General features: G+C 61.0%; 58 protein-coding genes, 1 tRNA gene and 1 pseudogene (1 of these 60 running past the window's edge). 42 read left to right on the top strand and 18 right to left on the bottom strand.

The window, feature by feature from the left end:
• From IHV84_RS13060 to IHV84_RS13020, 9 genes are all read left to right on the top strand, one after another.
• Positions 1 to 1201: the 3' end of a DEAD/DEAH box helicase gene (locus tag IHV84_RS13060; RefSeq protein WP_198847176.1), read on the top strand. 2366 nt of this gene lie to the left of the window's left edge; the window shows 1201 of its 3567 coding nt (coding positions 2367-3567); its start codon lies beyond the left edge, outside the window; its stop codon occupies positions 1199 to 1201.
• Between the two features lie 194 nt (positions 1202 to 1395).
• Complete coding sequence (gene rimP / locus IHV84_RS13055) at positions 1396 to 1989, top strand: ribosome maturation factor RimP (protein ID WP_066695270.1); 594 nt, start codon at positions 1396 to 1398, stop codon at positions 1987 to 1989.
• 80 nt (positions 1990 to 2069) lie between these two features.
• A complete protein-coding gene (gene nusA, locus IHV84_RS13050; RefSeq protein ID WP_044400867.1) occupies positions 2070 to 3557 on the top strand; it encodes a transcription termination factor NusA in 1488 nt (495 codons plus the stop codon).
• 23 nt (positions 3558 to 3580) lie between these two features.
• The gene (gene infB / locus IHV84_RS13045; protein ID WP_198847175.1) at positions 3581 to 6457 is read left to right on the top strand and encodes a translation initiation factor IF-2; all 2877 of its coding nucleotides are present in this window, start codon (positions 3581 to 3583) and stop codon (positions 6455 to 6457) included.
• Between the two features lie 24 nt (positions 6458 to 6481).
• Positions 6482 to 6862, top strand: coding sequence for a 30S ribosome-binding factor RbfA (gene rbfA / locus IHV84_RS13040; RefSeq protein WP_066695266.1), 381 nt, complete (start codon positions 6482 to 6484; stop codon positions 6860 to 6862).
• Complete coding sequence (truB, locus tag IHV84_RS13035) at positions 6859 to 7866, top strand: tRNA pseudouridine(55) synthase TruB (RefSeq protein ID WP_198847174.1); 1008 nt, start codon at positions 6859 to 6861, stop codon at positions 7864 to 7866. Before rbfA ends, truB begins: the two co-directional genes overlap by 4 nt.
• A complete protein-coding gene (gene typA, locus IHV84_RS13030; protein ID WP_198847173.1) occupies positions 7863 to 9686 on the top strand; it encodes a translational GTPase TypA in 1824 nt (607 codons plus the stop codon). The genes truB and typA overlap by 4 nt, the downstream gene beginning before the upstream one ends.
• Positions 9687 to 9807: 121 nt before the next feature.
• Complete coding sequence (locus tag IHV84_RS13025) at positions 9808 to 10683, top strand: DMT family transporter (protein ID WP_198847172.1); 876 nt, start codon at positions 9808 to 9810, stop codon at positions 10681 to 10683.
• The gene (locus tag IHV84_RS13020) at positions 10680 to 11777 is read left to right on the top strand and encodes an enoyl-CoA hydratase/isomerase family protein (protein ID WP_198847171.1); all 1098 of its coding nucleotides are present in this window, start codon (positions 10680 to 10682) and stop codon (positions 11775 to 11777) included. The genes IHV84_RS13025 and IHV84_RS13020 overlap by 4 nt, the downstream gene beginning before the upstream one ends.
• 92 nt (positions 11778 to 11869) lie before the next feature.
• On the opposite strand, the gene smpB is transcribed toward IHV84_RS13020, so the two are convergent.
• Positions 11870 to 12343, bottom strand: a complete 474-nt coding sequence (smpB, locus tag IHV84_RS13015) for an SsrA-binding protein SmpB (RefSeq protein WP_044400887.1) — start codon at positions 12341 to 12343, stop codon at positions 11870 to 11872.
• Between the two features lie 132 nt (positions 12344 to 12475).
• On the opposite strand from smpB, the gene IHV84_RS13010 reads away from it, so the two are divergent.
• Positions 12476 to 12916 (top strand): type II toxin-antitoxin system RatA family toxin, encoded by a 441-nt coding sequence (locus IHV84_RS13010; protein WP_198847170.1) that lies wholly within the window; start codon positions 12476 to 12478, stop codon positions 12914 to 12916.
• A gap of 46 nt (positions 12917 to 12962) precedes the next feature.
• Positions 12963 to 13304 (top strand): RnfH family protein, encoded by a 342-nt coding sequence (locus IHV84_RS13005; protein ID WP_370541266.1) that lies wholly within the window; start codon positions 12963 to 12965, stop codon positions 13302 to 13304.
• A gap of 18 nt (positions 13305 to 13322) precedes the next feature.
• On the opposite strand, the gene IHV84_RS13000 is transcribed toward IHV84_RS13005, so the two are convergent.
• Complete coding sequence (locus tag IHV84_RS13000; protein ID WP_198847168.1) at positions 13323 to 13847, bottom strand: DUF4124 domain-containing protein; 525 nt, start codon at positions 13845 to 13847, stop codon at positions 13323 to 13325.
• 149 nt (positions 13848 to 13996) lie between these two features.
• Here IHV84_RS13000 and guaB point away from each other — a divergent pair, with 149 nt between their 5' ends.
• Positions 13997 to 15472: an IMP dehydrogenase gene (gene guaB / locus IHV84_RS12995; RefSeq protein WP_044400896.1), complete on the top strand. Its 1476-nt coding sequence runs from the start codon at positions 13997 to 13999 to the stop codon at positions 15470 to 15472.
• 90 nt (positions 15473 to 15562) lie between these two features.
• Positions 15563 to 17179, top strand: coding sequence for a glutamine-hydrolyzing GMP synthase (guaA, locus tag IHV84_RS12990; RefSeq protein WP_066787006.1), 1617 nt, complete (start codon positions 15563 to 15565; stop codon positions 17177 to 17179).
• 123 nt (positions 17180 to 17302) lie between these two features.
• Here the strand turns inward: guaA and IHV84_RS12985 are convergent, their stop codons facing one another.
• Positions 17303 to 17713 (bottom strand): hypothetical protein, encoded by a 411-nt coding sequence (locus IHV84_RS12985; RefSeq protein ID WP_198847167.1) that lies wholly within the window; start codon positions 17711 to 17713, stop codon positions 17303 to 17305.
• Positions 17714 to 17827: 114 nt separating this feature from the next.
• Here IHV84_RS12985 and IHV84_RS12980 point away from each other — a divergent pair, with 114 nt between their 5' ends.
• The gene (locus IHV84_RS12980; protein ID WP_198847166.1) at positions 17828 to 18898 is read left to right on the top strand and encodes a DUF6352 family protein; all 1071 of its coding nucleotides are present in this window, start codon (positions 17828 to 17830) and stop codon (positions 18896 to 18898) included.
• Positions 18899 to 18999: 101 nt separating this feature from the next.
• Here the strand turns inward: IHV84_RS12980 and putA are convergent, their stop codons facing one another.
• Complete coding sequence (putA, locus tag IHV84_RS12975; protein WP_198847165.1) at positions 19000 to 22746, bottom strand: trifunctional transcriptional regulator/proline dehydrogenase/L-glutamate gamma-semialdehyde dehydrogenase; 3747 nt, start codon at positions 22744 to 22746, stop codon at positions 19000 to 19002.
• 131 nt (positions 22747 to 22877) lie between these two features.
• Here putA and IHV84_RS12970 point away from each other — a divergent pair, with 131 nt between their 5' ends.
• The 3 genes from IHV84_RS12970 to rlmD all read left to right on the top strand — a co-directional run bounded on the left by IHV84_RS12970 (position 22878) and on the right by rlmD (position 25239).
• Positions 22878 to 23348, top strand: coding sequence for an Lrp/AsnC ligand binding domain-containing protein (locus tag IHV84_RS12970; RefSeq protein WP_066698484.1), 471 nt, complete (start codon positions 22878 to 22880; stop codon positions 23346 to 23348).
• Positions 23349 to 23439: 91 nt separating this feature from the next.
• A complete protein-coding gene (locus IHV84_RS12965; RefSeq protein ID WP_198847164.1) occupies positions 23440 to 23748 on the top strand; it encodes a hypothetical protein in 309 nt (102 codons plus the stop codon).
• A 30-nt stretch (positions 23749 to 23778) separates the two neighbouring features.
• The gene (rlmD, locus tag IHV84_RS12960; RefSeq protein WP_198847163.1) at positions 23779 to 25239 is read left to right on the top strand and encodes a 23S rRNA (uracil(1939)-C(5))-methyltransferase RlmD; all 1461 of its coding nucleotides are present in this window, start codon (positions 23779 to 23781) and stop codon (positions 25237 to 25239) included.
• A gap of 66 nt (positions 25240 to 25305) precedes the next feature.
• Here the strand turns inward: rlmD and IHV84_RS12955 are convergent, their stop codons facing one another.
• Positions 25306 to 25653 carry a hypothetical protein gene (locus tag IHV84_RS12955; protein WP_066698491.1) on the bottom strand — a complete coding sequence of 116 codons (348 nt, stop codon included), beginning with the start codon at positions 25651 to 25653 and terminating at the stop codon, positions 25306 to 25308.
• 270 nt (positions 25654 to 25923) lie between these two features.
• On the opposite strand from IHV84_RS12955, the gene IHV84_RS12950 reads away from it, so the two are divergent.
• Positions 25924 to 26331, top strand: a complete 408-nt coding sequence (locus IHV84_RS12950) for a heme-binding protein (RefSeq protein WP_044400933.1) — start codon at positions 25924 to 25926, stop codon at positions 26329 to 26331.
• A 177-nt stretch (positions 26332 to 26508) separates the two neighbouring features.
• Here the strand turns inward: IHV84_RS12950 and hemP are convergent, their stop codons facing one another.
• The 10 genes from hemP to IHV84_RS12900 form a co-directional block, all read right to left on the bottom strand.
• Positions 26509 to 26721 (bottom strand): hemin uptake protein HemP, encoded by a 213-nt coding sequence (hemP, locus tag IHV84_RS12945; RefSeq protein WP_044403079.1) that lies wholly within the window; start codon positions 26719 to 26721, stop codon positions 26509 to 26511.
• A 172-nt stretch (positions 26722 to 26893) separates the two neighbouring features.
• Positions 26894 to 27058, bottom strand: coding sequence for a hypothetical protein (locus IHV84_RS12940; RefSeq protein WP_156445240.1), 165 nt, complete (start codon positions 27056 to 27058; stop codon positions 26894 to 26896).
• Positions 27059 to 27299: 241 nt separating this feature from the next.
• On the bottom strand, positions 27300 to 27710 hold the full coding sequence (locus IHV84_RS12935; RefSeq protein WP_198847162.1) for a biopolymer transporter ExbD: 411 nt from the start codon (positions 27708 to 27710) through the stop codon (positions 27300 to 27302).
• 3 nt (positions 27711 to 27713) lie between these two features.
• The gene (locus IHV84_RS12930; protein WP_044403073.1) at positions 27714 to 28433 is read right to left on the bottom strand and encodes a MotA/TolQ/ExbB proton channel family protein; all 720 of its coding nucleotides are present in this window, start codon (positions 28431 to 28433) and stop codon (positions 27714 to 27716) included.
• Positions 28434 to 28458: 25 nt separating this feature from the next.
• A complete protein-coding gene (locus tag IHV84_RS12925) occupies positions 28459 to 29160 on the bottom strand; it encodes an energy transducer TonB (RefSeq protein WP_198847161.1) in 702 nt (233 codons plus the stop codon).
• Between the two features lie 98 nt (positions 29161 to 29258).
• Positions 29259 to 29531 (bottom strand): bacterioferritin-associated ferredoxin, encoded by a 273-nt coding sequence (locus tag IHV84_RS12920; RefSeq protein ID WP_082758652.1) that lies wholly within the window; start codon positions 29529 to 29531, stop codon positions 29259 to 29261.
• 150 nt (positions 29532 to 29681) lie between these two features.
• Positions 29682 to 30797: an alpha-hydroxy acid oxidase gene (locus IHV84_RS12915; RefSeq protein ID WP_198847160.1), complete on the bottom strand. Its 1116-nt coding sequence runs from the start codon at positions 30795 to 30797 to the stop codon at positions 29682 to 29684.
• Between the two features lie 120 nt (positions 30798 to 30917).
• Positions 30918 to 31607 (bottom strand): Fe2+-dependent dioxygenase, encoded by a 690-nt coding sequence (locus IHV84_RS12910; RefSeq protein ID WP_198847159.1) that lies wholly within the window; start codon positions 31605 to 31607, stop codon positions 30918 to 30920.
• 36 nt (positions 31608 to 31643) lie between these two features.
• On the bottom strand, positions 31644 to 33839 hold the full coding sequence (locus IHV84_RS12905) for a TonB-dependent siderophore receptor (protein WP_198847180.1): 2196 nt from the start codon (positions 33837 to 33839) through the stop codon (positions 31644 to 31646).
• 346 nt (positions 33840 to 34185) lie between these two features.
• Positions 34186 to 34500 (bottom strand): SWIB/MDM2 domain-containing protein, encoded by a 315-nt coding sequence (locus IHV84_RS12900; RefSeq protein ID WP_066696893.1) that lies wholly within the window; start codon positions 34498 to 34500, stop codon positions 34186 to 34188.
• On the opposite strand from IHV84_RS12900, the gene IHV84_RS12895 reads away from it, so the two are divergent.
• Entirely contained in the window at positions 34412 to 34666 is a 255-nt protein-coding gene (locus tag IHV84_RS12895) for a hypothetical protein (protein ID WP_167336964.1), read from the top strand. The two genes, IHV84_RS12900 and IHV84_RS12895, sit on opposite strands and share 89 nt — an antisense overlap.
• A gap of 126 nt (positions 34667 to 34792) precedes the next feature.
• Positions 34793 to 35305 (top strand): ribonuclease E activity regulator RraA, encoded by a 513-nt coding sequence (gene rraA, locus IHV84_RS12890; protein ID WP_198847158.1) that lies wholly within the window; start codon positions 34793 to 34795, stop codon positions 35303 to 35305.
• On the opposite strand, the gene IHV84_RS12885 is transcribed toward rraA, so the two are convergent.
• Complete coding sequence (locus tag IHV84_RS12885) at positions 35291 to 36193, bottom strand: DMT family transporter (protein ID WP_233099996.1); 903 nt, start codon at positions 36191 to 36193, stop codon at positions 35291 to 35293. The two genes, rraA and IHV84_RS12885, sit on opposite strands and share 15 nt — an antisense overlap.
• Before the next feature lie 675 nt (positions 36194 to 36868).
• Here IHV84_RS12885 and aceA point away from each other — a divergent pair.
• Complete coding sequence (gene aceA, locus IHV84_RS12880) at positions 36869 to 38200, top strand: isocitrate lyase (RefSeq protein ID WP_066783750.1); 1332 nt, start codon at positions 36869 to 36871, stop codon at positions 38198 to 38200.
• A 99-nt stretch (positions 38201 to 38299) separates the two neighbouring features.
• Here aceA and IHV84_RS20650 read toward each other — a convergent pair whose 3' ends face one another.
• Entirely contained in the window at positions 38300 to 38668 is a 369-nt protein-coding gene (locus IHV84_RS20650; RefSeq protein ID WP_084601342.1) for a helix-turn-helix domain-containing protein, read from the bottom strand.
• On the opposite strand from IHV84_RS20650, the gene IHV84_RS12870 reads away from it, so the two are divergent.
• The 21 genes and pseudogenes from IHV84_RS12870 to IHV84_RS12770 all read left to right on the top strand — a co-directional run bounded on the left by IHV84_RS12870 (position 38667) and on the right by IHV84_RS12770 (position 54707).
• Positions 38667 to 39428 carry a hypothetical protein gene (locus IHV84_RS12870; protein ID WP_198847156.1) on the top strand — a complete coding sequence of 254 codons (762 nt, stop codon included), beginning with the start codon at positions 38667 to 38669 and terminating at the stop codon, positions 39426 to 39428. The genes IHV84_RS20650 and IHV84_RS12870 overlap by 2 nt on opposite strands.
• Positions 39429 to 39459: 31 nt before the next feature.
• Positions 39460 to 39768: a hypothetical protein gene (locus IHV84_RS12865; protein ID WP_198847155.1), complete on the top strand. Its 309-nt coding sequence runs from the start codon at positions 39460 to 39462 to the stop codon at positions 39766 to 39768.
• Between the two features lie 88 nt (positions 39769 to 39856).
• Positions 39857 to 40303, top strand: coding sequence for a hypothetical protein (locus IHV84_RS12860; protein WP_198847154.1), 447 nt, complete (start codon positions 39857 to 39859; stop codon positions 40301 to 40303).
• Positions 40304 to 40400: 97 nt separating this feature from the next.
• A complete protein-coding gene (locus IHV84_RS12855; RefSeq protein WP_198847153.1) occupies positions 40401 to 40598 on the top strand; it encodes a hypothetical protein in 198 nt (65 codons plus the stop codon).
• A gap of 104 nt (positions 40599 to 40702) precedes the next feature.
• Positions 40703 to 41266, top strand: a complete 564-nt coding sequence (locus tag IHV84_RS12850; RefSeq protein WP_198847152.1) for a hypothetical protein — start codon at positions 40703 to 40705, stop codon at positions 41264 to 41266.
• A 32-nt stretch (positions 41267 to 41298) separates the two neighbouring features.
• A complete protein-coding gene (locus IHV84_RS12845; RefSeq protein ID WP_198847151.1) occupies positions 41299 to 41469 on the top strand; it encodes a hypothetical protein in 171 nt (56 codons plus the stop codon).
• A complete protein-coding gene (locus IHV84_RS12840) occupies positions 41466 to 41618 on the top strand; it encodes a hypothetical protein (protein WP_198847150.1) in 153 nt (50 codons plus the stop codon). Before IHV84_RS12845 ends, IHV84_RS12840 begins: the two co-directional genes overlap by 4 nt.
• Positions 41619 to 42395: 777 nt before the next feature.
• Positions 42396 to 43544, top strand: coding sequence for a DUF3631 domain-containing protein (locus tag IHV84_RS12835; protein WP_198847149.1), 1149 nt, complete (start codon positions 42396 to 42398; stop codon positions 43542 to 43544).
• 145 nt (positions 43545 to 43689) lie between these two features.
• A complete protein-coding gene (locus IHV84_RS12830) occupies positions 43690 to 44031 on the top strand; it encodes a hypothetical protein (protein WP_198847148.1) in 342 nt (113 codons plus the stop codon).
• Between the two features lie 246 nt (positions 44032 to 44277).
• Positions 44278 to 45462, top strand: coding sequence for a site-specific integrase (locus IHV84_RS12825; protein ID WP_198847147.1), 1185 nt, complete (start codon positions 44278 to 44280; stop codon positions 45460 to 45462).
• A gap of 236 nt (positions 45463 to 45698) precedes the next feature.
• A pseudogene (locus tag IHV84_RS12820) lies at positions 45699 to 45929 on the top strand (isocitrate lyase); the annotation flags it as partial.
• A gap of 286 nt (positions 45930 to 46215) precedes the next feature.
• On the top strand, positions 46216 to 48135 hold the full coding sequence (gene thrS / locus IHV84_RS12815; RefSeq protein ID WP_198847146.1) for a threonine--tRNA ligase: 1920 nt from the start codon (positions 46216 to 46218) through the stop codon (positions 48133 to 48135).
• Positions 48136 to 48214: 79 nt separating this feature from the next.
• A complete protein-coding gene (infC, locus tag IHV84_RS12810) occupies positions 48215 to 48820 on the top strand; it encodes a translation initiation factor IF-3 (RefSeq protein ID WP_198847179.1) in 606 nt (201 codons plus the stop codon).
• 187 nt (positions 48821 to 49007) lie between these two features.
• Complete coding sequence (gene rpmI / locus IHV84_RS12805) at positions 49008 to 49211, top strand: 50S ribosomal protein L35 (RefSeq protein ID WP_005795135.1); 204 nt, start codon at positions 49008 to 49010, stop codon at positions 49209 to 49211.
• Between the two features lie 25 nt (positions 49212 to 49236).
• Positions 49237 to 49596 (top strand): 50S ribosomal protein L20, encoded by a 360-nt coding sequence (rplT, locus tag IHV84_RS12800; protein WP_044399160.1) that lies wholly within the window; start codon positions 49237 to 49239, stop codon positions 49594 to 49596.
• Positions 49597 to 49697: 101 nt separating this feature from the next.
• Entirely contained in the window at positions 49698 to 50750 is a 1053-nt protein-coding gene (pheS, locus tag IHV84_RS12795; protein ID WP_044399158.1) for a phenylalanine--tRNA ligase subunit alpha, read from the top strand.
• 121 nt (positions 50751 to 50871) lie between these two features.
• The gene (gene pheT, locus IHV84_RS12790) at positions 50872 to 53322 is read left to right on the top strand and encodes a phenylalanine--tRNA ligase subunit beta (protein ID WP_198847145.1); all 2451 of its coding nucleotides are present in this window, start codon (positions 50872 to 50874) and stop codon (positions 53320 to 53322) included.
• A gap of 9 nt (positions 53323 to 53331) precedes the next feature.
• Positions 53332 to 53676 (top strand): integration host factor subunit alpha, encoded by a 345-nt coding sequence (locus tag IHV84_RS12785; RefSeq protein ID WP_044399154.1) that lies wholly within the window; start codon positions 53332 to 53334, stop codon positions 53674 to 53676.
• A gap of 100 nt (positions 53677 to 53776) precedes the next feature.
• Positions 53777 to 54205 carry a MerR family transcriptional regulator gene (locus IHV84_RS12780; protein WP_198847144.1) on the top strand — a complete coding sequence of 143 codons (429 nt, stop codon included), beginning with the start codon at positions 53777 to 53779 and terminating at the stop codon, positions 54203 to 54205.
• A gap of 35 nt (positions 54206 to 54240) precedes the next feature.
• Positions 54241 to 54317: transfer RNA gene (locus IHV84_RS12775), tRNA-Pro, on the top strand.
• Positions 54318 to 54395: 78 nt separating this feature from the next.
• On the top strand, positions 54396 to 54707 hold the full coding sequence (locus IHV84_RS12770; protein WP_198847143.1) for a single-stranded DNA-binding protein: 312 nt from the start codon (positions 54396 to 54398) through the stop codon (positions 54705 to 54707).
• Positions 54708 to 54881: 174 nt separating this feature from the next.
• On the opposite strand, the gene IHV84_RS20460 is transcribed toward IHV84_RS12770, so the two are convergent.
• Positions 54882 to 55211: hypothetical protein (locus IHV84_RS20460; protein ID WP_233099992.1), on the bottom strand; the 330-nt coding region annotated here is incomplete at its 5' end.

The following is a 55211-nucleotide window of genomic DNA, read 5'->3' as shown; positions in this document are numbered from 1 at the left end:
CGCGCGTTTTTGCCCCGGCCTGCGCACCCTGGTGCTGCACGGCGCAGGCCGCCACGAACTGTCGGATTCGGTGGCCGAGCACGATCTGGTCATTGCCCCTTATTCACTGTTGCAGCGCGACCGTGAGCGCTGGCTGCAGTTGCAGTGGCATCTGGTGGTGCTGGACGAGGCACAAAACATCAAAAACGCCAGCACCAACGTGGCGCAGGTGGTGTCTGCACTGCAGGCGCGGCACCGGCTGTGTCTGTCGGGCACACCCATGGAAAACCACCTGGGCGAGATCTGGAGCCTGTTCCACTTCCTGATGCCCGGTTTTTTAGGCAGCCAGCAGCGGTTTCGTGAGCTGTTTCGCAACCCCATAGAAAAACAGGGTGACACCGGACGGCTGGCCCAATTGCGTGCCCGCGTCGCACCGTTCATGCTGCGCCGCACCAAGGCGCTGGTGGCGTATGAGCTGCCGCCCAAGGTGGAAACCGTGATGCGCGTGGAACTGAGGGGTGCCCAGGCCGATTTGTACGAAACCATCCGCCTGGGCATGGAAAAGACGGTGCGCGAAGCCCTGCATTCCAAGGGCCTGGCCAAATCGCAGATCACCATCCTGGATGCGCTGCTCAAGCTTCGCCAGGTCTGCTGCGACCCGCACCTGGTGCCGCTGGAGTCTGCCCGCCAGGTGCGCGAATCGGCCAAGATGGCACAGTTGATGGAGCTTTTGCCCGAAATGCTGGCCGAGGGGCGGCGGGTGCTGCTGTTTTCGCAGTTCACCAGCATGCTCGGCTTGATCGAGGCGGAGCTGCAGGCCCGGGGCTTGCCTTGGGTCAAACTCACCGGCCAAAGCCAAAAGCGCGATGAGATCATCCAGCGCTTTACCAGCGGCGAGGTGCCGCTGTTCCTCATCAGCCTGAAGGCCGGTGGTGTGGGGCTGAACCTGCCCCAGGCGGACACCGTCATCCACTACGACCCGTGGTGGAACCCCGCTGCCGAGGCTCAGGCCACCGACCGCGCCCACCGCATTGGCCAGACGCAAAACCTGTGGGTGGTAAAAATGGTGGCCCAGGGCACGATTGAGGAACGCATTCTGGCCTTGCAGGAGCGCAAGGCGCAGCTGGCCCAGTCCATCTACGGCGGCGAAGCGGCCCGCCGTGAACCGCTGTTCACCGAGAGCGACCTCCAGCAGCTGTTGCGGCCCTTGGGAGCGGACTGAATCGCTGTTGCTAAGTGTGCACTGTCGTTGCAAATCAATGCTTTAAAGAGTACAATCCGGCTCTCACGACCAAACGGGCGGGTACCAACCGCCCGTTTTTTTTGGTCGATTGGTTTTGGAGCTCGAAGCTGTCAGGAGGGGGGTCTTCTGGGGGTTATCGGGTTTTTCGTTTTTCCCGGGATTGAACTGAACACGTGGCACTGCAGCAAATCGTAGAACAAGTTGTGACTGGTCTGGGCTATGACCTGGTAGAGATTGAACGCTCTGCCGGAGGCCTCTTGCGCATCACCATTGATTTGCCCTGGGTGGCTCCGGCCACCGATGCACCCGCCCCGCTGCTGGACCAGTTCGTCACCGTGGAAGATTGCGAAAAGGTCACCCGCCAGCTGCAGTTTGCGCTGGAGGTGGACGGTGTGGAATACAAGCGCCTGGAAGTGTCATCCCCAGGCATTGACCGCCCCCTGCGCCACGAACAGGATTTCGTGCGTTTCGAGGGTTCGGTCATCGACATCACCCTGAAGGCGCCCATGGGTGCGGCAGCGGCCGGTCAGGTCAGCGCCAATCGCAAGAAATTTCGCGGCACGCTGGAGCGTGCAGAGTCTGGTGGCTGGCAGATCGTCTGGAGAGACGAGCCTGCAGTCAAGCCTGGTCAAAAAGTCAGCAAGAAACGTGTTCCGGCGCCGTTGCAGGCACTGGGTTTCACCTTGGATGAATTGCGTGATGCGCGTCTGGCGCCCATCGTTGATTTCAAGGGCCGTGCTGGCAAGGCGGGGCAGGGCGCTGCCTGAGCCGCAGATTAAAAATACAGGATGGCAGGTTGCCCCACGGTGGCCAGCATCTTCAGTGATTGAAATAGGAGAGTCGTCGCATGAATCGCGAATTGTTGATGTTGGTTGAGGCCATTTCGCGCGAGAAGAACGTGGAGCGTGATGTGGTCTTGGGTGCCGTGGAATCGGCTCTGGCCCAGGCTACCAAGAAGCTGTACCAAGGCGAAGTGGATATCCGCGTGTCCATCGACCGTGACAGCGGCAACTACGAGACTTTCCGCCGCTGGCTGGTGGTGCCTGATGATGCTGGCCTGCAAAACCCCGATGCTGAAGAGCTGCTGATGGACGCTCGCGAGCGCGTGCCCGACATCGAGGTGGGCGAGTACATCGAAGAAGGTGTCGAATCCGTGCCCATTGGCCGCATCGGCGCCATGGCTGCCAAGCAGGTCATCCTGCAAAAGATCCGCGATGCTGAGCGTGAAATGCTGCTCAACGACTTCATGTCGCGCGGCGAAAAGATCTTCACCGGCACCGTCAAGCGCATGGACAAGGGCGACATCATTGTCGAATCCGGCCGCGTGGAAGGCCGCCTGCGTCGCTCGGAAATGATTCCGAAGGAAAACTTGCGCAGTGGCGACCGTGTGCGCGCCATGATCATGGAAGTGGACCTGACGCTGCGCGGCGCACCGATCATCCTGTCGCGTTCGGCCCCCGAATTCATGGTGGAGCTGTTCCGCCAGGAAGTGCCCGAGATCGAGCAAGGCCTGCTGGAGATCAAGTCCTGCGCCCGTGATCCCGGTTCGCGCGCCAAGATTGCCGTGCTGTCTCACGACAAGCGCGTGGACCCCATCGGCACCTGCGTCGGCGTGCGTGGCACCCGTGTCAATGCCGTGACCAATGAACTGGCCGGTGAGCGTGTGGATATCGTGCTGTGGTCGGAAGACCCCGCGCAGTTCGTGATTGGTGCGCTGGCACCCGCGAACGTGTCCTCCATCGTGGTGGATGAAGAAAAGCACGCCATGGACGTGGTGGTGGACGAAGAAAACCTGGCCATTGCGATTGGCCGTGGTGGTCAGAACGTGCGCCTGGCTTCCGACCTGACGGGCTGGAAGATCAACATCATGGACGCCGCTGAAAGCGCGCAGAAGCAGGCCAACGAGTCCGACGCCTCGCGCCGCCTGTTCATGGAAAAGCTGGATGTGGACGAAGAAATCGCCGACATCCTGATCTCCGAAGGCTTTGCCACCCTGGAAGAAGTGGCCTATGTGCCGCTGCAGGAAATGCTGGAGATCGAATCGTTTGACGAAGACACCGTGAACGAGCTGCGCGCCCGCGCCAAGGATGCGCTGCTGACCATGGAAATCGCCCGTGAGGAAAGCGTGGAAGAGGTCTCTCAAGACCTGCGCGACCTCGAAGGCATGACCCCCGACCTGATTGCCAAGCTGGCCGAAGGCGGTGTGCATACACGTGACGACTTGGCCGATCTGGCCATTGATGAGCTGACCGACCTGACCGGACAGTCTGCTGAAGAAGCCAAGGCCTTGATCATGAAGGCCCGCGAACATTGGTTCGTGGCAGGGCAAGAGTAAGGTCAGGGAGGCACGAACCAAATATGTCGAGTAATACTGTCGCCGAGTTCGCTAACGAACTCAAGAAATCGCCTGAAACCCTGCTGGATCAGCTCAAGGCTGCTGGCGTGGGCAAGACTGCCGCTTCAGACCCCCTGACCGAGTCTGACAAGCAAAAACTGCTGGCTTACCTGCAGGCCAGCCATGGCACCGCTTCGGCGGATCGCAAGAAGATCACCATGGTGAAGAAGTCCACCAGCGAGATCAAGCAGGCCGATGCCACAGGCAAGGCCCGCACGATCCAGGTGGAAGTGCGCAAAAAGCGCACCTTCATCCAGCGCGATGAAGGCGTTGAGGCGTCTGCGCCGGCTGCCCAGGCGCGTGAAGCTGCGGTGGAAGAATCCGCCGTGTCGCGCGAGGACCAGGAACTGGTTCGCCGCGAGGAAGAAGCTCGTCGCCAGGCTGAGCTGATTCGCCACCAGGAAGCTGAACTGGCTACCAAACGTGCTGAGCGTGAAGAGCGCGAGCGCCGCGAACGTGAAGCGGAAGAGCGCGCTGCAGCCTACGCTGCCCAGGAAGCCGCCAAGAAGGCGCAAGCCTCTGCGCAGCAGCAGGAAGCTACACGCGAGCAGCAGGCCGAAGCGGCTGCCCGTGCCGCAGCCCAGAATGAAGCCCGTGAAAAGGCCGCCGCAGAAGCCAAGGCCCGTGCCGAAGAAGAAGCGGCGCGAGCCCGCGATCTGGAAGAGCGTCGTCGCAAGGCCCTGGCGGAAGCCGAGGCCATTCGCGCGATGATGGCGGCGCCCAAGAAGTCCGTCATGGTGGCCAAGAAGCCTGAGGAACCCAAGCCAGTAGCCAAGCCTGCCGCCGTGGGTGACGCCAAGAAGGGCACCCTGCACAAGCCTGCCGTTGGTACCGGCACAGGCCCACGCAATGCGGGTGCTGCCGCGCCAGCCGCCCCAGGCGGTGGTTCGGGCAAGGAAGTCAAGTCGGCCAAGCTGTCCTCCAGCTGGGCGAACGACACGGCCAAGAAGAAAGAAATCAAGACCCGCGGCGACAGCAGCGGTGGCGTGGGCCGCAACAACTGGCGTGGTGGCCCCCGTGGCCGCCGCGGTGACAACCGCGATCAACGCGACGATCACCAGAACTCCGCACCGGTGGAAGCCCGGATCATCGAAGTGCATGTGCCTGAAACCATCACGGTGGCAGAGCTGGCACACAAGATGTCGATCAAGGCCTCTGAAGTGATCAAGGCCCTGATGAAGATGGGCCAGATGGTCACCATCAACCAGCCTCTGGACCAGGACACCGCCATGATTGTGGTGGAAGAAATGGGCCATAAGGCAGTGGTCGCGGCGCTGGACGATCCAGAAGCCTTCACCGACGAAGATGCGGGTCAAAAAGACGCCGAACTGCTGCCACGCGCTCCTGTGGTCACCGTCATGGGCCACGTGGACCACGGCAAGACCTCGCTGCTGGACTACATCCGCCGCGCCAAGGTGGCGTCTGGCGAAGCTGGTGGTATCACGCAGCACATTGGCGCCTACCACGTCGAAACCCCACGCGGCATGGTGTCGTTCCTCGATACCCCCGGTCACGAGGCCTTCACGGCCATGCGTGCCCGTGGTGCGCAGGCCACCGACATCGTGATTCTGGTGGTGGCGGCCGACGACGGCGTCATGCCCCAGACCAAGGAAGCCATCAAGCACGCCAAGGCAGCCAAGGTGCCGATCGTGGTGGCCATCACCAAGGCTGACAAGCCCGATGCCAACCCTGACCGCGTCAAGCAGGAGCTGGTGGTCGAGGAAGTGGTGCCTGAAGAGTACGGCGGTGATTCGCCGTTTGTGCCGGTGTCCTCTAAGACCGGTATGGGCATCGACGAATTGCTGGAGCAAGTGCTGCTGCAAGCTGAAGTGCTGGAACTCAAAGCGCCTGTCGAAGCCATGGCCAAGGGCTTGGTGATTGAAGCGCAACTGGACAAGGGCCGTGGCCCTGTGGCCACCGTGCTGGTGCAGTCTGGTACGCTCAAAGTGGGCGATGTGGTGCTGGCGGGTCAAACCTCCGGCCGCGTGCGCGCCATGCTGGACGAAAACGGCAAGCCAGCCAAGACGGCTGGCCCGTCGATTCCGGTGGAAATCCAGGGTCTGTCCGACGTGCCGCAAGCCGGTGACGAGTTCATGGTGCTCAGCGATGAGCGCCGTGCCCGTGAAATCGCGACTTACCGTGCTGGCAAGTTCCGCAACACCAAGCTGGCCAAGCAACAGGCAGCCAAGCTGGAAAACGTCTTCAACGAGATGACGGCGGGCGAGGTGCAGACCCTGCCCATCATCATCAAGGCCGACGTGCAGGGCTCGCAGGAAGCGTTGGCAGCCTCGCTGCTCAAGCTGTCCACCGACGAGATCCGTGTGCAGCTGGTGTATGCCGGTGTGGGCGGTATCAGCGAATCCGACGTGAACTTGGCGATTGCCTCCAAGGCCATCGTGATCGGCTTCAACGTGCGTGCCGATGCCGGTGCGCGCAAGCTGGCCGAGTCGAGCGATGTGAGCCTGCATTACTACAACATCATTTACGACGCTGTGGATGAGTTGAAGGCAGCGATGTCCGGCATGTTGGCACCCGAGCAGCGCGAAGAAGCCCTGGGTACCGCAGAGATCCGCACGGTGTTCGTGGCGTCCAAGATCGGTACGGTGGCGGGTTCGTACATCACCTCCGGCCAGGTCACGCGCAACTGCAAGTTCCGCCTGCTGCGCGACAACGTGGTCATCTACACCGGCGAAGTCGAGTCTGTGCGCCGACTCAAGGACGATGTCAAGGAAGTCAAGGAAGGCTTCGAGTGCGGTATCAAGCTGCGCAACTACAACGACATCAAGGAAGGCGATCAGCTGGAGTTCTTCGAGATCAAGGAAATCGCACGGACGCTGTAAGGCGAACGAGGTACAAGCGACAACATGGCTGCGAAGAAATCTGCTACCCCTAACCGTGCCTTCAAGGTGGCCGACCAGATCCAGCGCGATCTGACCGAGCTCATTGCGCGCGAGTTGAAAGACCCGCGCGTGGGCATGGTGACCCTGCAAGGCGTGGAGGTCACTCCCGACTATGCCCATGCCAAGGTGTTTTTCAGCCTGCTGGTGGGTGACCCTGTGGAAACCCAGGCGGCGCTCAACCAGGCTGCGGGTTTCCTGCGCAATGGCCTGTTCAAGCGCTTGCACATCCACACCGTGCCTACGCTGCACTTCGTGTTCGACCGCACTTCCGAGCGCGCGGCCGACATGAATGCCTTGATCGCCAAGGCTGTTTCTTCGCGCGCGAAAGACGACGAGGAAGCATGACCGAGCGCGCTCCCCGCATCCGGGTGCAGCGGCGCCCGGTGCACGGAGTGCTGCTGCTCGACAAACCGCTCGGCCTTTCGAGCAACGACGCCTTGCAAAAGGTGAAGTGGTTGCTGCGCGCCGAAAAAGCGGGCCATACCGGTACGCTGGATCCGCTGGCATCCGGCGTGCTGCCTCTGTGCTTTGGCGCGGCTACCAAATTCAGCCAACTGCAACTCGACGCCCCCAAGACCTACGAAGCCGTGGCGTTGCTGGGCGTGACCACCGCTACCGGCGATGCCGAGGGCGACGTGCTGGAGTGCTGCGAGGTGCTGCCCGAACACCTGACGCCTGAGCGCTTGGCCGCCGTGCAGCAGCAGTTCACTGGCCCGATCAGCCAGGTGCCCCCCATGCACAGCGCGCTCAAAAAAGACGGCAAGGCGCTGTACGAGTACGCCCGCGCTGGCATTGCCGTGGAACGTGAGGCGCGCCAGGTCGTCATTCATGCATTGAAACTGGAGCTGATCCAGACAGAGAAAGCGCAAGCAGCTATCAAAATGATAGTGACTTGCAGCAAGGGTACATACATCCGTACCTTGGGAGAAGACATTGGTGCAGCGCTGGGGGTGGGGGCTCACCTGACCTTTTTGCGCCGCATCGATACGGGAGGCCTGGGGGTCGAGCGTTGCGTCACTTTGGCGCAACTCGAAGCCATGGACGAGGCGCAGCGCCTGGCTTGCGTTCTGCCTCCCGAGTCGCTGCTGGTGGGGCACACCCGTGTCACGTTGGACGGCGACAATGCAGCCCGGTTCTTGTCGGGTGTGCGTCGCCGTGGATCCTGGCCTGACGCCAGTGCCGTGGCGGTCTTTGGCGATCAACCTGCAGCGTTGCTGGGGGTGGGCCACATCGTTGGCGGGGAGCTGGTGCCGGGCAGGCTCCTGAGTCCGCTGGAAATTCAACAAATTTTGGAAGGCACGCCGCATTCCGCGTCCATGGCGCACAGCGGCACATTGGAAAAACTATGACGAAACAAATCCGCAATATCGCGATCATTGCCCACGTTGACCATGGCAAAACCACCATGGTCGACCAGCTGCTGCGCCAGTCCGGCACCTTTGCCGACCACGAAAAGGTCGTCGATACCGTGATGGACAACAACGCGATCGAAAAAGAGCGTGGCATCACCATCCTGGCCAAGAACTGCGCCGTGAGCTGGAAGGGCACGCACATCAACATCGTGGACACCCCCGGTCACGCGGACTTCGGCGGCGAAGTGGAACGTGCCCTGTCGATGGTGGACAGCGTGGTGCTGCTGATTGACGCGCAAGAAGGCCCCATGCCCCAGACGCGTTTCGTGACCAAGAAGGCCTTGGCCCTGGGCCTGCGCCCCATCCTGGTGGTGAACAAGGTGGACAAGCCCGGCGCTAACCCCGACAAGGTCGTGAACGCTGCGTTCGACCTGTTCGACAAGCTGGGTGCCACCGACGAACAACTCGACTTCCCCGTGGTGTACGCCTCGGGCATCAACGGCTGGTCGTCGCTCGAAGAAGGCGCTCCTGGTGAGCAGTGGGGCCCCGACATGTCGGCCCTGTTCGACACCATCCTCAAGCACGTGCCGCCGAACACTGGCAACCCTGACGCTCCCCTGCAACTGCAAATCTCGGCGCTGGACTTCTCCACCTTCGTGGGCCGCATCGGCGTGGGTCGTATCAGCCAGGGCACTTTGAAGCCCATGCAGGACGTGGTCGTCATGGAAGGCCCCGGTGGCAAGACCGTCAAGGGCCGCGTGAACCAGGTGCTGACGTTCCAGGGCCTGGATCGCATGCAGACCCCCCTGGCTGGCCCTGGCGATATCGTGCTGATCAACGGCATTGAAGACATCGGCATCGGCGTGACAGTGACCGACCCCGCCAACCCTGCGCCGCGGCCCATGCTGAAGGTGGACGAGCCCACGCTGACCATGAACTTCTGCGTGAACACGTCGCCCCTGGCCGGCCGCGAAGGCAAGTTCGTGACCAGCCGCCAGATCTGGGACCGCCTGCAAAAGGAACTGCAGCACAACGTGGCCCTGCGCGTGAACGAAACGGACGAAGAAGGTGTGTTTGAAGTGATGGGCCGTGGTGAATTGCACCTGACCATCCTCTTGGAAAACATGCGCCGTGAAGGTTACGAGCTGGCAGTGTCCAAGCCCCGCGTGGTGTTCAAGGACATCGACGGCGTCAAGCACGAGCCCATCGAGCTGGTGACGGCTGACATCGAAGAAGGCCACCAAGGCGGCGTGATGCAAGCCCTGGGCGAGCGCAAGGGCGAGCTGGTGAACATGGAGTCCGACGGCCGTGGCCGTGTACGCCTGGAGTACCGCATTCCTGCCCGTGGCCTGATCGGTTTCACCAACGAGTTCCTGAACCTGACGCGCGGTTCCGGCCTGATCTCCAACATCTTCGATGGTTACGAGCCGCACAAGGGTGAGATCGGCGGTCGCAAGAACGGCGTGCTGATCTCCATGGATGACGGTGAAATCTTCACCTACGCCCTGGGCAAGCTGGACGACCGTGGCCGCATGTTCGTGAAGGCCAATGACCCCGTGTACGAAGGCATGATCGTCGGTATCCACAGCCGCGACAACGATCTGGTAGTGAACGCCACGCGTACCAAGCAGCTGACCAACTTCCGCGTGAGCGGCAAGGAAGACGCGATCAAGATCACGCCTCCCATCGACCTCACGCTGGAGTACGGTGTCGAGTTCATCGAAGACGACGAGCTGGTCGAAATCACCCCCAAGTCGGTGCGTCTGCGCAAGCGCTATTTGACCGAGAATGAGCGCAAGCGCGCCAGCCGCTCTTGATATGAAGCGCGCTGACTTCGTGCCGAGCTCACCAGCCAGGCGCGCAGGTCGATCGATGAAAGGGCCCAGCGATGCTGAGGCCCTTTTTTCCGTCCGTTGGTAGTTCTGACACAGCCGTTCCATGCTCAAACTCACACACACCCGCGCGGTGTTCCTGATGGTGGTGGTGACCTTGCTCTGGTCGATTGCGGGGTTGGTCACGCGCCACCTGGAGCAGGCTCGCAGTTTTGAAGTCACCTTCTGGCGCAGTTTCTTCACCTTGCTGAGCCTGCTGGTCATGCTGCCCGCCATCCAGGGGCGGGGGGTGTTTGGCACCATTCGTCGCGGTGGCGCCGCGCTGTGGCTGTCAGGCCTGTGTTGGGCGACGATGTTCACCGCCTTCATGGTGGCCCTGACGTTGATGCCCGTGGCCAACGTGCTGGTCACCATGGCCGTGGGGCCGCTGCTAACGGCACTTTTTGCTCGGATATTCATCGGCCATCACATTGCGCTGCGCACCTGGGTGGCGATTGGGCTGGCCGGGCTGGGTATTGGCTGGATGTACGGCTCGCAAATGGCGGGTCTGCCACTGTCTGGCACCTTGGTGGCCCTGTGCGTGCCCGTGGCTGCTGCTGCCAACTGGACGGTGGTGCAGCACGCTCAGCGCCATGGCCATGCGGTGGATCTGGTGCCTGCGGTGCTGGTGGGGGCTGTGGTGTCGGTGATAGTGACATTGCCACTGGCCTTGCCGCTGCAAGCCACCGCACATGATTTATTCTTGCTGGCTTTGCTGGGGGTCTTCCAGTTGGCCATTCCTTGCGTTTTGGCGGTGCGCTGTGGGCGCGTGCTCAAGGCTCCCGAGATGGCACTGCTGGGCTTGCTGGAGGTGATCTTTGGCATTCTGCTGGCGTGGCTCGGCGCCGGAGAGCGCCCAGCCTCTGCCGTACTGGCCGGTGGGGCACTGGTGATCGGTGCCCTGGTTTTCAATGAAATGTTGGGTTGGAAGGAACAAAAATGACGGAGACAGTGGTGGCTGCTGAGGTGTTGAGTGAAGTGCGTGGTCAGGTGGGTTTCATCACCCTGAACCGGCCCCGGGCGCTGAATGCGCTTTCTTTGGGCATGGTGCGTGACCTGATGGCCACCTTGCTTGCCTGGCAGGCCGATGACCGGGTGCTGGCCGTGGCCATTCGCGGCAGCAATAAGGAAGGCCCCTTTGGCGCGTTTTGCGCGGGCGGCGACATTCGCTTTCTGCACCAGGCGGGCAGCCAGGGCAACCCTCTGATCGAAGACTTCTTCACGGAAGAGTACGCCCTCAACCACCTGATCCACAACTACACCAAGCCCTATATCGCCTTCATGGATGGCATCGTGATGGGGGGCGGCATGGGTATCAGCCAGGGCGCGGCCCTGCGCGTGGTGACAGAGCGCACCAAAATGGCCATGCCTGAAACCGCCATTGGCCTGTTCCCCGATGTGGGTGGCGGCTACTTCCTGAGCCGCTGCCCTGGCAGCGTGGGCGAATGGCTGGCCCTGACGGGCGACACCATTGGCGCGGGCGATGCCATCGAGAACCAGTTGGCCGACGGCTGCCTGCCTTCAGACCAGCAAGCCGCTGTGTGGGATGCCCTGGGCAGCCAGCACTTTGCAGATGGACAAGCCATTCGCGCCTTTGTTGCTTCAAAGTTTGTAGCTGCCAGCGCTCACCACACAAGCGCTAGAGCCGATATTGACCAATATTTTTCGCTGCCCACCGTGGGCGATATTGTGCGCGCCCTGGAGTCCGCTGACACCGACTGGGCGCGTGCCACAGCGGCCACGCTGCGCAAGCGCTCGCCCCTCATGTTGCACGTGGTGCTGGAGCAGATCCGCCGTGCGCGCCACATGGGCCTGGCCGATGACTTGCGCATGGAGCGCGACATGGTGCGCCACTGCTTCTTCCTGCGCCCCGGCCAGAGTGAGACGGTGGAAGGCATCCGCGCCCTGGCGGTCGACAAAGACCATGCCCCGAAATGGAACCCCGGCCGCATCGAGGATGTGACGCCCGAGATGGTCACGCCTTTCTTCGCTAGCCCCTGGCCTGCGCACGCCCATCCATTGGCCGCGTTGAAGTAAGCCCGTAGCACATAGGTGAGCACATGAGACAAAAAAGCCGCTGATGAAGCGGCTTTTTTGCGGGGTGGCAGTTGCTGCTGGTGCCGTGACGATCAGCGGTTACGGCTCTTCATGGCGCGTTCCACCTCGCGCTTGCCTTCGCGGTCCTTGATGGTGTCGCGCTTGTCGTGCTCTGCCTTGCCCTTGGCCAGCGCAATTTCGCATTTCACAAAGCCATTTTTCCAGTGCAGATTCAGGGGCACCAGGGTGTAGCCCTTTTGCTCCACTTTGCCAATCAGGCGCTTGATCTCGTCTTTCTTGAGCAGCAGTTTCTTGGTGCGTGCTGACTCGGGGTTGACGTGGGTGGAAGCGGTTTTGAGCGGGTGGATCAGGCAGCCCAGCAGGTACAACTCGCCATCGCGGATCAGCACATAGCCATCGGTCAGTTGTACCTTGCCTTCCCGCAGCGCCTTGACTTCCCAGCCGTGCAGCACCATGCCTGCCTCGTGGCGTTCTTCGAAGAAATAATTGAAAGCCGCTTTCTTGTTGTCAGCAATGCGGGACGAGGGATCGGGTTTTTTGGCCATGAGGAATTAGATAAGACGCAAACCGGAAGATAAAAGGCCTCCCTACAATTGTCGCTGTCTCGCACCCGCGATTCTAATTTCTCTGGCCCCCACATCAGCCCGCCCTGCCACGGGGCGCCGGGCCCCGTCTGCATGAAAACCGTTCAAAAGTCTGTCCTCATCTGGTACTCGCCCAAAGAAATGTTTGATTTGGTCACGGCCGTGGAGCGTTATCCCGAATTCCTTCCCTGGTGTGACCGTGCCCAGGTGCTGGAGCACAGCGAAGCGGGGATGACTGCGGAAGTGGGTATTGCGCTGGGCGGCATTCGCCAGACCTTCGTCACCCGCAATGTTCACGAAGCCCGTGAGCGGGTGCAAATGCACCTCGTCAAAGGTCCGTTCTCCAAGCTGGAGGGGGACTGGCGCTTTTTGCCTGTGGGCGATGGCACCCAGCGGGCATGCAAGGTGGAGTTGCAATTGAACTACGGCTTCAGTAGCGCCGCACTGGCAGCCCTGGTGGGCCCGGTGTTCGACCGCATTGCCGCCACCATGGTGGATGCGTTCGTCAAGCGCGCAGAGCAGGTGTATGGCTGAGCAGAGGGTGCAAGCTGCTGGCCACGATGTGACAGAGGATCACGCCTTGCAGGCCCCTTTGACCGTGGTCGTGGTGGTGTGCCTGGCCCCGCGGCAAACCCAGCAGTGGGAGCTGCAGTTGCCGCCAGGGGCTACCGTGGCAGACGCGCTGCAGGCTGGCCCCAGCGGCTCCGCCTGGCGCCAAGTGAGCAAGGGAACGGCTCTGTGTGGGATCTGGGGGCGTGTGGTGGAAAAAACCACGGTGCTGCAACACCAGGACCGGGTGGAGGTATACCGCGCCCTGAAGGTAGACCCCAAAGTGGCCCGGCGTGAACGTTTTGCCAAACAGGGCGCGCGCACCACCGGGCTGTTTGCCAGCAAGCGCCCAGGAGCCAAGGCCGGTTACTGAACCCTGGCTGCCTTGGCCTCAGCGTGTGCAGTCTGAGGCGATGATGTCGTTGGTGCGCTTGATTTCTGCGTTGCGGCTGGCTTCGTCCATGATGACTCGCTCACCCTGTGCATTGGTTTGCTTCATCAAAACGCCGGATTCCAGCGTTGCCTTGGCCTGGCGCGCCCGCGTGCAGTTCTCGGCTTTGGCTCGCGCTATCTTTTCTTCTTCCGCCTTTTTCTTGGCGGCTTCAGCTGCTTCAGCGGCGGCCTTTTTCTCTTCCAGTTCCTTGTCTTTGCCCGCCGCTACAGGTTTGGCGGCCGGTTTGGATGCGGCCGCTGCGGGCGTCGCGTTCTCGGCGCTGCTGGCTTCTGGCGTGGTAGCAGGGCGAGCCACCGGTGCACCGCCGGGCTGCTTCAGGATGCTTTTGGCGGGGACTTCAGCTGGCGGGGGGCGGTCGCTGAACACCTTGCGGCCGTCCTTGTCGATCCACTGCCACTGAGCAGCAGCACCCAGGGCCCATGTGCAGGCCACGGCCAGCAGGAGAAGCTTGTGCATTTTCATGCGGGCAAGTTTAGCGGTGAGGGCCGTGAGCTGTCACAGCATTCGCACTTGGTTACAGATGGGCGGAGGGTTGGGCTCCTCAGCCGGTTGTATCGCCGCCAACAGCGCGGGGGGCAGTGCGGGTACAATCCTTTTTTTGGAGCTTTCTCATGCGCCTTCTTGGAAAAGCGCTCACCTTCGACGATGTGTTGCTGGTGCCAGCGTACTCCCAGGTCCTGCCCAAGGACACGTCCCTCGCGACGAAACTCTCCCGCAACATCCAGTTGAACCTGCCGCTCGTGTCCGCCGCCATGGACACTGTGACGGAAGCACGCCTGGCCATCGCCATCGCCCAAGAGGGCGGCATCGGCATCGTGCACAAAAACCTCACACCGCAGGAGCAAGCAGCGCACGTGGCCAAGGTCAAGCGCTATGAATCCGGCGTGCTGCGCGATCCCGTGGTGATCACGCCAGAGCACACGGTTTTGCAAGTGCTTCAGTTGTCTGAGCAACTGGGCATCTCGGGATTCCCCGTATGCGACGGCGGCAAGGTGGTTGGCATCGTCACTGGCCGTGACCTGCGTTTTGAGACACGCTACGACGTCAAGGTCCACCAGATCATGACGCCGCGCGAGAAGCTCATCACCGTCAACGAAAAAGACGGCACCACGCCCGAACAAGCCAAGGCGCTGCTCAACAAGCACAAGCTGGAGCGCATCCTGGTCATCAACGATGCGTTCGAGCTCAAGGGCTTGATCACGGTGAAGGACATCACTAAGCAAACCAGCTTCCCCAATGCAGCGCGTGACGCGTCTGGCCGTTTGCGCGTGGGCGCTGCGGTGGGCGTGGGCGAGGGCACTGAAGAGCGTGTGGAAGCTCTGGTGCGCGCCGGTGTGGATGCCATCGTGGTGGACACAGCCCACGGCCACAGCAAGGGCGTGATCGAGCGTGTGCGCTGGGTCAAGCAAAACTACCCGCAAGTGGATGTGATCGGCGGCAACATCGCCACTGGCGCGGCTGCGCTGGCCTTGGTGGAAGCTGGTGCCGACGCCGTGAAGGTCGGTATCGGTCCTGGCTCGATCTGCACCACACGTATCGTGGCCGGTGTGGGTGTGCCCCAGATCATGGCCATCGACAACGTGGCCACTGCCCTCAAGGGCACCGGCGTGCCACTGATTGCAGACGGCGGTATTCGCTACAGCGGCGACATTGCCAAGGCTTTGGCGGCTGGCGCCAGCACCATCATGATGGGCGGCATGTTCGCGGGTACTGAAGAGGCTCCCGGCGAAGTGATCCTGTTCCAGGGCCGCAGCTACAAGAGCTACCGCGGCATGGGCTCGATCGGCGCCATGCAGCAAGGCAGTGCCGACCGCTATTTCCAGGAGTCGAGCACCGGCAACCCCAACGCCGACAAGCTGGTGCCTGAGGGCATTGAAGGCCGCGTGCCGTACAAGGGCTCGATGGTTTCCATCGTGTTCCAGATGGCTGGCGGCGTTCGTGCCGCGATGGGCTACTGCGGTTGCGCCACGATCGAAGAGATGAACAACAAGGCAGAGTTCGTCGAGATCACCACCGCTGGTATCCGCGAAAGCCACGTCCATGACGTGCAGATCACCAAGGAAGCACCTAACTACCGCGCGGATTGATCCTTCCGCAACCACAGGCCCGAACCCATCTCCCAGGTGTTCGGGCCTTTGTCTTTTCTCAAGCCCTCACGCACCTTTCTGTCGCCCGCCATGCAACACCAGAAAATCCTCATCCTTGATTTCGGCTCGCAAGTCACCCAGCTCATCGCCCGCCGTGTGCGCGAGGCCCATGTCTACTGCGAAGTGCACCCTTGCGATGTGACCGACGAGTGGATTCGCGAATACGCGAAGGACGGTCAGCTCAAGGGCGTGATCCTCTCTGGCAGCCACGCCAGCGTGTACGAGGTGGACGACAAGGCGCCCGCCGCCGTGTTTGAGCTGGGTATCCCTGTGCTGGGCATTTGCTACGGCATGCAGACCATGGCCAATCAACTGGGCGGCAAGGTCGAAGGCTCCAACACCCGCGAATTCGGCTACGCCGAAGTGCGTGCGCATGGCCACACCGAACTGCTCAAGGGCATTGAAGACTTTGCCACGCCTGAAGGCCACGGCATGCTCAAGGTGTGGATGAGCCACGGCGACAAGGTTACCGAGCTGCCCCCAGGCTTCAAGGTGATGTGTTCCACGCCGTCCTGCCCCATCGCAGGCATGGCCGACGAAAGCCGCCACTATTACGCCGTGCAGTTCCACCCCGAAGTGACGCACACCGTGCAAGGCCGTGCTCTGCTGGAGCGCTTTGTGCTGGGCATTTGCGGCACGCGCGCCGACTGGATCATGCGCGACCATATCGAAGAGGCGGTGCAAAAAATTCGCGAACAGGTGGGCGACGAGGAGGTGATTCTCGGCCTGTCGGGCGGGGTGGATTCCTCCGTGGCTGCCGCGTTGATTCACCGCGCCATCGGCGACCAGCTCACCTGCGTATTTGTCGATCACGGATTGCTGCGCCTGAACGAAGGCGACATGGTCATGGACATGTTCGAAGGCAAGCTGCACGCCAAGGTGATCCGCGTGGACGCCAGCGATTTGTTCCTGGGCAAGCTGGCGGGCGTGAGCGAGCCCGAGCAAAAGCGCAAGATCATCGGCGGCCTGTTCGTCGATGTGTTCAAGGCTGAGGCTGCCAAGCTCAAGGCGGGCACCGGCGGCCACAAGGGCGCTACCTTCCTGGCCCAGGGCACCATCTACCCCGACGTGATTGAAAGCGGCGGTGCCAAGAGCAAGAAGGCCGTCACCATCAAGAGCCACCACAACGTGGGTGGCCTGCCTGAGCAGTTGGGCCTGAAGTTGCTCGAACCTCTGCGCGACCTGTTCAAGGACGAAGTGCGCGAGTTGGGCGTAGCCCTGGGCCTGCCGCACGAGATGGTCTATCGCCACCCGTTCCCTGGCCCTGGCCTGGGTGTGCGTATCTTGGGCGAGGTGAAAAAAGAATACGCCGACCTGCTGCGCCGTGCCGACGCGATCTTCATCGAAGAGCTGCGCAACTTCAAGGACGAAGCGACAGGCAAGACCTGGTACGACCTGACCAGCCAGGCCTTCACCGTGTTTCTGCCCGTCAAGAGCGTGGGGGTGATGGGCGATGGCCGCACCTACGATTACGTGGTCGCCCTGCGCGCTGTGCAGACCAGCGACTTCATGACCGCCGACTGGGCTGAACTGCCTTATGCGCTGCTCAAGAAGGTGTCGGGCCGCATCATCAACGAAGTGCGTGGCATCAACCGCGTGACGTATGACGTGAGCAGCAAGCCACCAGCGACGATCGAGTGGGAATGATCGACACGCAGCTCAGATCCACCGACTGAGCTTCGATGCACAAGCAAAAAGGCCTTGAAGTCATTCAAGGCCTTTTTGTTTCAGGGACTTCGCTCTAGGGTGCGGCTACAGGGCCGCCGGCGGCTACTGTCCGCCAAACAGCCCGCCTTCGTCCAGCAATTCGTAGCTGATCTCGGGCCGTCGCTCCAGCGCTTGGCGGATGGCGGCGGGGATGGACTGGCGGGTTTTGCGGCACAGGCCGCGTTGTTCGTGGACCAGGATGGTGATGCCGCGCAGCGTGCGCACCTCGTTGGGGCCGGGGGCGATGGTCAGGCGGATGCCGAGTTGCTGCTCCATGCGGTCTTGCAGGCGGCGCAGGTCGGCCAGGCTGGTGATCTGCTCCAGCCGCTGCAGCAGGCGCTTTTCTTCCTCGCGGGTGAGCAGCAGCACGCGGGCGTCGGCCTGCGGGTCTTGCAGCAGGGCGTCGCGGTCGCATACGCAGGCGCCGGGCGGGCATTCGGTGCGGATGGGCAGCGAGGGGGGCAGCGCGTTCATGGTGCGGTGATTGTGCCGTTGCCCTTGCAATTGCGCATGGCTTTGCGGGAAAGCTCGGGTACTGGAGTTAGGGTGTTGTAGCCTCGGAGGTTTTGATTTTCGGGGACCGCTTTCGTGACGCCACACAACGATTTTTGGCCAGGCAGCCACTTTTCGCTCTTGCAACGCGATGCGCGGGGCTGGCTGGTGCCTACCGAGGCGTACGTGCGCACCCTGCTGGCACGGCCCGAACTGGCGCTGGTGCCAGAGTCCTGCGCCGCAGAAATCGCCTTGCACGAGGGGCTGGTGGCCGCACCCCTGGCACCTGTGCAGCGCGAGCAATTGGCGGCTGTGCAGGATGACGATGCGCGGGAAAACTACGCGGTGTTTCTGCGCTTTCGCGATGGCCTTCTGGCTGCGGGCACGCTGGAGGCCTATTACCTGCGGCTGATGCGCAGCGGCACGGTGGATGTGCCTGCCGTGTTCATCGATGCGGTGGTGCAGGCCTTGCTGCGCAATGTGCTGGACACGAGCAACGACGCGCTGGAAGCCCGCGCGGCCGAGATGCTGTTTCGCCCGCAGCGCATCACCTTGCAAGAAGGCCAGATGCTGGCGGGTGACCGCGATGCCCTCGACCTGCTGCACGAAACCGCAGGCCTGGGTGAAGTAGGGCGCCTGCTGCGCCAAGGCGGTGTGCTGCAACCCACCGCGCAGGTGCAGGTGCTCACGCCCGACAACGCTGCTACTTATTGGGCCGAGAGCGAGCGCCACCACTTTCTGCTGGACCTGACCCACGAGCTGACGCAGGACCTGAGCCATGGTCTCACCCTCAAGCTGACCCGCGCCCGCTCGGGCCTGAAGGCCCTGGCGCGGGTGCTGGAACGCTGGGTGCTGCATATGCTGGGCGTACAGGTGCAGATTGAGCCGGTGCACCAGATCAACGACAGCGCGTGGCGCTGGCATGTGGGGCTGGACGTGGAGTCCACCGCCATCTTGAACGACCTGTACCAGGACCGGCCGGTGGAGGCGGAGCGGATGCAGCGCCTTGTCAGCCTGTTCACACTGACCTTTGCCAACCCCGCAGAGATGCGCGCCGATGTGGCAGGAAAGCCTGTGTACCTGGGGCTGGCCACCAATGCCGAGGGGCTGGTACGCATCAAGCCGCAGAACCTGCTGCTGAACTTGCCGTTGGCGACGGCCTCTTGATTTGCTATTGAATCAATAGCTGCCAGCGCTTGTCTAATAAGCGCCAGAAGCCGTTTTGATTAAAAACCGCCGCAGCGCATGCGTAGCGCTGCGGCGGGTGCTCAACCCAGTGTCATCAGGCTGGCATTACCGCCCGCAGCGGCGGTGTTCACGCTCAAGGCGCGCTCAATCAGCAGGCGTTCCAGCGGAATGTCCACCGCGCCAGGCTGCATGGCTGTCACGCCCACGATGGGGCCAGGGCGCTGGGCCAGGGCTGTGCACACGGCCTGCAAGGCCTTGCCATCGCCATGGTGCAGTACTGCGTCCAGCGCCACGCTGGCATCGGTGAGGGCGTTGTCTTGCAGCACCACCTGGGCTTGCGCGGCGGTGGGCAGCTGGTTGCGCAGGCTGGCCTGTGCGGTGGGCCACAGCGCCTTGCCGCCACTGGCCAGCACGGCGGCTGTTTGCACCAGCAGGTCGCTGACAGACGTTGCCACGCACAGCACATGTGCGCGCGGGGCCAGGGTGTACACGTTGCGCTCGCCCGTGGGGCCGGGCAGGGTGCGGGAGGTGCCGCTTTGCGTTTCCTGTGCAAAGCGCTGGCAGGTGCTGGCCAGTGCCGCGTTGCCCTGGCTTTGCGCCCACTGCTGCAGGGCCGACAAGGCGGGCAACTGGCGGTTGCGGGCCGCGGCCTCGGGCGGCGTGGCGCGGTCTGTGTCGGCAAAGGTGCGTGCGAGCGCATCGGCGGGGCGCTGCGACAGCAGCCGCAGCAGGTACAGCGGCCCGCCGGCCTTGGGCCCGGTGCCCGACAGGCCTTCGCCACCAAACGGCTGCACGCCCACCACGGCGCCCACCATGTTGCGGTTCACGTACACGTTGCCGGCATGGGCGCGGTCCACCACGCGGGCAATGGTTTCGTCGATGCGGGTGTGCACGCCCTGGGTCAGGCCGTAGCCGGTGGCGTTGATCTCGTCCAGCAACTGGTCCAGATTCTTGCGGGCGTAGCGCACCAGGTGCAGCACGGGGCCGAAGACTTCGCGCTGCAGCTCGCCGATGTGGTTCAGTTCGATCAGCGTGGGCGGCACAAAGGTGCCAGGTGCGCTGCGGACCGCCAGGTGGCTGGGGTGCTGGTACACGCGGTGGCCTTGGGCTTTGAACTTTTCGATGTGCTGGACGATGCTGGTTTGCGCTTCGGCGTCGATGACGGGGCCCACGTCCACGCGCAGTTCGGCGGTGTTGCCCACGCGCAGTTCGCCCATGGCGCCTTGCAGCATCTCGACCACGCGGTCGGCGGCTTCTTCCTGCACGCACAGCACGCGCAGGGCAGAGCAGCGCTGGCCTGCGCTGTCAAAGGCGGACGACACGGCATCGCCCACCACCTGTTCGGCCAGTGCGGACGAGTCCACGATCATCGCGTTCTGCCCACCCGTTTCCGCAATCAGCGGAATGGGGCGACCTGCGGCATCCAGCCGACCGGCCACGGTGCGCTGCAGGATGCGTGCGACTTCGGTGGAGCCGGTGAACATGACGCCCATCACGCGCGCATCGCCAATCAGGCGTGCGCCCACGGTCTCGCCCTGGCCGGGCAGCAGTTGCACGGCCGCGCGGGGCACACCGGCCTGCCACAGCAGGCGTACGGCCTCGGCGGCGATCAGCGGGGTTTGCTCTGCGGGCTTGGCCAGCACGGGGTTGCCTGCGGCCAGGGCTGCGGCCACTTGGCCCATGAAGATGGCGAGGGGGAAGTTCCAGGGGCTGATGCAGGCCACCGGGCCCAGCGGGATGTGGGTGGCGTTGTCAAAGGTGCTTTGCACCTGCGCGGCGTAGTAGCGCAAGAAGTCCACGGCTTCACGCACTTCGGCCACGGCGTTGCTGGCGCTCTTGCCCGCTTCGCGCATCAGCAGGCCCAGCAGGGGCTGCATGCGCTCTTCCAGCAGGTCGGCGGTGCGCAGCAAGGCTGCGGCGCGTTCGGCGGGTGGCGTGGCGGCCCAGGGGGCTGCGGCGGCCTGGGCGTGGGCCAAGGCCTGGTCTACGTCGGCCGTGGTGGCTTCTTGCACCTGGCCCACCACGTCGTTGTGGTCAGCGGGGTTGCGCACGGGCTGGGTGGTGCCTGCGGGCACGTCAGTGGCCAGCAGGGGCGCTGCCGTCCAGGTGTGGCTTGCCGTGGCTTGCAGGGTGGCGGCCAGCTCGGTCAGCGTGTTTTCGTTCGACAAATCCAGCCCGCGTGAGTTGCTGCGGTGGGCGCCATACAGCGCCGCTGGCAGGGGGATGCGCGGGTGGGGCAGGCCGGCGGTGCCTTCCTTCGCTGCCTGCTCATCCACCACCTGCACGGGGCTCTTCACCAGCTCATCCAGCGCAATGGTTTCGTCGGCAATGCGGTTCACGAACGAGGTGTTGGCGCCGTTTTCGAGCAGGCGGCGCACCAGGTAGGCCAGCAGGGTTTCGTGCGTGCCCACGGGGGCGTAGATGCGGCAGGGGCGGCCCAGCTTGCCAGCCGTGATGGCGCCCACCACCTGTTCATAAAGCGGCTCGCCCATGCCGTGCAGGCACTGGAACTCGTATTGCCCGGCGTAGTAGTTGCTGCCCGCCAGGTGGTAGATGGTGGCCAGCGTTTCCGCGTTGTGGGTGGCGAACTGCGGGTACACGGCTTCGGGTGCGGCCAGCAGCTTCTTGGCGCAGGCGATGTACGAAATGTCGGTGTGCACCTTGCGGGTGTAGACGGGGTAGTCTTCCAGGCCATCGACCTGGGCGCGCTTGATTTCGCTGTCCCAGTACGCGCCCTTCACCAGGCGCACCATCAGGCGGCGCTGGGTGCGGCGGGCCAAATCCACCACGTAGTCGATGACGAAGGGGCAGCGCTTTTGGTAGGCCTGGATGACGAAGCCAATGCCGTTCCAGCCGGCCAGCGTGGGCTCGTGGCACAGGCGCTCCAGCAGGTCCAGCGACAGCTCCAGCCGGTCGGTCTCTTCCGCGTCGATGTTCAGGCCAATGTCATAGCGTTTGGCCAGCACGGTCAGGCGCAGCACCAGGGGGTACAGCTCGTCCATCACGCGGTCAAATTGCGCGCGGCTGTAGCGCGGGTGCAGGGCCGAGAGCTTGATGGAGATGCCAGGCCCTTCGTAGATGCCGCGCCCGGCAGAGGCTTTGCCAATCGCGTGGATGGCTTGCTCGTACGACGCGTAGTAGCGCTTGGCATCTTCGCTGGTCAGCGCTGCCTCGCCCAGCATGTCGTACGAATAGCGAAAGCCCTCGGCTTCCATCGTGCGGGCGTTGTGCAGGGCTTCGTCAATGGTCTCACCCGTCACGAATTGCTCGCCCATCATGCGCATGGCGATGTCCACGCCCTTGCGGATCAGGGGCTCGCCACCCTTGCCGATCAGACGGCTGAGCGAGTTACCCAGGCTGCTTTCGCTGTGCGTGGCCACCAGCTTGCCGGTGATGAGCAGACCCCAGGTGGCGGCGTTGACGAACAGCGAGGGGCTTTTGCCCAGGTGCGAATCCCACTGGCCATTGCTGATCTTGTCGCGGATGAGCGCGTCGCGCGTGGCTTTGTCGGGGATGCGCAGCAGTGCCTCGGCCAGGCACATCAGCGCCACGCCTTCTTGGGATGACAGTGAAAACTCCTGCAGCAGCCCCTGCACCAGGCCGGCACGACCAGCGCTGGCCTTGCGCTCGCGCAGCGACTTGGCAATGCGCAGCGCCAGTTGCTGCGACGCGGTGGCCAGCTCTTGTGGCAGGCGGGCCTGGGCCAGCAGCGGTGCCAGGGCCTCGGGCTCGGGGCGGCGGTAGGCGGCGGTGATGGGCGCGCGCAGCGGGTTGGTGAGCGGGGTGCGGGGCGCGAACTGTGCAAACGGAGCGGAGGGTTGCGTCATGGCGATGCCTTGGGTGGAAGGTGGGAGCCAAACAGGGTTTGGCGCAATGAAAGCGATGATCCCCGGACTTGAGCCGAATGAATATTCAAAGAATGCGCTATTGTTTGAATAATTCACTAAGAATAGGTGCCATGGAAAATAATCTGGACCGCATCGACCGAAAAATCTTGTCAATCCTGCAAGAAGACGGGCGCATCGCCAATCTGAAGCTGGCCGAGGCCGTGGCCTTGTCGCCCACCGCCGTGCTGGCGCGGGTGCAGCGCCTCACGCGCGAGGGCTACATCCTGGGTTATGAGGCGCGCCTCAATCCCATGAAGCTGGGTGCGGGCATGCTGGTGTTTGTGGAGGTGCTGCTGGACCGCACCACGCTCAACGTGTTCGACCAGTTCAAGGCTGCGGTGCAGGTGCACCCCGAGATCATGGAATGCCACCTGGTGGCGGGTGGCTTTGACTACCTGCTCAAGACCCGCGCCGCCGACATGAACGCTTACCGGGTGTTTGCTGGCAATGTGCTGTGGCAGCTGCCCGGCGTGCGTGAAACCCGCACCTATGCGGTGATGGAAGAGGTCAAGCACAGCAACCATCTGCATCTGCATGTGTGAGGCTGGCAGCTGTCCCATGGGGGTGGAGCCGCCGAGGACGCCGCCGCATAATGCAGCCACAAATTTTGAACTGATACCCGAGGAGAGGAATATGTCCGCATTGCCCCATGTCGCAGCCGTTGCCGCTCTGGCCGCCGCCCTGTTCAGCCCTGTGGCGTCTGCTGCCTGCTACCAAATCTATGCGCCCGATGGTGAATTGATCTACCGCTCCATCGAGCCACCGGTAGACATGTCGTACCCCCTGCACCAGACGCTGCCCAAGGTTGCCCCTGGCGGCAAGTTGATCTTCTCGCTCGACCTGCACGGCTGTGAACTCACCATCAACAAGCTGTCTGTGCGTGCGGGCAAGCCTGCGTCCGTTCCCCTGCCAGTCCAAGACCGCCGCGCCGACCGCGGGTGAACCAGGCCGCGAGCCTGAGACAATCGGGGGATGAGCGAACAGACCGAACCACTCTCCCCACCCCTTCAAGACACCGCAGACCAGCCCGATCTTCCCGAGGGCTGGCTTGCCGTCCAGTCCATGGACCTGGATGCCCAGGGCGTGGCCCGCAAGCCCGACGGCAAGGTGGTCTTCATTGATGGTGCCCTGCCGTTCGAGTGGGTCAGCGCCAACACCCACCGCAAAAAGAACAACTGGGAACAGGCCAGCCTGACGGACATCCACCGCGAGTCCTCGCAGCGCGTGCGCCCTGGTTGCCCGCACTTTGGCCTGCATGGCGGTGCCTGCGGCGGCTGCAAGATGCAGCACCTGGACACGCGCGCCCAGGTGGCCGTCAAGCAGCGGGCGCTGGAGGACAACCTCTGGCACCTGGGCAAGGTGAAGGCCGAAACCATCCTGCGCCCCATCGAAGGCCCCGCCTGGGGCTACCGCTACCGCGCCCGCCTGGCCGTGCGCCACGTCATCAAAAAGGGCACGGTGCTGGTGGGCTTTCACGAGCGCAAGAGCCGCTACGTGGCCGACATGGAAGTCTGCCCCGTGCTGCCGCCCCACGTCAGCGCCATGCTGATGCCGCTGCGCAAGCTGGTGGCCGACATGGATGCGCGCGACACCTGCCCGCAAATTGAGCTGGCCTGCGGCGACCACGTCACGGCCCTGGTGCTGCGCCACCTGGAGCCCTTGTCGGCCGAAGACATTGCCCGCCTGCGCGCCTTTGCCGCGCAGCACAACGTGCAATGGTGGCTGCAGCCCAAGGGGCCCGACACCGTCAAGTTGCTGGACGAAGGCGGCGAGACACTGTCGTATGCGCTGCCCGACTTCGGCATCACCATGCCGTTCAAGCCCACCGATTTCACGCAGGTGAACCCGCACATCAACCGCGTGCTGGTGTCGCGCGCCCTGCGCTTGCTGGACGTGCAAAAGCACGAACGGGTGATTGACTGGTTCTGTGGCCTGGGCAACTTCACGCTGCCCCTGGCCACCCAGGCGCGCGAGGTGCTGGGCATTGAGGGCAGTGAGGCCCTGGTGGCCCGCTCGCGTGAAAATTACAAGTCAAATCAGGCTCAAAGGCAGGATGGAAAAGCGCTGGCAGCTACTGATTTTGTAGCGCGCAACCTGTTTGAGATGACGCCAGAGATGCTGATTGCCGACGGCACCGCCGACAAGTGGCTGGTAGACCCACCGCGCGAAGGCGCCTTTGCCCTGGCCAAGGCCCTGGCAGACATCGAACAGGCCCGCATTGGCGCTGAGGGCGCTGGCCCGTTGCCCGCAGGGGCCGAAGGCTGGACGCCGCCCAAGCGCATTGTGTACGTGAGCTGCAACCCCGCCACGCTGGCGCGCGATGCGGGCCTGCTGGTGCATTTGGCGGGCTACCGCTGCGTGGCGGCGGGCATGGTCAACATGTTCCCGCACACCGCGCACGTTGAAAGCATGGCGGTGTTTGAGCGGGCCTGAGCAGGCCTGGTAGGCGCAGCGGCCGGCCCCAGGCCGGCTGCGCCGCTGTGAGGCGGCTTTGGAGGATCAGCCCGGGTCGCGGGCGCCAGAGGCTGGCGTGCTCTTCTTCTCGGGTTTTTCGTTGCGGTCAATGACCGAGGGGGCGCCTTCGAGCTTGTTCTCGCGCATGTAGGCGTCCATTTCCTTCCAGCCCGCAAACACTGCTGCCTTCGAGGCCTTGGGATTCAGGGTGTAGCAGTCTTCCAGCCCGCGCAGGGCATAGCGGCAGGCGCCGCCGATGGCTTTGGATTCTTCTTCCCGCTGCGCAATGCGGGGGTCAGGCCAGATGCCTGGGATTTCACAACCAGTCAGCACCACCACCGCCATGGCGGCAACAAGCAAACGCGAAGGGAGGACGCGGAGGTATGGAAACATCTTGTCTCATTATCGGCACGCTGGGCCCAAACCTTGAGAGTACCCTGCGCCGCAGTCAACATAGTCGTTGAGTGCCGTGGCCGCGGCGTACCGTTATTTCGCAGGGGCGCTGCGTGAAGGGGGCAAGGGATGTGAGGGATGCGCGGGATTCCCTCACTGCAGGGATGAACTCTTTCACCCCAGCTGGTCATCGCCAACGCCGCCGCGGGCGCTATGCTCCGGGAGCGTTGGCAGCGGATTGATCCCGTGGCCCGCCTCAAAGGACATTCCATGAAAACCAAATTTGAACTCGAACTCGCTGACGTCAAGCGCATCGCCGCCGCTGCAGAAGCCGAAGCGCTTAAGAACCAATGGGCCGTGACCATTGCCATCGTGGACGATGGCGGCCACCTGCTGTGGTTGCAGCGCCTGGATGGGGCTCCCGCCATTTCCTCGCACATTGCGCCAGCCAAGGCCCACACTGCCGCCCTGGGCCGGCGTGAGAGCAAGGTGTATGAAGACGTCATCAACGGCGGCCGCACCTCGTTCCTGAGCGCACCTGCCGTGGCGGGCATGCTCGAAGGCGGTGTGCCTATCCTGAAGGACGGCCAGTGCCTGGGTGCGGTGGGGGTCAGTGGCGTGAAGTCTTCCGAAGACGCGCAGATTGCCCGTGCCGGCATTGCCGCCATCGGCCTGTAAAAGCCCAAGCCGTGCCAGTGGCACGCGCCAACAAAAAACCGGCCACTGGGCCGGTTTTTTGTTGGGGAAACGAAGATCGCAGGGAAAAAAAGCCTGGCTACGCGGGATCAACCGTTGGCTGGCAAACACGACCCTTGCGGACTGCTGATGAGCCCGGGAGTCGCCCCACGATGAAACTCATTTGGTCAGGATCAGCTTGCCCAGCTTAGTGGCTTGCAAGCGGTACAGCGAACCGTTGTGGCTGATGGCCACGGCCTTCTGGCCTTGCAGTAGGGTGCTGCTGTCCACCGCCAGCACGGGGCCATCAGCGGTGGGAGAGGGGGCAGAACCCGTGTTGGCGGGGGCCACGGAAGAACGCAAGAACGCGGCGGTGGTCAGGGTGGCTTGCATGTCTGTGTTCCTGAAGCGGTGTAATGCTGTCGATGTGCTAATGATAACGATTCGCAATTACTTTGCAAGCGGTTTCTGAAAAATATTTCCCTGTTCGGGTTGAGATCCGCGATTCAGGCGGTGAGCATGGTGCGCAAGGCGGTCGGGCGCTCGTCCACCAGGGCTGACGCCTTCACCGCTCGCCATCGTTGCGCTGCTTGCCCGTGACTGCGGAGATAAAAACCTCGACCCCCAGGTACAGGAAGTACAAGACGCTTGCCAGTCTTCCCTGGTCAGCGAACAGCAACCCCAGGCAGACAGCGGCGCAGGTGAGGTGGGCGGCGAGGCGAATCTTCATGCAAGGTCTCCTGAAGGTGGGGCTGTGGACCCCTTGGGGTGTGGAGTGCGTGGCTGTGGTGGCCCGAGAGGGGCGCGCCCCAGTGGGCAAGTGCGGCCGGCGTGCGCAAAGCACTGAGGGGTGCCGCTGCTTTCATTGCACTGCGGCTCACAACGCAAAAAGCCCCGGGCGCGGGGCGTGGGGCTTTCAGAGGGGCACGGTGCCGTGCCAGAGGGCGGGCGTGACCACCAAGATGCCTTGCTTATTGCTGTGGGTCCGTCACAAACCCGATCTTGCGCACACCGGCACGTTGGGCTGCTGCCATGGCGATGGCCACCTTTTCGTAGCGCACGGCCTTGTCGCCACGGATGTGCAGGTCGGGCTGCGGCTCCTTGGCGGCTTCGGCTTGCAGGCGGGGGAAGAGTTCTTCCTCCGTCACTTCCGATTCGTTCCAGTAGTACTTGCCTTCGGCCGATACGCTCAGGCGCACGGTTTCGGGCTTCACGTCCTCGGGCTGGTTGGTGGCTCTGGGCAGGTCCACGTTGACCGAGTGTTTCATCACCGGCACGGTGATGATGAAGATGATGAGCAGCACCAGCATCACGTCCACCAGGGGCGTCATGTTGATCTCGTTCATCACCTCATCGGAGCTGTCCTGGGTTCCGAACGACATGGCTTAGCTGCCTTTCTTCATGGGCAGCACCTTGCCTTGTTCGCCGCCCGCGTTCACACGGGCGCCCGTTACAAAGTAGGCGTGCAGGTCGTGCGCAAAGCTGTTGAGGCTGCCCAGGATGGACTTGTTGCCGCGCACCAGGGCGTTGTAGCCCAGCACCGCAGGGATGGCCACGGCCAGACCCAGGGCGGTCATGATCAGCGCTTCGCCGATGGGGCCGGCCACCTTGTCGATGGTGGACTGGCCCGAGGTGCCGATGGCCAGCAGCGCGTGGTAGATGCCCCACACGGTGCCAAACAGGCCGATGAACGGCGCGGTAGAGCCCACCGAGGCCAGGATGGCCAGGCCCGATTGCAGGCGGGCGGTGAATTCATCAATGCAGTTGCGCAGGCAGCGCGTCACCCAGTCGCTCACATCCAGCGCGTCGTGCAGGTGCGCCTTGGTGTTGCGGTGGTGGGCGGTGGCTTCGCGACCTTCCAGCGCCAGGTGGCGGAAGGGGTTGGTGGGGTCAGCGCCCAGCTTGGTCATGCCGGCGGCAAAGTCTTCGCTGTGCCAGAAGTCTTGCGCGGCGCGGGCGTGCTTCTTGAACTTGATGATGTCCAGCGCCTTGATCAGGATGACGATCCACGAGGCCAGCGACATGCCCAGCAGCAGCACGGCCACGGCCCGGGTAACAAAGTCGCCTTGAATCCAGACATTGGCGATACCGAATTGCGATTCCATGAAAACTCCCTAAGCGTTGATTGGTTTATTCGAGAACAAAGTTGACGGGGACCAGGTTCCACATGGCTTCGGGAACACCGTTGCGCTTGCCGGGCACAAAGCGCCAGCGCATCACGGCCTCCTGGGCCTGGCGGTCCAGGCGCTCGTAGCCGCTGGACTTATTGATTTCCACCTTCTGCGGGGCGCCATCGGTGCCGATCAGCACGCGCAGCACCACCTTGCCTTGCTCACCCATGCGCTTGCTGATGGCGGGGTAGCTGGGCTTGGGGTTGTTGAGGTAGGCGGCGTCGCTGGAGGGCAGCTCGATCTTGGGCGGCGCCGGGGGCGCGGGCGGCGCCGCAGGCGCGGGGGCGGCGGCCACGGGCTCGGTGATGGGCGGCGCTGGCGGCTGCGGCGTGGTCACCCCCGTGGGCGCGTTGGGCGCGGGCGTGGGGTCGTTGATGGCCAGGGGCATGGGCGCCGGGGTGGGCTTGGGCGCTTGCACCTTCGGCGCTGGCTTGGGCGGTGTGGGCGCGGGTGGCTTGGGCGGCGGGGGGGCTACCTTGGGGGCGGGCGGGGCAATGAACTCGCTGAGCAACTCGGCGGGAACAATCACTTCGGCTGCTTTGCGCACCAGGCCCGACTGCAGGGCCCAGATGGCCGCAACGTGAAACAGCACCACGCTGCCCACGATGACGGTGTTGCGACTCAGGCCCCCAGCAGGGGCAAAACGATCAGGCTGCGACATAAAAATGATAGCTGCCAGCGCTTACTGCATAAGCGCTAGAGGCCAAAAAGACCTTGTTTATTTGCGAAAGATCCACCAGGCGGAGCCCGCCACCAGGATCAAGCTGCCTGCGAGTGTAGAGAGGAGGTCCATGCCTTGCTTTCCGTGATGGAGCTGGCAAGCTGGATCGCCCGTGGCGCGGTGTCATTGTGCACCGCAGCAACCGGATGAGACGCACTGCATTGCGCCACGACATCGCGCGCGCAGCTCTCGCAGCGGCCGCATTGGGTGGCAACGCCCAGTTCGAACTGGATTTCGTCAAAGCTCAGACCCGCCCGGGCGTGGCGGGCAATTTCTCGGTCCGAAACTCGGCGGCATACACAGACGATCATGGCGGCAAGCTAAGTAGCTGGCTGTTGGTAATGAATGAATTATAAATGCGAATCCATCGCATTTGCAATGCAATTCCTTGTTTTGGTAGGGTTGACATGGCCCAGGCCGTGTTCCAAGCCAACCCAGCCGGGGCGGGGCCCATGGCTCGATCAGTCAGCCGACAATGCCGCTGGCGCATCCGCCAGGGTTTTGCAGCCGGTGAGGGCCATGGCCACCTCCAGCTCGTCGCGCAGCAGGCGCAGCACATGGGCCACGCCCGCAGCCCCTGCGTGGGCCAGCCCGTGCACGGCAGGCCTGCCCACCAGCACCGCGCTGGCGCCCAGCGCTATGGCCTTGAGCACATCGGTGCCTCGGCGTATGCCGCCATCCACCAACACGGGCACGGCACCTGCCACGGCCTGCGCCACACGGGGCAGGGCCACCGCAGTGGGCGGGGCGGTGTCGAGCGTGCGCCCACCGTGGTTGGAGACGATGATCCCTGCCGCCCCCGCCGCCACGGCCTGCGTGGCGTCAGCCGGGCGCAGCACGCCCTTGAGCAGCACGGGCAGGCGGGTGATGGAGCGCAGCCAGGCGATGTCGTCCCAGGTGGGGGCCTGGTGCAGCAGGCCATCGAACAGTGCGCTTTGCCCAGGTTGCAGTTGCGGTGCGGGCGGGGGCTGAAGGCCTGCCAGGTTCACCGGGCCGATGCCTGGCGGCAAGCGAAACTGCGCACGGCGCTCCCGGTCGCGGATGCCGCTGGTGGGGGCGTCTACGGTGAGCACCAGGGCCTCGTAACCTGCGGCTTCCGCGCGCTGCACCAGGGCCTGGGTAAAGCCCCGGTCGTGCTGCAGATACAGCTGAAACCACAGCGGCCCGCGCCCTGGGTCGCTGAGCACCGCCTGGGCGATGGGCTCCAGCGGCAGGCTGGCCTGGGTGCTGAGCACCAGCCCTGCGCCCAGCGCTGCGGCGGCATAGGCGGTGGCCAGTTCGCCATCGGGGTGGGCCATGCGCTGAAAGGCAATGGGGGCCAGCAAGATGGGGTGCGCCAGCGTGCGGCCCAGCAGGCTGACGCGGGTGTGCCCGCCCGCCAGGGGGCGCAGCACGCGCGGCCACAGGGGCAGGGCGTCCCACGCGCTGCGGTTGGCGCGCAGGGTGATCTCATCGGCCGCCCCGCCACTGAAGTAGGCCCAGGCGTTGTCGTCCAGTTGCTGGCGCGCGTGCTGTTCGTGGTCGGCCAGGCTCACCACCGTGGGGGGAACCTTTTGCAGGGCGGGGGAATGGGTCATTGCAATGAAAAAAGCACCTGGCGCTTGTCTAGTAAGCGCAAGGTGCTATCAAAAAGAGAGTGGATTGAAGTGGGTGTGGGTAGGCATCGGGGGATGCTGCCGGTGCCTTTGAACAGGTTCTCACACATCGGCCCACATGCGCAGCAGGTTGTGGTACGTGCCCGACAGGGCAATCACCGCAGGATCAGTTTCGCCCACGCTTTGGCGCAGCTTGAGCAAGGCCATGTCCATGTCAAACAGCAGCTGGCGCTGCTCCAGCCCACGCACCATGCTCTCCACCCAGAAGAAGCTGCAGATGCGGTGCCCGCGCGTGACGGGTGATACCTGGTGCACGGTGCTGCTGGGGTAGAGGATCAAATCGCCCGCGGGCAGCTTGATGCGCTTTTCGCCCAGGGCCTGGGCGATGACCAGTTCGCCACCGTCGTAGTCTTCGGGCGCGGTCAGGAACAGCGTGCAAGACAGGTCGCTGCGCACCCAGCAGCCATCGGCCTTGGAGTGCATGACGGCGCTGTCTACATGGTTGCCGTAGTAGTTGGCGCCGTCGCCGTAGTTATTGAACAGCGGGTTGAAGATGCGCCGTGGCAGGGCCGCTGAAAAAAACAGGGCGCTGCGGTGCACGGCCGCCTTCACCTTGGCCTGCAGCTGGGCAGACAGCTCGCTGGCTTGCGACAGCTGCAGGTTGTTTTTCTGGTGCTGCGCCTGGCCCCCTGCGCTGCGTGCTCCGTCCACCCAGGGGGCGTCCGGGCCAAGGGCTTGCTGGAAGAAAGCGATTTCCTCAGCGGTCAGAACGTTCTGGATGTGCAGGAACATGGTGTGCAGGTGGGCAAGGGGCCGGGGCGCAGGGGATCAGAAGCGGGTCTTCAGGGTCAGCTGCACAGAGCGTGCCGCGCCAGGGATGTAGAAGCCGCGGTACAGGCCATCGGCATAGACCTTGTCAAACAGGTTGTTCACGTTGAGCTTGACGGAGGTCTTGTCGTCGATGGCGTACTCGACCATCGCATCCACCACACCGAAACCGCTGGCGTACACGGCGCGCGAGCCCTCGGGGTTTTGCTTGCCGCGGTAAGTAATACCAGCGCCTGCACGTATCTTGGACGTGATGGCGTAGGTGCTCCACACGCTGCCGCTGTGCTTGGGTGTGAGGCCGGGACGATCGCCCTGCACTTGCGCGCCGCCGCCGTTGGCGGCCAGCACCACGTTGCTGCGGTCGATCTTGGCGTCAGGAATCCAGGTGTGGTTAAAGAACACTTCCCATTGGGGTGTCAGACGACCCGCCAGGTTGAATTCCATGCCGGTGGCGTGGCGCTTGCCGGACAGCAGCTCTTGCGCTGCAGCCGTGTCGGGGTCGGTGTTGCGCTCGTTGTATTTCTCGCTGTAGAACATGGCCACGCCCAGCAGTGCGCGGCGTTCGAACAGCTCGAACTTGCTGCCAATTTCGATGTTGCGGCTCTTCTCGGGCGGAGTGTTGGCGGCGCGGTTGGTTGTGGCTCCCAAATTGCCGAACTGGTAGGTGTCACCCGAGGTGTTGTACGAAGTGCCGTAAGACACGTAGTACGAAGTCAGCTCGTCGGGCTGGAAGATCAGGCCGACGCGGGGGCTGACCAGGCTGTCCGAGATCTTGTTGCTGATCGTGCCGGCGGGGTTGCGGTAAGACGCGCTGAAGTCGTCATAGCGCAGGCCACCCACCAGCTTGAGGGTGTTGGTGAGCGAGACGGTGTCTTGCGCATACAGGCCCAGGTTGCGCGACGTGAAGGTGTTCCACTGCACGGGAGCGCGACCATCCACCACCGAGGCGCCGTTGTTGGGCGCGCCCACGATGGTCGTGGGCCGGGGTGTGGTGTTGGCGTAGCTTTGGTTGCGCTTGGCGTCGTCGTCGTAATAGTCCACACCCGCCAGCACGGCGTGCTTCTTGCCGCCCCAGTTGAAGGTGTTGCTGTAGTCGCTTTGTGCTTGCAGCACATCGCTTTCGCCGATGCGACCCTTGGAACCACGGGTCAGCACGGTGCTTTCGTTGATCTGACCCAGGGTGATGCCGCTGTTCTGGAAGCCAATGGTGCTGGCCAGCATGTCGCGCTTGTAGTTGCCCCAGCGCAGGCGGGTGTTCAGTTCGCCGTTGTCGTCAAAGCGGTGGATATGGCCCAGCGTGATGTACTTGGATTCGGTGTTGTTGTAGTCGCTTTCCAGCCCGTAGAAGTTGCGGGCGGGCAGCGTGGTGTTGATCTTGCCGTCAGACGACAGGCGCCAGGGGTGGTTGTAGATCGGGCGGCCTTCGGTGGTCAGGTAGTACGCGCCGATGGAGAACTCATCGCGCGTGCCGATGCCCCAGGCAAAGCTGGGTGCAATGCCGCGCTTGTCTTGCTTGGCACCGAAGTTGTCGGACTCCTGCACCATGGCGTTCAGGCGGAAGGCTGCGTTTTCGCCCGTGATGAAGTTGAAGTCACCCGTGATGCGGTGCGTGTTGCCCGTGCCGTAGGTGTACGAGGCTTCGTGCTGGTCGATCAGCAGGGGAGACTTGCTCACCTGGTTGACCACGCCGCCGGTCGAGCCCTTGCCGAACAGCATAGAGGCCGAGCCCTTGAGCACTTCAACCCGGTCGTTGTTGAAGGTGTCACGCTCCAGCAGGGGGGCATCCTTCATGCCGTCGTTGTAGATATCGCCGGCCTGGCCTAGCGAAAAGCCGCGCAGACGCACGTCTTCCTCACCCGTTTCGCCTGCAAGGAAGGTCACGCCGGCGGTGGTGCGCAGCACTTCGCGGAAATCGTCCTGGTTGCGGTCGTTCATCAGCTTTTCAGTGAACACCGTGACCGACTGCGGAATGTCCTTGATCTCTTGCTTGCCCTTGCCCACGGTGGTCTGCTTGATCAGCAGGGTGTCTTTGCCCTGTGGGGCGGCCTGCTCCTTCACCGTCACGGCGGGCAGCGTGGCTTCGGGTGTGGTGCCGGTCTGCGCCCAACTGCCAACCGAGGCGGCCAGCATCATGGCGCCCAGGGGCAGCAAGACTTTGTCGGACTGGGGGGCGGAAGAGGGAGTCGATTGCAGCATGCTGCTGCCGCGCGGTGCGCAGGTTTTTGCCAAGGTGGCCTCCGAAAATGGGTGGTGCAGGTGGTGTGGCATCGCTCGTCAGCACGCACCGGCGGTGGCCGCGCAGCATGGGCGAGGGATGTACCAAGAGCAGACCAGAGGCAATGGCTAGATTCACGCAGCGGGGCGTGTTGTGCATGGCTATGCGTTTGTCAGCTGTTATGCATTGTATCAAATGAGGGTCATTCTCATTTGTATTGGTGTTTGTAAACAACAGAGTGCCCAACTGACCAGGGCGCCACGGTCAGCGGGGCCCAAAAAAGCAAAAAGCCGGCAGAGCCGGCTTTTGCGTCACTGGGCGAGGGGCTCAGCTGACGTGCTTGCCAATCAGGCCAGCGAGTTCGAACATGGAAACCTGAGGTTTGCCGAACAGTTCCTTGAGCTTGGCATCGGCGTTGATGTTGCGCTTGTTGGTGGCGTCTTGCAGGTTGTTGGCCTTGATGTAGACCCACAGCTTGCTGATGATCTCCGTGCGTGGCAGTGGCGCAGAGCCCACCACGGCAGCCAGTGCGGGGCTGGGGGTGAGGGCCTTCATGAAGGCTGCGTTGGGAGTGCGCTTCTTTGCCGGTGCTGCGGCCTTGTCCGCAGCGGTCTTTGCCGGAGCTTTTTTTGCAGTTGCCATGTTGGGTTTTTCCTTTTTGGACATCAATCTTCACCAGAGAAAAGCTGCTTTCCCACTGGCCAGCCGATGCTACTTTGAAAAAAACGGGTTTCCAAGGGAGAAAAGGCTTTTTTTGCCTCGATTTGTAGCGGCCCTTACCTTGGCTGTGTGGCACGGCAATGAATGATTAACAAACGTGGGCTGGCTGTGTGGCATGACTCGCCTGCAATGTCTGGTGACAATGTGAGCGTTGGAACTGGCGGCTTGAGTCCGCTGGGGCCGCTTTCTTCCTCTCTGACAAAAGGTTTTCTCCATGGTTGACCATCTAACTGCTGCGTTCAGCACCTGTGATTTGTGTGACGTTCACAAAGCCGATGACAGCGGTGCATTCCGGGTGTTGCCCCCAGGCTTTCTTCACTACGGTGGCAAGGGGGTGTTTTGTGGCCCGGTTGCAACGGTGAAGTGCTTTGAAGACAACACGCTGGTCAAGGCCGCGCTCGATACACCTGGGCAAGGCCGTGTGCTGGTGGTGGATGGCGGTGCATCGCTGCGCCGCGCACTGGTCGGCGGCAACCTGGCAGCCGCTGGGGCCCGCAATGGCTGGGCGGGGGTGGTCGTCAACGGCTGCGTGCGGGACGCTGCGGAGTTGCGGGCCGCCGCTGTGGGCATCTGCGCCTTGGGGCTCATGCCGCTGCCGACCGAAAAACGCAATGAAGGCCAGAGCAACGTGGCCGTGCTGATCCAGGGCGTGTGGGTGCGCCCCGGCGATTGGCTTTATGCAGACGAGGACGGCATCGTGGTCAGTGCCACATCACTGCTGGGTTGAGGCTGGGCTGGCCGTTTTGCGGGGCGGCAGAGTGGCCAGCAGCACGCTGGCCAAGGCAATGCCCAAGGCCAGGGTCTGGATGCCGGTGAGTGTTTCGCCCAGCACGCACACCCCGACCAGCGCCGCGCTCACGGGCAGCATCACGGTGAACACGCCGCCTTGCGCGGCGGGGATGGACTTCAGCCCCGTCATCCACAGCCACACCGTCCACACGCTGGCAGCCAGCGCGTAGAAAACCAGCAGCAGCCACATGCCCGTGCCCACGGCTGCAAAGTCAAACCTGTAAGCGGTATACAGGCCCAAGGGCGTGGCCAGCACAAACCCCCAGACGTTGATCAGTGAGGTGATGCGCTTGGGGCCCAGCGAGCCGGTGAGCTTCTTGCCAATGACCGAATACGCGGCTTCGCAGAGCACAGCGCCGATCAGCAGCAGTTGCCCCAGCCAGGTGAGATTGGCAGTGTTATTGCCCGCTTGCGCAACTCCGCCGTGCGCTGAGTGCTCTGATTTTGAGAGCGATAGCAGTGCAATTCCCAGCACGGCGAGCGCCACGGCCGCCCACGTCCGGGGCGGCACCCGTTCACGCAGAAACGCCCAGCTCATCACGGCCACCGCTGCCGGAATGGCCGCCATCGTGACACCTGCCGACACCGCACTCGTCAGGCTGACGCCATAAAGCATGCACATGGTGAACAGGAAATTGCCCAGAAACGACTCCAGGAATAGCAATCGCTTGGTCTGTGTGCTCATGGGGGGCTCGTCTGCGGGCTTGCGCAGCCAGCCCAGCATGGCAACACCGCCAATCCCAAAACGCAGCCACGCCAGCAAGAACACCGGGATAACCCCTGCCAGCGGTTTGGACAGGGCAACATAACTGCCCACCAAGGCCATGCTGAGTGCCAGACAAACGTAGGCCAAGGGGCGGCTGGGGTGGTGCATAACGAGCGTCAAATAGTGCAAACAACCCCGCATCATGCACGACGGAACCCACCTTGTTGGCGTGTCACTGACGCATGCGTGGGTGTGAGGCTCCCCCGCGTGCAAGCCCCTCAACTGCGATGGCCGTACTGCCTGCCGGTGTTTTCGGCGCGCTTTGTCTTCGTAATGCAACCCGGCATGGCTACCTTGGTGTGCCATCGCAAGACAGGGAGTTGGTTGAACGACGGTTGGTGCTTGCTGGGTTGTGAACGCGTACCGAGAGCCTCTTGGCGTAAGGGGCCGCAAAAGCCTGGGGTGAGGAGGGTAGGGGCTGCACGGCCGATGGACTCCTGCTCGTTGCGGCTCCAGCCAGCTTCAGCGTTTTCGGCTTGGCAGAAATTTCTTATCGTAAAAATTCATTTTTGCATTGTGAAATAAAAAGACGTTTCGATTGCTCTAAAAATTTCTTATTGCGATAACAAACTACCGCATTGAGGAATCATGTATTTAAGTCATTGTTTTTAAATAAAAAAATTTATCTCTTGTATAAGACATAAGAGCTTGCTTGTGTCTTATACAAGACTTAAAGTTGTGTCCATGGGCAGAGCAAATTGCCCGGTGTTTTCAACCAACCTCAGGAGTGTCCACATGCCTCAATCCCTCAACGAACAACTGAGCCGCGAACAGCAAATTGCCGCCCTGGAAAAAGACTGGGCGACCAACCCCCGCTGGAAGGGTGTGAAGCGCGGTTACTCCGCCGCTGATGTGGTGCGCCTGCGTGGTTCGCTGCCCATCGAGTACACCCTGGCCAAGCGCGGTGCTGAAAAGCTGTGGGACAAGATCAACGGCGGCGCCAAGAAGGGCTACGTCAATGCTTTTGGCGCCATCTCCGCTGGCCAAGCCATGCAACAAGCCAAGGCAGGTCTGGAAGCCGTGTACCTGTCGGGCTGGCAAGTGGCTGCCGACGGCAACACGTCCGAAACCATGTACCCTGACCAGTCGCTGTATGCATACGACTCGGTGCCCACCATGGTTCGTCGCATCAACAACACTTTCAAGCGCGCCGACGAAATCCAGTGGGGCCGTGGCGTGAACCCTGGCGACAAGGAGTTCATCGACTACTTCCTGCCCATCGTGGCCGACGCGGAAGCCGGTTTCGGCGGCGTGCTCAACGCCTTCGAACTGATGAAGAACATGATTGCCGCAGGCGCAGCCGGCGTGCACTTTGAAGACCAACTGGCCGCGGTGAAGAAGTGCGGTCACATGGGTGGCAAGGTGCTGGTGCCCACGCAAGAAGCCTGCGAAAAGCTGATCGCTGCCCGCTTCGCTGCTGACGTGATGGGTGTTCCCACCATCGTGCTGGCACGTACTGACGCTGAAGCCGCCAACCTGATCACTTCTGACCATGACGCCAACGACAAGCCTTTCCTGACTGGCGAGCGCACACAAGAAGGCTTCTACCGCGTGAAGAACGGTCTGGAACAAGCTATCAGCCGTGGCGTGGCCTACGCCCCTTACGCTGACCTGGTGTGGTGCGAAACTGGCGTGCCAGATATCGGCTTCGCCCGTGAATTCGCGCAAGCTGTGCACGCTGCCTGCCCTGGCAAGCTGCTGTCGTACAACTGCTCGCCATCGTTTAACTGGAAGAAGAACCTCAACGACAGCCAGATCGCTTCCTTCCAGGAAGAGCTGTCCGCACTGGGCTACAAGTACCAGTTCATCACGCTGGCTGGCATCCATATCAACTGGTACAACACTTTCCAGTTCGCCCATGCGTACGCTCGCGGCGAAGGCATGAAGCACTACGTTGAAATGGTGCAAGAGCCTGAATTCGCAGCACGCGACAAGGGCTACACCTTTGTGTCGCACCAGCAGGAAGTGGGCGCAGGCTACTTCGACGACGTGACCACCGTGATCCAGGGCGGTTCGTCCTCCGTGAAGGCCCTGACAGGCTCTACCGAAGAAGAGCAGTTCCACTGATCTGAAAACCCATCCCGGTGTCTGTGAAGGCGCTGGGGTTGCGGTTGCTGAAAACCACCTGATGCTTTGGCGTTGGGTGGTTTTTGTCTTTGTGCCTGGTCAGATCGTTGGATTGACGGGTGGTTTCCTCTTGGGCGGAGCCGACTGAAGCAGTATCCGGCGTTCAACATCTGCGATCAACGTTGATGGATTGGTATCGAGTGCATCGCACAGCTTGAACACCATGCGAACGCTTGGGCTGTTCTTGCCCAGCTCCACCAAAGAAATGTAGTTGCGATCGACATCCGCGCGCAGTGCCAAGTCGGTCTGACTCCACTTGCGACGTGTTCGCAGGTTCCGAAGAGCCTGCCCGAATGCTTGATCTGGTTCCAACCTTGGTGCTCGCCAAAGCGGACAAGGGTGGTTCAGCACTCGATCTGAATTGCTGCATATATACGGCAAAATTGCGAAAACGAAAAGGAGAAGCATGTCACTCGCACTGTCACTGGCAACACTGTTCGGCAAGCCCGCTGCCGAAAGGCTGATCCAGGCCTTGGGAAGCCGCAAGGACGGCTCCAAACGCCTCGAACAGGCCGCAGCAGCCATGGTCAGCGGAGCCACTGCCATCGAAGCTCTGAAGCAGGCATTCGGCAAGGACTTTCTGGCCACCGTCAACGAGGTACTGGGTTCATCCAAGGCGGCCTTTACCTATGAGGCCGGTACCCAGCACTACATCCGTCAGGACACCGCTGGCCTGCCTCCGTCACAGGTCTTACGGGATGAGCTGAACGTCAATCTGGACCGCCTGACCCTGCTGGGAGTGAAAGGCAAAGACCTCAAAAACCAAGCCCTGGGTGTGGTGGCCGTATGGGGCAAACGGTGTCTAGACCTGCATGCAGACACCCACAAGGAGGACATCGCATCCACCTTGAAAGCCATGAATGACCTACTGACAGGTGATTCACGCAACTTCCGGCAAATCTATGAACTGCTGTCCACCACAGGTCTGGGTGGTGTGGGTGCTTTGATGGTCATTGCAGGCGTCCTAGTGGCCACTGGAACCGGCGTCGGCATCGCCACGGCCATTTCCACATTCGTCTTTGGCATCCCTTGGATCACGGTGGGTGCCCTGGTACTCCCCGGTGCGCTATTGGTCGTGATGGCGGCCAAGAAAGCCCGTCCTGTGGATGACGTTTCCCTGTCCGTCGCTCTGGCTTACAAGCTGCTGGATCGATTGGAAAAACCCTGATTTCTTCAACCGTTTTTTAGGAGGTACTTCAATGAGCGTTCGTTTTGTAAGTGTGTTGGCTGGTGTTGCACTGATCGTTGGCTGCGCGTCAGTCGGTCAAGATTTCGACATGGCCGAAGTGGATCGACTACAGCCCGGTGTGACCACACTGGAGCAAGCCAAGGAAAAACTGGGTAAGCCACAGAGCATTACCAATGCCGCTGATGGCAGGGTTGGCGTGGTTTGGGTGCGATCCCAGGCGGTTATGGGGTCGGCATCCAGCAAAGGCGTGGCGATCCTGTTTGACAAAGACGGCAAGATGATCCGTGTCGTCAACCGGAATGAAACCAAGACCAACTGAAGAAATCATCCATCACAAGCGCCCTCGGAGCAATCCCAGGGCGCTTTTCTTTTGCCCATCCCATTTCAACCTGAAAGGAGTTCTGCCTATGGAGATTTTCAAAACCTCTGAATCCATCCAATCCGCTGCCACCCATCACCCCGATGCTGAGTTACGGCTTTTGCTGCCAGCAAGGATCGAATCCCTGTCCGATCTGCTGGACGAATTCCCCTTATCTGACCTGATGCACGTCATCGTCATGGAAACGGGAGACACAGCACAAAGCTTGGAAATCGCTTTGTCATTGCCAAGCCTGAATTACGAAGCTGGACATGGCCTTGATTTGAGCGATCCAGCTTTTGTGCCCAGTTGGGAAGTCTGTGAAGACCATGCCCAGTGGTACGAGATCACCTTCATCCTGTCCAGCGATGGATTCGGCGTGGTGGTTTATGTGCCCAAAACCTGCACCGATGCCACCTTGCTGGCCCTGTGTGAACGCTTCGCAGAAACCCCTGTCACCGCAGCCCCAGCCATGGAGAAGCCGCATGCCACATAGACCCCGAAACCCATCATCCGTGGCACCCCCCCGCAAACCGCCCATTGAGGCGGTTTTTTATTGCCCAGATCAACTCAAGTCCAGAAAGGAAACCTATTTGACCCGCACCCCACCCATTGATCCTGTCGTGGCCTCCATGGTCAAGCGCCTGCCTGAACACCTGCAAGAGCTGTGGCTGGAAAGGGCCGCCATCCGCCAGTACGACGGTGGTCAAAGCCGGGATCTGGCCGACGCCATGGCCTTGCTTGATGTTGTCCGCATTCACCCCCAGGAAGCCTTGACCTGCTGGCTCTGAACGGTGAAAGCCAACAGCAGCCATTGCGCAAAACCCAGCACCTTATGTGAAAGGGCTCAAGCCTGAGCCTGCCATCCCGTTCAACCCCTCCTTAAAGGACGCCCATGTCTGACCTCGAAACCCCTGTTGGCCCTATGAGCCCAGTGACCGAATCTGCCAACACGGACACCCCTAAAACCCCGAATGCTCCAGAGCCCCAGGAAGAAGCACTACCCATCATTGAATGCCTCTGTACGGCTGAATGCACCTCCGTATCAGGCCGGTCCACACTGACCTACGCCATAGGCCGTCACCCGGACCAAACCCTGCACCTGCGCATCGTCTCCAACTCAGGAGGCGGCATGTTCTGTGGGGATTGGGCTTCAGGTGATCGGATCGATGCCCTTGTGGCGGGTGGACATGAACTCACATCCCGCAGCTTCCATGCCTTGCACCCCGGTAAATCCATCAACACCGGTGGTTTTGTCATGTCGGCCCTGCGTGATCTGGGTTTGATCCGTCTGAACCCCGAGAACTCCAGGCACCACGTGCATGTGGAGGGAATGGGTTTTGCCCGGGTGGCCTTGGCGGCTGTGTCCAAAGCCTCTTCGGCTGACGTCCATGTCTCCAAGCCCCACAAAGGCCGTAAGCCCCGGTTTCCACGTCCCTTGCCGAAAGGGCGCGATTGAAACCCCAGGTCATCCACATCCTTGCTGGCCTCATGGCTGCTGGCGTGCTGGGTCTGATGTTCTCCAACACCCGCATGGTGGGTGTGGCCTGTACCGCCTTGCTTTGTTACCTGTTTCCCATCGTCGCACTGATCCTGGCCTTGCTGGGATTGCTGGTGCTCTTCTTTCTCCACCGTCGCAAAACCCGAAAGGATTTCCCATGACCTACACAGACAGCCTATCTCTGGCCACCCAACGCGCCCTGGACTGGGATGACCTGCCTCAAGACCTGTTGCCCCTGGTGATCGTGTCTGAAGCTGCTCACCTCAGCGCCCTGGATTCCGATGCCTTGAGCTGCACACACCTGCACTGACCCCAACCCCGGCCATGTCCAGTCGCTTTCCTGCATCCATCCTTGATGGTTTGCGGAAGGTGAGTGGGGATGGTCGGGGTGATGGTCCATCATTTTTTTGCGGTGGCGTTTAGTGATGAAGGGGTACCGGCTGGGTGAATTCATGGGGCTCGGAGGCAGGCCCGGAGTCCAGGGCTGGGGACGGTCAGGCTGGCCCCGGAGCGTGCGGCTCCCCCGTTGCGGACGTGGCGGATGTTGCGGCCACCCGGGGAGGGGTGGGGGGGCGGACGGCGGTGGGCTGGTTCTTGACCGATATTTGCAGATTTACAACACATTGATCAAAAATTTTTTTGATCACGCATTTGATTGTTGATTCCGGGATTTTGGCCAATCTCCGAATCTCAGTCATCAGAGTTATGGCACATAAACCTGGATGCGTTTTTTGCATAAGGCGAAAGTGCTTTAATTCAGATCGAAAACGAACGGAGTTAAATGCCTTTTGCTGATTGAAATCTGCCACCCTGATTTAAGTGCGTTCGCCTAGAAGCTTTGCGAGATCCTGCTTTATATATTTATATTCATTAAACACGAGCGACGGCGAAAGGCGGCAGGGGCGGTGGATCACGGGTTTGGCTTCGGATGGCTTTGCGAAAAATGAAATCAGCATGGAGAATCGCAACTGTTTAGACGAGAGTAATCGTCTAAACCAAGGCAGGCCATCTGGCCATCCACGTTCTTTAAAAATTGGAAAGGAAAACCATGTCGAAAAGATATTCGACAAGCCCACCACCTCCCTGCATGGAGGATTTTTTGAATGTCAAGCCAGTTGCCCCATGGATGTCACCTGTCGAAGGTGATGCCCTGCTGGATGCTCTGCATGACACGATTCGAACCTACGTGATTGCCGATGATTGCTACGTGACAGCCATGGTGCTGTGGATCGTCCACACCTACTGTTACCACCAATTTCATTACTCACCCCTGTTGCTGATCAATGCTCCTGAGCGGGCTTGTGGCAAGTCAGTGGCGTTGGGTTTGATTGCTGAGCTGGCACACAGCCCGTTTGAGTCCGCCAACATCACGGTGGCTGCTCTGTTTCGGATCATCGAAATGTATGGTCCCACGGTGCTGATCGATGAAGCCGACACCTTTCTGGAAAGCAATCCCGAAATGGCGGGCATCCTGAATAAAGGGTATGAGCATCGTGGTGTGGTGGTGCGGGTGGAAACGATTGGGGACCGCTTGCAGCCTGTGCCCTACCGTGTATTTGGCCCCAAAGCCATCGCCGGTATCGCCATGGAACGTCGCTTGGCAGATGCCACATTGAGTCGCTGCGTGCGGGTCCAGATGCGGCGAAAGGTCCAAGGTGAAACCGTGCAGCGCTTGCGTTCTGCCGACCGACAGAAATTTAATCACATGCGCTCGCAGATGCATCGCTTTGTCAAGGACTCTCAACAGGAGTTGGCCAAGGGGCACACCGACATGCCCAGTGAGTTGAGTGATCGGGAGCAGGACAACTGGGAGCCTTTGTTCACCGTGGCCCGTTGCGCCGGTCCTCGTTGGCTGGCAAAAGCGCGTGAGGCGGCCTTGTCCATCAAAGGCTCGACCGAAGAACCGCAGTCCATGACCAACAGCTTGTTGGCAGATATACGGGAGGTGTTACCAGGGCGACAGGTGCTGTACATCCCTTCAGCCAAGTTGCTGGAGTTGTTGACAAACGACCCAGAAATGGGGTGGTCCACCTACAACCGGGGATCGCCCTTGACCGTACGTCAATTGGCCAAGAGCCTGGGTGCGTATGGCATTCGATCCAAGACGGTGCGGATGCCCAGTGGGCTCACACCAAAAGGCTACGAGATTCGCGAATTTGAGGAAGTTTTTAAACGTTATCTTTCGCCACAAAACCCCAGCGATTTGACGCAAGGAGAGGTCACGGCAGTGGATTGATTGCCGATGAATCTCGGATTTTCCTGGGATTTGCAGTTGGAGCAATATTGAAGGGTCAATATGTCTATTGACCTTTATATCGTCATCCTCTGCAGTTCAAGAGTCGCAAGCTAGCGCTTGCATTTTTAACTGATTAGAGGTGTTTATGGAATTGAAATCGAAAGAATATTGGAAAGCTGAAATTGAGTGCCAAAATGAGTTTTTGGCCAAGAAGCTGCGGAAGAAGCTGGGGAAGGTATTTGTAAAAAATATACACACAAATCTGGGCTTTGAATCAAAGGGTGACTTCAATGAAATGCTCGAGTTGGTGACTGATGCCGTGTGGGCCAATGCACCCGACTGGAATCCGGACGTCTGGTATTCAGAACAGGATTTGCCTTGGGAAGAGATTTGGGAGCGTTGGCAATCTCCGATGCAACGCCACACCATTTGCCTCATTGCGGCTTCACTGATTCGTCCCAGACCCTCGGAAAAGTCTGTCTACTGATTTGGATAGTGCCCGTTCCGTCCCGTGCCATGGCTCCGCTGGCACTTTAATCTGAAAGGGGGGGGTGGCCTCCCCCCTTTGTGATTTTTCCGATACCGGGCATGGCCTTACCCAAAAGGCCCGCTGCCCGCGTCCTTATCTGCACACCCAAACCTGCACTGGTTTGGCATCCGTGCGCCTTTCATCCACCCATGCCCTGAGCTTTGTGCACCGGGCGTTCATCAACCGTCACCTAAGGAGGTTCACATGCCCGTTGTCCCGCTCAGCGCCCAGTTCGTGAAAGAGGCGGTCTGTCCACCCGAGAAAGGGAAGGTGGACTACTACGACGCATCCATCAAGGGCTTCATCCTGGAAGTCAGGCCATCCGGTGGCAAGACGTTTCACCTTCGCTACCGGGATGCCCACGGCAAGCTGCGCCAACACAAGATTGGGGACGCCGATGCCATCAGCCATGACAAGGCCCGCAAGAAGGCCCAGTACCTGCGCTCTGAGGTTGAACTCGGTGGCAATCCCCAGGAAGACCGAAAGGCCTTGCGTCAGGTGCCCACCCTGGCCGAGTTTGTCCGCGACACCTATATCCCCCACATCCACCTGCACAGAAGGAATTTCCAATCGACCATCAGCTTTCTGAACCATCACATCCTGCCGCGTTTCGGCTCCAAGCACTTGGACGAAATCACGACCCTCATGCTCACCGAGGCCCACCTCGATTTGCGTGCCAAGGGTTATGCGCTCGCCCAAGCGAATAAGCTGCCCGTCCTGTTCAAGATCATGTTCAACCTTGCCAAGAAGAAGGAGATTCCGGGATCTCAGTCCAACCCGGCCAATGGCGTGGTGCTTTTCCACCCGAACAACGCCAAGGAACGTTACCTCACGGCTGCGGAAACCCAACGGCTTTATGAAGCCCTGGACCAAAGCGAGAACACCCAGCTCAAGCACATCGTGTCCCTGTTGCTGATGTTCGGATGCCGCAAGCGTGAGCTGCTGGATGCCCAGTGGGAACACTTCGATCTGGAGCGGCGCAACTGGCGCATCCCCATGTCCAAGAATGGCAAGGCCCGCAACATTCCCATTTCTGCCAGAGCCCTGGAGGTGTTGAACAGCCTGCCACGCTGGAAGGGATGTCCGTATGTGATCCCGAACCCGGAGACACAGAAGCCCTATGGCAATCTGTACCACCCCTGGGACAAGGTTCGCAAGCAGGTCGGTCTGGATGACTTGAGGATGCATGACTTGCGCCACACCTTTGCCAGCAACTTGGTGAACTCGGGTCAGTCCATCTATGTGGTCAGCAAGCTGTTGGGACACTCTCAGATCAAGACCACCACCCGTTACAGCCATTTGGCCGATGAAACTTTGTTCTCGGCGGTGGATGTAGCAGCCAGGGTGGTGGACGCAAGCTGGCAGGCTCCCGGAGCAGCCCAAGTCTGACTAAAATTTAAGCAGGTTCAAAATCCTCTCATCCCTCCATCCAACGCCCACTTCGGTGGGTTGGGTGGATGGTGGGGGGTGAATGGACATCTCAACCGAGGGAAAGCACACAACGGTTTGTCAGTTTGAAAAGGCATACCGTGACCGAGTGGGGCATGCGTGGGTGGTCCAGGAAAAGACACCCGGAAAACGCAAAAATCCCTTAAAAATCTTGCACTTACGGTATCGGCTGACGGTACAACACCTTCCAGTTCGCCCATGCATACGCTCGCGGCGAAGGCATGAAGCACTACGTTGAAATGGTGCAAGAGCCTGAATTCGCAGCACGCGACAAGGGCTACACCTTTGTGTCGCACCAGCAGGAAGTGGGCGCAGGCTACTTCGACGACGTGACCACCGTGATCCAGGGCGGCTCGTCCTCCGTGAAGGCCCTGACAGGCTCTACCGAAGAAGAGCAGTTCCACTGATCTGCGCTGGCAGGTAGCGACTCAGAGCCCGGGCTTGCCCGGGCTTTTTGCTGTCCGCTCCCCGGGGGTGGTTAAAATGTCGGCAATTTCCACCTACAAGAGCGAGAAAGGCACCTTGGTTATGACACCGCGAACTACGACGGAGATCCTCACCGGCCACTAGTGGCTGGCCGTTCGCGCCTGCACGAGATGCACTCCCTCCAAAAAGCGCGGCCGGTTCCGCGCTTTTTTGTTTTGAACTTTCTGCGGATGCTGGTGCGTCTGCCTCCTTTCTTACGGACATCCCATGATTCACATTACGCTTCCTGATGGCTCGCAGCGCGAATTTCCAGGCCCGGTCACCGTGGCCGAAGTCGCTGCGTCGATTGGTGCAGGTCTGGCCAAGGCCGCATTGGCCGGCAAGATCGGTGACAAGGTGGTTGATACCAGTTACCAGATCACTTCAGACAGCCCGCTGTCCATCATCACAGCCAAGGATGCGGATGGCCTGGAGGTGATTCGCCACTCCACAGCCCACTTGCTGGCTTATGCCGTCAAGCAGCTGTTCCCTGATGCGCAGGTCACCATCGGGCCAGTGATCGAAAACGGGTTTTATTACGACTTTGCGTACAAGCGTCCGTTTACACCTGAAGACTTGGCAGCCATCGAGAAGAAGATGGCTGAGTTGGCTGCGAAGGACGAGCCGGTGGTGCGCCGGGTGCTGCCGCGTGATGAAGCTGTGGCTTATTTCAAGGGCCTGGGTGAACACTACAAGGCTGAAATCATTGCCAGCATTCCCAGCAATGAAGATGTGAGCCTGTACCGCGAAGGTGATTTTGAAGACCTTTGCCGCGGCCCACACGTTCCAAGCACTGGCAAGCTGAAGTTCTTCAAGCTGATGAAGGTGGCGGGCGCGTACTGGCGCGGTGACCACCGCAACGAAATGCTGCAGCGCGTGTATGGCACGGCTTGGGCGAGCAAAGATGAGTTGCAGCAATACCTGACGATGCTGGAAGAAGCCGAGAAGCGCGACCACCGCAAGCTTGGCCGTGAGCTGGACTTGTTCCACATTGACGAGCATTCGCCCGGTACCGTGTTCTGGCACCCCAAGGGCTGGACCGTGTGGCAAGAGGTAGAGCAGTACATGCGCCGCGTGTACCGGGACAACGGTTACCAAGAGGTCAAGGGCCCGCAGATCCTGGATCAGAGCCTGTGGGAGAAGACTGGGCACTGGGACAAGTACCGCGAGAACATGTTTGTGACCGAGTCGGAAAAGCGTGACTATGCGCTCAAGCCGATGAACTGCCCTGGCCACATCATCATCTTCAAGCAAGGCATCAAGAGCTATCGTGATCTGCCTCTGCGGTTTGGCGAGTTCGGGCAGTGCCACCGCAACGAGCCGACCGGCGGCTTGCACGGCATCATGCGGGTGCGCGCCTTCACGCAGGATGATGGCCACATCTTCTGTACCGAAGACCAGATCCAGTCGGAAGTGGTGGCTTTCACCAAGCTGCTGCAGAAGGTCTACAAGGACTTTGGTTTCACCGACATCATCTACAAGCTCTCGACTCGTCCAGAAAAGCGCATCGGTACGGAGGAGAGCTGGGATCGTGCGGAAAGCGCGCTGGCCGAAGGCCTGCGCGCCTCCGGTTGTGAGTTTGAGTACCTGCCGGGCGAAGGCGCCTTCTACGGCCCCAAGATCGAATACACGCTCAGGGATGCTTTGGGGCGCCAGTGGCAGTGCGGCACGATCCAGGTGGATCCCAACCTTCCTGAACGCCTGGATGCGGAGTTTGTGGGCGAAGACGGCGCACGCCATCGCCCTATCATGCTGCACCGTGCCATCGTGGGCAGCCTGGAGCGCTTCATTGGCATTTTGATCGAGCAGCACTCGGGCGCACTGCCCACATGGTTGGCTCCGGTGCAGGTCTCGGTGCTCAACATCACCGATTCGCAAGCGGATTACTGTCGTGAAATTGCAGCAAAACTGCAAAAAGCACTGCCCAATCAAGACCTTAGGGTCGCCCTGGATCTGCGTAACGAGAAGATTACGTATAAAATACGTGAGCATTCGTTGCAAAAGCTGCCTTACATCCTTGTCGCGGGCGACAAAGAGAAGGCGGCAGGAGCCGTCGCAGTGCGCGCCCGAGGCAATCGTGACCTCGGTGTGATGTCGGTAGATGCGTTCATTGAACTCATCGCCAAAGACATCGCTGACAAAGCCTGATTTTGAATAAATCTAGCTCTGGGGCACGCCAGTTGCGCGGGTGTAGCTACAATTTTCGTAGCATTTTGATTCAAGGAAGATAGCCATCGCTACTGAATTTCGTGATCGTCGCCAGCGCGAAGAGCGCAAGCACCGCCTGAACCGTGAAATCATGGCCCCAGAAGTTCGTCTTTCTGGGCCTGACAACGAGCCTTTGGGCGTTGTGAGTTTGATGGAAGCCCTTCGCATGGCTGGCGAGCTGGATGTGGATCTGGTGGAAATTGCTGCAACGGCCAACCCCCCGGTTTGCCGCCTGATGGACTACGGAAAGTTCAAGTACCAGGAGCAAAAACGCGCTGCAGAAGCCAAGGCGAAGCAGACGGTCATCGAGATCAAGGAAGTCAAGTTCCGTCCCGGTACGGACGACGGCGACTACAACATCAAGATGCGCAACATCCGCCGCTTTTTGGCGGATGGGGATAAATGCAAGATCACCCTGCGTTTTCGCGGGCGTGAAATTACCCATCAGGAACTCGGCTTGGCCTTGCTGAACCGTATTCGTGATGAGTTGGCCGATTCGATCATCGTCGAGCAGTTTCCCAAGTTGGAAGGGCGCCAGATGATCATGATGATCGCACCAGGCAAGAAGAAGCCTGCTGCGGCCAAGCCTGGCGCAGACAACGCAGCAGGTGGCACCGCTGCCTGAGTGAGCAGAGCCGTCTTAGCGAGGTTTGATAAGTTTGTCGGCTTGCGTGTAAACGCATGCCGGTCAAAGGCAGTGTTCGCACTGCCAGCCCCCAGGAGTCACATCCTGGGTAAAAGTGGCTCGGGGCCAACAAGTTTGCAGATCGGTTTGCAAACGCCTCACGAGCACAACGAAAAGGAGCATTCAAATGCCCAAAATGAAGACCAAGAGCAGCGCGAAAAAACGTTTCCGCGTTCGTCCAGGTGGTACCGTCAAGCGCGGTCAGGCCTTCAAGCGTCACATCTTGACCAAGAAGACCACCAAGAACAAGCGCCATCTGCGTGGTGCAGTGAATGTGCATGAGACCAACATGGGCTCGATCGCACAAATGCTGCCTAGCGCTGGCCTGTAATAACTGACGAACAAGGAGTACATACATGCCTCGCGTCAAACGTGGTGTAACGGCCCGTGCCCGTCACAAGAAAGTTCTCGCCCTTGCCAAGGGTTTCCGTGGTCGCCGCGGTAATGTCTTCCGTATCGCCAAACAGGCGGTAATGAAGGCTGGGCAATATGCCTACCGTGACCGCCGCAACAAGAAGCGCGTGTTCCGCCAGTTGTGGATTGCCCGTATCAACGCCGCTGCACGTGAACTGGGCCTGACATACAGCCAGTTCGCCAACGGCCTTAAGAAGGCTTCCATCGAGATCGACCGCAAGATGCTGGCCGACCTCGCAGTGCACGACAAGGCTGCCTTCGGCAGCATCGTGAACCAAGTCAAGGCCAAGCTGGCTGCTTGAGATCACGATAAGGGGCTATCGTTTTGATAGCTTCTTGCGCAATAACAGCAAGGGCTAGAGCTTGAAAAGGCACTAGCCCTTGTTTATTTTCAAGAGTCGATATGAACGAGTTGGATTCTCTGGTCGAAAGCGCGAAGCAACTGTTTGCACAAAGCGCTACCCCTGCTGAGCTGGAAAACGCCAAGGCGCAGTTTTTGGGCAAATCGGGCCGCGTGACGGAGCTCATGAAGGGGATGGCTCAGCTGTCCGTGGAAGAGAAGAAGTCCCGTGGCGCTGCCATCAACCTGACCAAGCAGGCGATCGAAGCCGCATTGACTGCCCGTCGTCAGGCATTGGCTGATGCCGAGCTGCAAGCCCAACTCAAGGCCGAGGCCTTGGATGTGAGCCTGCCAGGCCGCCAACGCGGGCAGGGCGGTTTGCACCCTGTGTCGCTCACGCTGGAGCGCATCGAGGGCATTTTCGGCTCCATGGGTTTCGATGTGGCTCAAGGCCCCGAGATCGAGACCGACTGGTTCAACTTCACTGCACTGAACACGCCGGAAGACCATCCTGCGCGTTCCATGCACGATACGTTTTACGTGGAGGGCGGCACTGCCACCGCCCCCAACCTGCTGCGCACCCACACCAGCCCGATGCAGATTCGCCATGCCGTGCAGCATGTGAAAAAGCACCGTGCGCTGCTCGACGCAGGCCAGGCCATGCCCGAGATTCGCGTGATCGCCCCGGGCCGCACCTACCGCGTGGACAGCGATGCCACGCATTCGCCCATGTTCCACCAGTGCGAAGGCCTGTGGATTGGCGAGAACGTGAGCTTCAAGGATTTGAAGGTCATCTTCACGGACTTCTGCCGCACCTTCTTCGAGAGCGACGACTTGGTGCTGCGGTTCCGCCCCAGCTTCTTCCCGTTCACAGAGCCCAGTGCCGAAATCGACATCCAGTTCCAGACAGGCCCATTGGCCGGTCGCTGGCTGGAGGTGGCGGGTTCCGGTCAGGTGCACCCCAACGTGGTGCGCAACATGGGGCTCGATCCTGAAAAGTACATCGGCTTCGCCTTCGGCATGGGGCCTGACCGCCTGACCATGCTGCGCTATGGCGTCAACGATTTGCGCCTGTTCTTCGACGGTGACATCCGTTTCCTGTCGCAGTTCCAATAACGCAAAAAAGTGAGCTGGCTGCGCTTGTATTCATTGGGTTTCACCATGTTTGGTTGCTGAAACCCTTTCGCAAAAAGCGCTAGCTGCTACTTTTTTAAGAGCAACGCCAAAGAATCCCACTATGCAATTTCCTGAGTCCTGGTTGCGCGAATTCTGCAATCCACCGCTGACGACGCAAGAGCTGGCCGACACCCTGACCATGGCAGGGCTGGAGGTCGAAGAACTGCGTCCCGTGGCGCCTCCCTTCACCAAAATCGTCGTGAGCGAGATCAAGGAAGCTGTGCAGCACCCTGACGCCGATCGCCTGCGCGTGTGCCAGGTCGATGTGGGGCAGGGCGCCCTGCTCAACATCGTTTGCGGCGCGCCCAACGCCCGTGTCGGCATCAAGGTGCCTTGCGCCTTGGTGGGTGCCGAGTTGCCACCCGGTGACGATGGCAAGCCCTTCCTCATCAAGGTGGGCAAGTTGCGCGGTGTGGAGAGCCAGGGCATGTTGTGCTCGGCCCGTGAGCTCAAACTGTCGGAAGACCATGGTGGCTTGCTGGAGCTGGATGCTGCAGCGCCCGTGGGGCAGGACATTCGTGCCTACCTGAATCTGGACGACACGCTGTTCACCCTCAAGCTCACGCCCAATCTCGCGCATTGCCTGAGCGTTTACGGCATTGCCCGCGAAGTGTCTGCGCTGACGGGGGCTCCGCTCAAGCAGCCAGTGTTCCCAGGAGTGCCAACCAAGCTGGCCGACAAGTTGCCGGTGAAGGTCAGTGCGCCTGATTTGTGCGGTCGTTTCTCGGGCCGCATCGTGCGCAATGTGAACACCCGCGCCGCCACGCCGCAGTGGATGCTGGATCGCCTGGCCCGTTGCGGTCAGCGGGGCGTGTCGCCCTTGGTGGATATTTCCAACTACGTGATGTTCGAGCTGGGCCGTCCATCGCACATTTTTGACCTCGACAAGATCCACGGCGGCCTTGACGTGCGCTGGGGCAAGGCGGGCGAGCAACTCAAGCTGCTCAACGGCAATACCGTCACGGTGGATGAAAAAGTCGGTGTGATTGCCGACGACAGCCAGGTGGAGTCGCTCGCCGGGATCATGGGCGGTGATGCCACTGCCGTTTCCGACGACACAAAAAACATCTACATCGAAGCTGCGTTCTGGTGGCCCAAGGCAGTGGCGGGACGTTCGCGCCGTTTCAATTTCTCTACCGATGCTGGGCACCGCTTTGAACGCGGTGTGGACCCGAGCCTGACGGTGGAGCACATCGAGCGCATCACCCAGCTGGTGATCGACATCTGCGGCACTGCCGAGACAGCTTGCGGCCCGGTAGACGACCAAGTGGTGCATCTGCCAGCGGCTCAGCCCGTGGCGCTGCGCGTGGCCCGCGCTGCCAAGGTCATTGGCATGCCGCTCACGCAAGCGCAATGTGTGGACGCCTTGAAGCGCCTGGGCTTGCCTGTGTCCGAGTCAGACGGTGTGATCACGGTGACTCCTCCGAGCTACCGTTTTGATATTGCGATCGAAGAAGACCTGATCGAAGAGGTGGCACGCATGGTGGGTTACAACAACCTGCCGACCACTCCACCCTTGGCGCCCATCACGCCCAAGCTGCCGGCCGAAGCAACGCGCAGCCCCTTTGCCGTGCGCCGCCTGCTGGCCGGGCTCGGTTATCAGGAAACCATCAACTTCAGCTTCGTCGAAGAACGCTGGGAACATGAGCTGGCTGGCAACTCCAACCCGATCAAGTTGCTCAACCCGATTGCCAGTCAGATGAGTGTGATGCGCTCCACGCTGCTGGGCTCGTTGCTGCAAGTGCTCAAGTTCAACCTGGACCGCAAGGCTCAGCGCGTGCGCGTGTTTGAGCTTGGCCGTGTGTTCTTGCGTGATGCTTCTGTGGCCAACACCGACACCACCGTGGAAGGCTTTCACCAGCCCATGCGGGTGGCGGGTGTGGCCTATGGTGCCAACGATGTGCTCCAGTGGGGGCGCAAAGAGCAGGGCATTGACTTCTTCGACGTCAAGGGCGATGTTGAAGCGATGCTGGCACCGCTGCGTGCCACCTTCGAGCCTGGTACCCACCCGGCGATGCACCCTGGCCGCTGCGCCCGTGTGCTGATGAACGGCAAGCTGATGGGCCACGTGGGCGAGTTGCATCCGCAATGGCGCCAGTCGTGGGAGTTGCCTCAAGCGCCTGTGCTGTTCGAGCTGGAGCTGGACGCAGTGCTGCAACGCACCGTGCCTCAGTTCAAGGCTGTGGCCAAACACCAGGCGGTGGAACGCGATCTGGCAATTGTTGTGGCAGAGCGTGTGACCCACAGCGAAGTCATGGCTGCGGTGGAGTCGGCTGTGCCTGCGTCACTGCTGCGTTCCGCTGTGCTGTTTGACGTGTACCGTCCCAAGGCGGTCCGGCCTGGGGAAGAGCACGCCGCAGGTGGCGCTGTGGCTGCCGGAGAAAAGAGTCTGGCGGTGCGCTTGACCTTGGGTCGCGACGAAGCCTCGCTCACCGAGGCTGAAATCGAAGCGGCCGTGCAGGCCGTGGTCACGCAGCTGGTTGCCCGCACGGGTGGCCGCCTGCGCGTTTGATGCTGGAAGATGCCCCAAGTGATTGAATTCGCAGTTGACAGCCTTGAGACCAACGCGCTGACGAAAGCCCAGCTGGCAGACCTGTTGTTTGACCAGATCGGCTTGAACAAGCGCGAGTCCAAGGACATGGTCGATGCCTTCTTTGATCTCATCGTGCAGAGCTTGATTGACGGCAAGGACGTGAAGCTGTCCGGATTTGGCAACTTCCAGATCCGGACCAAGGCTCCACGGCCTGGACGCAACCCCCGTACCGGGGAAGAGATCCCGATCGAGGCTCGGCGCGTGGTTACCTTTCACGCCAGCAGCAAACTCAAGGAGCAGATACAAGGCAGCGCCGCTGACAGCGCGGCGTGAACCATTTATCGGATCTCCGAGAAATCTGCGCAACGACAGTGGTGACGCAGTCGCCTCTGCAGTACGCTAGGCGGTTTAACGTCTTCGTCGGTCTCCCATCATGGGCGTAACGCTTCCTGTCATTCCGGCCAAACGCTACTTCACCATCGGTGAGGTCGCTGAACTCTGCGGCGTCAAGCCGCATGTGCTGCGTTATTGGGAGCAGGAATTCACGCAGCTGCGTCCCATGAAGCGTCGGGGCAATCGCCGGTATTACCAGCACCACGAGGTGCTGATGATCCGCCGGATTCGGGACCTGCTCTACGACCAAGGCTTCACGATCAGCGGTGCACGCAACCGTCTGCAAGAGCTGTCCCATGTAGAGCGTGAAAATGCAGCGTCCATGCTTGACGTTAACGATGCGACTGATGGTGCAGAGGGTGATGCTGAACTCAGCACCCTTGCAGCATCGGCGGTGGACGCTGGCGTTGTGCTGGACTTGATCGCGGTGCGTCGAGAATTGTTGGAGATAAAGGCGCTTCTTTCGTGAGAAGGTGGATTTTGTGTATATAATCTAAGTCTTGTCGGCGTGTAGCGCAGCCTGGTAGCGCACTTGCATGGGGTGCAAGGGGTCGCGAGTTCGAATCCCGCCACGCCGACCATTGATTGCAAAAGCCCGGTTCTGAAAAGAGCCGGGCTTTTTTGCTTTGTGCAATGCAAAACATGGAATCGGGGACAACATGATTGAAGGTTTGGTGGCAGGCCGCGTGTGGAGTTCGGCCGAGCGCCGGGTGGACAAGGCCGGCAGGCCTTATTGCGTTGCCAAGCTCAGGGTTCTGGGTGCTGACTCTGAAGGTGTGCTGGTCAATCTGATCGCTTTTGATTCCGATGTGTGTGACAGCCTTTTGCGCACCCACGAAGGGGATGCCATCTCGGTGACCGGTGCGCTGACTCCCAAGGTGTGGACAGACAAACAAGGGATCACCAAGCCTGCTCTGGATATGGTTGCGCACCGCATCTTGCGCATGGGAGACGGCCAGCATTTCGACTGAGGTGCTGCGATCGTCATGTCTGGCTTGCGCCGCAGCTGGGCTTGGGATTGTGACGAGTGCTAGGAAGATGGCGGTGTGCCTTGCCGGCTAGCGAACCCCATGGCATCCAACTCTTCCGGGGTGACTTCAATCTCAATCACTTCGGGTTGGCGAGGCTCAACCGTTACTCTTCTTTCATGATTCAGCGGGGGTTGGCCCACCGTTTGCCTGCGGTCTCGTCCGCTGCGGCGATCCATTGGTTGCTTGGGTTGCACGGCCTTTATGCCTCCCTGCAGTGGTGTTGGCAAGATCATCTGTTGGTGGCTCGACTTGCGCTGTATCTTTGCGCAGTGCGCTAGCTCCGAAGTTTCCATGCCCCGCAGAAATTCGCAAGCAAATTTTTGCGCTGTGTGTCTTGGAAGGTGTGGTGTTAACTGTGACGAACAGGGCGTCGTACTGAATGCACTTAGGGCAATGCTGAACAAGTAACGTCATATCCATCGCACAGCCATTTGAATGCCAAAT

The organism is Acidovorax sp. IB03, assembly GCF_016406015.1.
In the GTDB taxonomy this organism is placed as follows: Bacteria; Pseudomonadota; Gammaproteobacteria; order Burkholderiales; family Burkholderiaceae_C; genus Acidovorax; species Acidovorax temperans.
This window is presented reverse-complemented; position numbering and strand designations above follow the sequence as displayed.

Coding starts and splice junctions, on each gene's coding strand:
- nusA (WP_044400867.1), top strand. CDS start 2,070: ATGAATCGCGAATTGTTGATGTTGGTTGAGGCCATTTCGCGCGAGAAG.
- infB (WP_198847175.1), top strand. CDS start 3,581: ATGTCGAGTAATACTGTCGCCGAGTTCGCTAACGAACTCAAGAAATCG.
- rbfA (WP_066695266.1), top strand. CDS start 6,482: ATGGCTGCGAAGAAATCTGCTACCCCTAACCGTGCCTTCAAGGTGGCC.
- truB (WP_198847174.1), top strand. CDS start 6,859: ATGACCGAGCGCGCTCCCCGCATCCGGGTGCAGCGGCGCCCGGTGCAC.
- typA (WP_198847173.1), top strand. CDS start 7,863: ATGACGAAACAAATCCGCAATATCGCGATCATTGCCCACGTTGACCAT.
- IHV84_RS13025 (WP_198847172.1), top strand. CDS start 9,808: ATGCTCAAACTCACACACACCCGCGCGGTGTTCCTGATGGTGGTGGTG.
- IHV84_RS13020 (WP_198847171.1), top strand. CDS start 10,680: ATGACGGAGACAGTGGTGGCTGCTGAGGTGTTGAGTGAAGTGCGTGGT.
- smpB (WP_044400887.1), bottom strand. CDS start 12,343: ATGGCCAAAAAACCCGATCCCTCGTCCCGCATTGCTGACAACAAGAAA.
- IHV84_RS13010 (WP_198847170.1), top strand. CDS start 12,476: ATGAAAACCGTTCAAAAGTCTGTCCTCATCTGGTACTCGCCCAAAGAA.
- IHV84_RS13000 (WP_198847168.1), bottom strand. CDS start 13,847: ATGAAAATGCACAAGCTTCTCCTGCTGGCCGTGGCCTGCACATGGGCC.
- guaB (WP_044400896.1), top strand. CDS start 13,997: ATGCGCCTTCTTGGAAAAGCGCTCACCTTCGACGATGTGTTGCTGGTG.
- guaA (WP_066787006.1), top strand. CDS start 15,563: ATGCAACACCAGAAAATCCTCATCCTTGATTTCGGCTCGCAAGTCACC.
- IHV84_RS12985 (WP_198847167.1), bottom strand. CDS start 17,713: ATGAACGCGCTGCCCCCCTCGCTGCCCATCCGCACCGAATGCCCGCCC.
- putA (WP_198847165.1), bottom strand. CDS start 22,746: ATGACGCAACCCTCCGCTCCGTTTGCACAGTTCGCGCCCCGCACCCCG.
- IHV84_RS12970 (WP_066698484.1), top strand. CDS start 22,878: ATGGAAAATAATCTGGACCGCATCGACCGAAAAATCTTGTCAATCCTG.
- IHV84_RS12965 (WP_198847164.1), top strand. CDS start 23,440: ATGTCCGCATTGCCCCATGTCGCAGCCGTTGCCGCTCTGGCCGCCGCC.
- rlmD (WP_198847163.1), top strand. CDS start 23,779: ATGAGCGAACAGACCGAACCACTCTCCCCACCCCTTCAAGACACCGCA.
- IHV84_RS12955 (WP_066698491.1), bottom strand. CDS start 25,653: ATGTTTCCATACCTCCGCGTCCTCCCTTCGCGTTTGCTTGTTGCCGCC.
- IHV84_RS12950 (WP_044400933.1), top strand. CDS start 25,924: ATGAAAACCAAATTTGAACTCGAACTCGCTGACGTCAAGCGCATCGCC.
- hemP (WP_044403079.1), bottom strand. CDS start 26,721: ATGCAAGCCACCCTGACCACCGCCGCGTTCTTGCGTTCTTCCGTGGCC.
- IHV84_RS12940 (WP_156445240.1), bottom strand. CDS start 27,058: ATGAAGATTCGCCTCGCCGCCCACCTCACCTGCGCCGCTGTCTGCCTG.
- IHV84_RS12935 (WP_198847162.1), bottom strand. CDS start 27,710: ATGTCGTTCGGAACCCAGGACAGCTCCGATGAGGTGATGAACGAGATC.
- IHV84_RS12930 (WP_044403073.1), bottom strand. CDS start 28,433: ATGGAATCGCAATTCGGTATCGCCAATGTCTGGATTCAAGGCGACTTT.
- IHV84_RS12925 (WP_198847161.1), bottom strand. CDS start 29,160: ATGTCGCAGCCTGATCGTTTTGCCCCTGCTGGGGGCCTGAGTCGCAAC.
- IHV84_RS12920 (WP_082758652.1), bottom strand. CDS start 29,531: ATGATCGTCTGTGTATGCCGCCGAGTTTCGGACCGAGAAATTGCCCGC.
- IHV84_RS12915 (WP_198847160.1), bottom strand. CDS start 30,797: ATGACCCATTCCCCCGCCCTGCAAAAGGTTCCCCCCACGGTGGTGAGC.
- IHV84_RS12910 (WP_198847159.1), bottom strand. CDS start 31,607: ATGTTCCTGCACATCCAGAACGTTCTGACCGCTGAGGAAATCGCTTTC.
- IHV84_RS12905 (WP_198847180.1), bottom strand. CDS start 33,839: ATGCTGCAATCGACTCCCTCTTCCGCCCCCCAGTCCGACAAAGTCTTG.
- IHV84_RS12895 (WP_167336964.1), top strand. CDS start 34,412: ATGAAGGCTGCGTTGGGAGTGCGCTTCTTTGCCGGTGCTGCGGCCTTG.
- IHV84_RS12900 (WP_066696893.1), bottom strand. CDS start 34,500: ATGGCAACTGCAAAAAAAGCTCCGGCAAAGACCGCTGCGGACAAGGCC.
- rraA (WP_198847158.1), top strand. CDS start 34,793: ATGGTTGACCATCTAACTGCTGCGTTCAGCACCTGTGATTTGTGTGAC.
- IHV84_RS12885 (WP_233099996.1), bottom strand. CDS start 36,193: ATGGCCTTGGTGGGCAGTTATGTTGCCCTGTCCAAACCGCTGGCAGGG.
- aceA (WP_066783750.1), top strand. CDS start 36,869: ATGCCTCAATCCCTCAACGAACAACTGAGCCGCGAACAGCAAATTGCC.
- IHV84_RS12870 (WP_198847156.1), top strand. CDS start 38,667: ATGTCACTCGCACTGTCACTGGCAACACTGTTCGGCAAGCCCGCTGCC.
- IHV84_RS20650 (WP_084601342.1), bottom strand. CDS start 38,668: ATGCTTCTCCTTTTCGTTTTCGCAATTTTGCCGTATATATGCAGCAAT.
- IHV84_RS12865 (WP_198847155.1), top strand. CDS start 39,460: ATGAGCGTTCGTTTTGTAAGTGTGTTGGCTGGTGTTGCACTGATCGTT.
- IHV84_RS12860 (WP_198847154.1), top strand. CDS start 39,857: ATGGAGATTTTCAAAACCTCTGAATCCATCCAATCCGCTGCCACCCAT.
- IHV84_RS12850 (WP_198847152.1), top strand. CDS start 40,703: ATGTCTGACCTCGAAACCCCTGTTGGCCCTATGAGCCCAGTGACCGAA.
- IHV84_RS12845 (WP_198847151.1), top strand. CDS start 41,299: ATGGCTGCTGGCGTGCTGGGTCTGATGTTCTCCAACACCCGCATGGTG.
- IHV84_RS12840 (WP_198847150.1), top strand. CDS start 41,466: ATGACCTACACAGACAGCCTATCTCTGGCCACCCAACGCGCCCTGGAC.
- IHV84_RS12835 (WP_198847149.1), top strand. CDS start 42,396: ATGGAGGATTTTTTGAATGTCAAGCCAGTTGCCCCATGGATGTCACCT.
- IHV84_RS12830 (WP_198847148.1), top strand. CDS start 43,690: ATGGAATTGAAATCGAAAGAATATTGGAAAGCTGAAATTGAGTGCCAA.
- IHV84_RS12825 (WP_198847147.1), top strand. CDS start 44,278: ATGCCCGTTGTCCCGCTCAGCGCCCAGTTCGTGAAAGAGGCGGTCTGT.
- thrS (WP_198847146.1), top strand. CDS start 46,216: ATGATTCACATTACGCTTCCTGATGGCTCGCAGCGCGAATTTCCAGGC.
- rpmI (WP_005795135.1), top strand. CDS start 49,008: ATGCCCAAAATGAAGACCAAGAGCAGCGCGAAAAAACGTTTCCGCGTT.
- rplT (WP_044399160.1), top strand. CDS start 49,237: ATGCCTCGCGTCAAACGTGGTGTAACGGCCCGTGCCCGTCACAAGAAA.
- pheS (WP_044399158.1), top strand. CDS start 49,698: ATGAACGAGTTGGATTCTCTGGTCGAAAGCGCGAAGCAACTGTTTGCA.
- pheT (WP_198847145.1), top strand. CDS start 50,872: ATGCAATTTCCTGAGTCCTGGTTGCGCGAATTCTGCAATCCACCGCTG.
- IHV84_RS12785 (WP_044399154.1), top strand. CDS start 53,332: ATGCCCCAAGTGATTGAATTCGCAGTTGACAGCCTTGAGACCAACGCG.
- IHV84_RS12780 (WP_198847144.1), top strand. CDS start 53,777: ATGGGCGTAACGCTTCCTGTCATTCCGGCCAAACGCTACTTCACCATC.
- IHV84_RS12770 (WP_198847143.1), top strand. CDS start 54,396: ATGATTGAAGGTTTGGTGGCAGGCCGCGTGTGGAGTTCGGCCGAGCGC.